The organism is Allobosea sp. BK604 (genome assembly GCF_004341515.1).
Lineage (GTDB): Bacteria > Pseudomonadota > Alphaproteobacteria > Rhizobiales > Beijerinckiaceae > Allobosea.
The window spans coordinates 1-56,755 of record NZ_SLZF01000004.1; the positions used below are offsets into that span (position 1 = coordinate 1).

The 56,755-nt window shown below is 66.9% G+C and carries 53 protein-coding genes; 24 read left to right on the forward strand and 29 right to left on the reverse strand.

The features are described from left to right. Window positions 1–201: 201 nt before the first annotated feature. Window positions 202–1,101, reverse strand: coding sequence for a LysR family transcriptional regulator (locus EV560_RS13155; protein WP_131856243.1), 900 nt, complete (start codon window positions 1,099–1,101; stop codon window positions 202–204). A gap of 114 nt (window positions 1,102–1,215) precedes the next feature. Here EV560_RS13155 and EV560_RS13160 point away from each other — a divergent pair, with 114 nt between their 5' ends. The 11 genes from EV560_RS13160 (at window position 1,216) to EV560_RS13210 (ending at window position 12,231) form a co-directional block, all read left to right on the forward strand. Continuing rightward, a complete protein-coding gene (locus tag EV560_RS13160) occupies window positions 1,216–3,126 on the forward strand; it encodes a TRAP transporter large permease (protein WP_131856244.1) in 1,911 nt (636 codons plus the stop codon). Between the two features lie 32 nt (window positions 3,127–3,158). After that, window positions 3,159–4,172, forward strand: coding sequence for a TRAP transporter substrate-binding protein (locus EV560_RS13165; protein ID WP_165923447.1), 1,014 nt, complete (start codon window positions 3,159–3,161; stop codon window positions 4,170–4,172). A gap of 68 nt (window positions 4,173–4,240) precedes the next feature. Beyond that, window positions 4,241–4,969: a dienelactone hydrolase family protein gene (locus EV560_RS13170; RefSeq protein ID WP_131856246.1), complete on the forward strand. Its 729-nt coding sequence runs from the start codon at window positions 4,241–4,243 to the stop codon at window positions 4,967–4,969. 69 nt (window positions 4,970–5,038) lie between these two features. After that, a complete protein-coding gene (locus tag EV560_RS13175) occupies window positions 5,039–5,803 on the forward strand; it encodes an alpha/beta fold hydrolase (protein WP_131856247.1) in 765 nt (254 codons plus the stop codon). Next, on the forward strand, window positions 5,800–6,771 hold the full coding sequence (locus tag EV560_RS13180; RefSeq protein ID WP_131856248.1) for a D-2-hydroxyacid dehydrogenase family protein: 972 nt from the start codon (window positions 5,800–5,802) through the stop codon (window positions 6,769–6,771). The genes EV560_RS13175 and EV560_RS13180 overlap by 4 nt, the downstream gene beginning before the upstream one ends. A gap of 30 nt (window positions 6,772–6,801) precedes the next feature. Continuing rightward, window positions 6,802–7,554: an HpcH/HpaI aldolase family protein gene (locus EV560_RS13185; RefSeq protein WP_131856249.1), complete on the forward strand. Its 753-nt coding sequence runs from the start codon at window positions 6,802–6,804 to the stop codon at window positions 7,552–7,554. Between the two features lie 15 nt (window positions 7,555–7,569). Beyond that, window positions 7,570–8,325, forward strand: coding sequence for a 2-keto-4-pentenoate hydratase (locus EV560_RS13190; protein ID WP_131856250.1), 756 nt, complete (start codon window positions 7,570–7,572; stop codon window positions 8,323–8,325). A 130-nt stretch (window positions 8,326–8,455) separates the two neighbouring features. Next, a complete protein-coding gene (locus EV560_RS13195; protein WP_131856251.1) occupies window positions 8,456–9,610 on the forward strand; it encodes an iron-containing alcohol dehydrogenase in 1,155 nt (384 codons plus the stop codon). 3 nt (window positions 9,611–9,613) lie between these two features. Then, a complete protein-coding gene (locus EV560_RS13200; RefSeq protein WP_131856252.1) occupies window positions 9,614–10,579 on the forward strand; it encodes a peptidyl-alpha-hydroxyglycine alpha-amidating lyase family protein in 966 nt (321 codons plus the stop codon). A 36-nt stretch (window positions 10,580–10,615) separates the two neighbouring features. Next, the gene (locus EV560_RS13205; RefSeq protein ID WP_131856253.1) at window positions 10,616–11,614 is read left to right on the forward strand and encodes a dihydroxyacetone kinase subunit DhaK; all 999 of its coding nucleotides are present in this window, start codon (window positions 10,616–10,618) and stop codon (window positions 11,612–11,614) included. Next, entirely contained in the window at window positions 11,611–12,231 is a 621-nt protein-coding gene (locus EV560_RS13210) for a DAK2 domain-containing protein (RefSeq protein WP_248312032.1), read from the forward strand. The genes EV560_RS13205 and EV560_RS13210 overlap by 4 nt, the downstream gene beginning before the upstream one ends. A gap of 39 nt (window positions 12,232–12,270) precedes the next feature. On the opposite strand, the gene EV560_RS13215 is transcribed toward EV560_RS13210, so the two are convergent. Then, the gene (locus tag EV560_RS13215) at window positions 12,271–12,930 is read right to left on the reverse strand and encodes an aspartate/glutamate racemase family protein (protein ID WP_207908023.1); all 660 of its coding nucleotides are present in this window, start codon (window positions 12,928–12,930) and stop codon (window positions 12,271–12,273) included. Window positions 12,931–13,445: 515 nt separating this feature from the next. Between EV560_RS13215 and EV560_RS13220 the strand changes: the two genes are divergently transcribed. The 4 genes from EV560_RS13220 to EV560_RS13235 all read left to right on the forward strand — a co-directional run bounded on the left by EV560_RS13220 (window position 13,446) and on the right by EV560_RS13235 (window position 19,679). Continuing rightward, the gene (locus tag EV560_RS13220) at window positions 13,446–15,188 is read left to right on the forward strand and encodes a calcium-binding protein (RefSeq protein ID WP_165923448.1); all 1,743 of its coding nucleotides are present in this window, start codon (window positions 13,446–13,448) and stop codon (window positions 15,186–15,188) included. 142 nt (window positions 15,189–15,330) lie between these two features. Continuing rightward, entirely contained in the window at window positions 15,331–17,067 is a 1,737-nt protein-coding gene (locus tag EV560_RS13225) for a type I secretion system permease/ATPase (protein WP_248312033.1), read from the forward strand. Further along, window positions 17,067–18,482, forward strand: a complete 1,416-nt coding sequence (locus EV560_RS13230) for an HlyD family type I secretion periplasmic adaptor subunit (protein WP_248312034.1) — start codon at window positions 17,067–17,069, stop codon at window positions 18,480–18,482. The genes EV560_RS13225 and EV560_RS13230 overlap by 1 nt, the downstream gene beginning before the upstream one ends. Before the next feature lie 84 nt (window positions 18,483–18,566). After that, window positions 18,567–19,679, forward strand: a complete 1,113-nt coding sequence (locus tag EV560_RS13235) for a helix-turn-helix transcriptional regulator (RefSeq protein ID WP_165923449.1) — start codon at window positions 18,567–18,569, stop codon at window positions 19,677–19,679. Window positions 19,680–19,692: 13 nt separating this feature from the next. Here EV560_RS13235 and EV560_RS13240 read toward each other — a convergent pair whose 3' ends face one another. The 3 genes from EV560_RS13240 to EV560_RS13250 form a co-directional block, all read right to left on the reverse strand. Then, the gene (locus EV560_RS13240; RefSeq protein WP_131856257.1) at window positions 19,693–22,755 is read right to left on the reverse strand and encodes a cyclic nucleotide-binding domain-containing protein; all 3,063 of its coding nucleotides are present in this window, start codon (window positions 22,753–22,755) and stop codon (window positions 19,693–19,695) included. 153 nt (window positions 22,756–22,908) lie between these two features. Continuing rightward, complete coding sequence (locus tag EV560_RS13245; protein ID WP_131856258.1) at window positions 22,909–23,535, reverse strand: class I SAM-dependent methyltransferase; 627 nt, start codon at window positions 23,533–23,535, stop codon at window positions 22,909–22,911. Between the two features lie 35 nt (window positions 23,536–23,570). Then, window positions 23,571–23,876, reverse strand: a complete 306-nt coding sequence (locus tag EV560_RS13250; RefSeq protein WP_165923450.1) for a YjiS-like domain-containing protein — start codon at window positions 23,874–23,876, stop codon at window positions 23,571–23,573. A gap of 159 nt (window positions 23,877–24,035) precedes the next feature. Between EV560_RS13250 and EV560_RS13255 the strand changes: the two genes are divergently transcribed. From EV560_RS13255 to EV560_RS13265, 3 genes are read left to right on the forward strand one after another with little or no spacing between them, the layout of a single operon-like run. Next, window positions 24,036–24,716, forward strand: a complete 681-nt coding sequence (locus EV560_RS13255) for a Crp/Fnr family transcriptional regulator (RefSeq protein WP_131856260.1) — start codon at window positions 24,036–24,038, stop codon at window positions 24,714–24,716. A gap of 23 nt (window positions 24,717–24,739) precedes the next feature. Beyond that, window positions 24,740–25,258 carry a FecR domain-containing protein gene (locus tag EV560_RS13260; protein WP_248312035.1) on the forward strand — a complete coding sequence of 173 codons (519 nt, stop codon included), beginning with the start codon at window positions 24,740–24,742 and terminating at the stop codon, window positions 25,256–25,258. Continuing rightward, entirely contained in the window at window positions 25,255–27,108 is a 1,854-nt protein-coding gene (locus EV560_RS13265; protein WP_248312036.1) for a CHASE2 domain-containing protein, read from the forward strand. Before EV560_RS13260 ends, EV560_RS13265 begins: the two co-directional genes overlap by 4 nt. Window positions 27,109–27,150: 42 nt before the next feature. Here the strand turns inward: EV560_RS13265 and EV560_RS13270 are convergent, their stop codons facing one another. After that, a complete protein-coding gene (locus EV560_RS13270) occupies window positions 27,151–30,294 on the reverse strand; it encodes an ATP-binding protein (RefSeq protein ID WP_131856261.1) in 3,144 nt (1,047 codons plus the stop codon). 275 nt (window positions 30,295–30,569) lie between these two features. Here EV560_RS13270 and EV560_RS13275 point away from each other — a divergent pair, with 275 nt between their 5' ends. After that, window positions 30,570–32,102: a B12-binding domain-containing radical SAM protein gene (locus EV560_RS13275; protein ID WP_131856262.1), complete on the forward strand. Its 1,533-nt coding sequence runs from the start codon at window positions 30,570–30,572 to the stop codon at window positions 32,100–32,102. Window positions 32,103–32,231: 129 nt separating this feature from the next. Here the strand turns inward: EV560_RS13275 and EV560_RS13280 are convergent, their stop codons facing one another. The 8 genes from EV560_RS13280 to EV560_RS35765 form a co-directional block, all read right to left on the reverse strand. Then, a complete protein-coding gene (locus tag EV560_RS13280) occupies window positions 32,232–32,576 on the reverse strand; it encodes a hypothetical protein (RefSeq protein WP_131856263.1) in 345 nt (114 codons plus the stop codon). A 28-nt stretch (window positions 32,577–32,604) separates the two neighbouring features. Beyond that, window positions 32,605–33,879, reverse strand: coding sequence for a hypothetical protein (locus EV560_RS13285; protein WP_131856264.1), 1,275 nt, complete (start codon window positions 33,877–33,879; stop codon window positions 32,605–32,607). A 208-nt stretch (window positions 33,880–34,087) separates the two neighbouring features. Continuing rightward, window positions 34,088–34,831 (reverse strand): transporter substrate-binding domain-containing protein, encoded by a 744-nt coding sequence (locus EV560_RS13290; RefSeq protein ID WP_131856265.1) that lies wholly within the window; start codon window positions 34,829–34,831, stop codon window positions 34,088–34,090. Between the two features lie 87 nt (window positions 34,832–34,918). Then, window positions 34,919–35,719 carry a 5-deoxy-glucuronate isomerase gene (iolB, locus tag EV560_RS13295; RefSeq protein ID WP_131856266.1) on the reverse strand — a complete coding sequence of 267 codons (801 nt, stop codon included), beginning with the start codon at window positions 35,717–35,719 and terminating at the stop codon, window positions 34,919–34,921. Window positions 35,720–35,936: 217 nt separating this feature from the next. Beyond that, on the reverse strand, window positions 35,937–36,377 hold the full coding sequence (locus tag EV560_RS13300) for an NUDIX hydrolase (RefSeq protein WP_131856267.1): 441 nt from the start codon (window positions 36,375–36,377) through the stop codon (window positions 35,937–35,939). A 207-nt stretch (window positions 36,378–36,584) separates the two neighbouring features. Beyond that, a complete protein-coding gene (locus EV560_RS13305; RefSeq protein ID WP_131856268.1) occupies window positions 36,585–36,767 on the reverse strand; it encodes a hypothetical protein in 183 nt (60 codons plus the stop codon). Window positions 36,768–36,928: 161 nt separating this feature from the next. Then, window positions 36,929–37,249, reverse strand: coding sequence for a hypothetical protein (locus tag EV560_RS13310; RefSeq protein ID WP_131856269.1), 321 nt, complete (start codon window positions 37,247–37,249; stop codon window positions 36,929–36,931). A 127-nt stretch (window positions 37,250–37,376) separates the two neighbouring features. Next, entirely contained in the window at window positions 37,377–37,538 is a 162-nt protein-coding gene (locus tag EV560_RS35765; protein ID WP_165923451.1) for a hypothetical protein, read from the reverse strand. Window positions 37,539–37,702: 164 nt separating this feature from the next. Here EV560_RS35765 and EV560_RS13315 point away from each other — a divergent pair, with 164 nt between their 5' ends. Continuing rightward, window positions 37,703–37,942, forward strand: coding sequence for a DUF2188 domain-containing protein (locus tag EV560_RS13315; protein ID WP_131856270.1), 240 nt, complete (start codon window positions 37,703–37,705; stop codon window positions 37,940–37,942). Between the two features lie 16 nt (window positions 37,943–37,958). Here EV560_RS13315 and EV560_RS13320 read toward each other — a convergent pair whose 3' ends face one another. The 15 genes from EV560_RS13320 to EV560_RS13390 form a co-directional block, all read right to left on the reverse strand. Continuing rightward, window positions 37,959–38,198 carry a hypothetical protein gene (locus EV560_RS13320; protein WP_131856271.1) on the reverse strand — a complete coding sequence of 80 codons (240 nt, stop codon included), beginning with the start codon at window positions 38,196–38,198 and terminating at the stop codon, window positions 37,959–37,961. 34 nt (window positions 38,199–38,232) lie between these two features. Continuing rightward, complete coding sequence (locus EV560_RS13325) at window positions 38,233–38,718, reverse strand: pyridoxamine 5'-phosphate oxidase family protein (RefSeq protein WP_131856272.1); 486 nt, start codon at window positions 38,716–38,718, stop codon at window positions 38,233–38,235. 145 nt (window positions 38,719–38,863) lie between these two features. Beyond that, window positions 38,864–39,115, reverse strand: coding sequence for a con-10 family general stress protein (locus tag EV560_RS13330; protein ID WP_248312037.1), 252 nt, complete (start codon window positions 39,113–39,115; stop codon window positions 38,864–38,866). 368 nt (window positions 39,116–39,483) lie between these two features. After that, the gene (locus tag EV560_RS13335) at window positions 39,484–40,191 is read right to left on the reverse strand and encodes an ABC transporter ATP-binding protein (RefSeq protein WP_131856273.1); all 708 of its coding nucleotides are present in this window, start codon (window positions 40,189–40,191) and stop codon (window positions 39,484–39,486) included. A 1-nt stretch (window position 40,192) separates the two neighbouring features. Further along, window positions 40,193–40,936, reverse strand: a complete 744-nt coding sequence (locus EV560_RS13340) for an ABC transporter ATP-binding protein (protein WP_131856274.1) — start codon at window positions 40,934–40,936, stop codon at window positions 40,193–40,195. Continuing rightward, a complete protein-coding gene (locus tag EV560_RS13345) occupies window positions 40,933–41,946 on the reverse strand; it encodes a branched-chain amino acid ABC transporter permease (protein WP_248312038.1) in 1,014 nt (337 codons plus the stop codon). Before EV560_RS13345 ends, EV560_RS13340 begins: the two co-directional genes overlap by 4 nt. 16 nt (window positions 41,947–41,962) lie before the next feature. Continuing rightward, window positions 41,963–42,853: a branched-chain amino acid ABC transporter permease gene (locus EV560_RS13350; protein ID WP_131856276.1), complete on the reverse strand. Its 891-nt coding sequence runs from the start codon at window positions 42,851–42,853 to the stop codon at window positions 41,963–41,965. A gap of 65 nt (window positions 42,854–42,918) precedes the next feature. Beyond that, window positions 42,919–44,103, reverse strand: coding sequence for an ABC transporter substrate-binding protein (locus EV560_RS13355; RefSeq protein WP_131856277.1), 1,185 nt, complete (start codon window positions 44,101–44,103; stop codon window positions 42,919–42,921). A gap of 91 nt (window positions 44,104–44,194) precedes the next feature. Next, window positions 44,195–44,998 carry an enoyl-CoA hydratase/isomerase family protein gene (locus EV560_RS13360; RefSeq protein WP_131856278.1) on the reverse strand — a complete coding sequence of 268 codons (804 nt, stop codon included), beginning with the start codon at window positions 44,996–44,998 and terminating at the stop codon, window positions 44,195–44,197. Window positions 44,999–45,029: 31 nt separating this feature from the next. Then, window positions 45,030–46,574 (reverse strand): AMP-binding protein, encoded by a 1,545-nt coding sequence (locus EV560_RS13365; RefSeq protein WP_131856279.1) that lies wholly within the window; start codon window positions 46,572–46,574, stop codon window positions 45,030–45,032. Continuing rightward, window positions 46,567–47,100, reverse strand: a complete 534-nt coding sequence (locus EV560_RS13370) for a (2Fe-2S)-binding protein (protein ID WP_131856280.1) — start codon at window positions 47,098–47,100, stop codon at window positions 46,567–46,569. Before EV560_RS13370 ends, EV560_RS13365 begins: the two co-directional genes overlap by 8 nt. Next, the gene (locus EV560_RS13375; protein ID WP_131856281.1) at window positions 47,088–47,915 is read right to left on the reverse strand and encodes an FAD binding domain-containing protein; all 828 of its coding nucleotides are present in this window, start codon (window positions 47,913–47,915) and stop codon (window positions 47,088–47,090) included. Before EV560_RS13375 ends, EV560_RS13370 begins: the two co-directional genes overlap by 13 nt. Further along, window positions 47,912–50,866, reverse strand: coding sequence for a xanthine dehydrogenase family protein molybdopterin-binding subunit (locus tag EV560_RS13380; protein ID WP_131856282.1), 2,955 nt, complete (start codon window positions 50,864–50,866; stop codon window positions 47,912–47,914). The genes EV560_RS13375 and EV560_RS13380 overlap by 4 nt, the downstream gene beginning before the upstream one ends. A gap of 169 nt (window positions 50,867–51,035) precedes the next feature. Beyond that, window positions 51,036–51,881 carry a helix-turn-helix domain-containing protein gene (locus EV560_RS13385; protein ID WP_131856283.1) on the reverse strand — a complete coding sequence of 282 codons (846 nt, stop codon included), beginning with the start codon at window positions 51,879–51,881 and terminating at the stop codon, window positions 51,036–51,038. Between the two features lie 103 nt (window positions 51,882–51,984). Beyond that, window positions 51,985–52,815 carry a class I SAM-dependent methyltransferase gene (locus EV560_RS13390; protein ID WP_131856284.1) on the reverse strand — a complete coding sequence of 277 codons (831 nt, stop codon included), beginning with the start codon at window positions 52,813–52,815 and terminating at the stop codon, window positions 51,985–51,987. Between the two features lie 190 nt (window positions 52,816–53,005). Between EV560_RS13390 and EV560_RS13395 the strand changes: the two genes are divergently transcribed. The 4 genes from EV560_RS13395 to eutC all read left to right on the forward strand — a co-directional run bounded on the left by EV560_RS13395 (window position 53,006) and on the right by eutC (window position 56,667). Then, a complete protein-coding gene (locus EV560_RS13395) occupies window positions 53,006–53,584 on the forward strand; it encodes a TetR/AcrR family transcriptional regulator (RefSeq protein WP_131856285.1) in 579 nt (192 codons plus the stop codon). A gap of 77 nt (window positions 53,585–53,661) precedes the next feature. Then, window positions 53,662–54,402: a 3-oxoacyl-ACP reductase family protein gene (locus tag EV560_RS13400; RefSeq protein WP_131856286.1), complete on the forward strand. Its 741-nt coding sequence runs from the start codon at window positions 53,662–53,664 to the stop codon at window positions 54,400–54,402. Window positions 54,403–54,496: 94 nt separating this feature from the next. Beyond that, window positions 54,497–55,885, forward strand: coding sequence for an ethanolamine ammonia-lyase subunit EutB (locus EV560_RS13405; protein WP_131856287.1), 1,389 nt, complete (start codon window positions 54,497–54,499; stop codon window positions 55,883–55,885). Then, entirely contained in the window at window positions 55,882–56,667 is a 786-nt protein-coding gene (eutC, locus tag EV560_RS13410; protein WP_131856288.1) for an ethanolamine ammonia-lyase subunit EutC, read from the forward strand. Before EV560_RS13405 ends, eutC begins: the two co-directional genes overlap by 4 nt. Window positions 56,668–56,755 lie beyond the last annotated feature (88 nt).

The following is a 56,755-nucleotide window of genomic DNA, read 5'->3' on the forward strand; positions in this document are numbered from 1 at the left end:
CGTGGCCCGGGATGGCCGTTCCGGGCCACGGCGTCCCCTCAAGGGCTCAAGGGGACCACCAACACCCTCGCACAAATCAAAGAGACAATTGCGAGGAGGCGCAGCCGACGAGCAATCCAGGAGGACTGGGTGCCCGGCCGCCCTGGATTGCTTCGTCGCTCACGCTCCTCGCAAGGACCTCGGACACTGGTCCCGCCAGCCTCATTTGAACAGCTGGTGGTGCGCGATCAATTCCTTGGTGAGGTCGACGATCGCCTGCAGGTTCGGACCGAACTGGGCGATCTGATAGCACAGCGAGACGTTATGCGCGCCGACGGCCGGCGTCACGGGGATGCGCACCATGCGCCCCTGCGCCATCTCGTCGGCGACGACGCGGATCGGCACGAGGCCGATGGCGAAGCCGCTGCGCACCATCAGCAGGGTCACCGAGAGGCTGTTGCAGGTGCTGACCCGCTCGGGCATCGCGCCGCCCTGGGCGAACCAGTTCGTCATTGTCGTGTGCAGGCGGGCCGTCTGCGGGCTGACGATGAGGTGATGCGCGGCGAGCTGCGCCGGCGTCAGCGTGCCGGAGGGCAGGTCCATGTCGCTGCTCGCCACCCAGGCGAGCTCGTTCCGTCCGATCGGCACCTGATGGACATGGTTGGCGACGCCCGGCTCCGAGATCACCGCAAGGTCGAGCTGATGGTCGTTGAGCAGGCCGCTGACCATGCCGGTATCGCCGACGATCACCTGGGTCTTGAGCTTCGGATATTGCCGCTCCAGCCGGCGCATCAGGTCGGTGAGGCAGATCAGGCCGAAGCTCTCGTTGACGCCAATGCGCAGCAGGCCGAGCAGCGGGTCGCGCCGCTTGAAGCGGACGACGACGTCATCGGCTGTCTCGAGCAGCCGGTCGGCATATTCGAGCAGGGCATGGCCGTCCGCGGTCAGCGCAACCCGCGGGCCGTTGCGCGTGAACAGCTCGACGCCGAGGATGTCCTCGAGATCCTTGATGCGCTGGGAGATGCTGGGCTGGGTGATGCCGACATGCTTCGCCGCGGCATGGAAGCTGCCGAGGCGGGCGATGCGCTCGAAGGCCCGCACCTGTGAGAGCGTGATCGTCATAATAGGCCGTCCTTATCGGAATGGCACTAAACAATCGATTTTTTTCGCAATCCGCAAGCTGCTATCGGTGGGCTCCGCCCTCGATGGCGGAACGTGCTCACCATCGGGCGGGACATGAACACAACGATTGCCCGGGAGGACGGGCCTGAACTTGCCGCCGCGGAAGAAGCCGCGTTCGGGCCGTCGATCACGCCGATCATGCTGCCACGCTGGCTCGAGGCCATCGATTGGCTCGTGCTGGCGGTGCTCAACATCGCGCTCGCCTTCGAGGTCGTGCTGGTCTTCGCCAACACCCTGGCGCGGACGTTCTTCGGCACGCCGATCATGCTCGGCATCGAGGAGACCTCGCAGCTCCTGCTGATCGTCATCGCCTTCCTCGGCGGCGCGATCGCCTATCGTCGCGGCGACTTCATGTCGATCAAGATCGTGGTCGACAATCTGCCGGAGAAGCCGAAGGCCTTCTTGAACGCGACCAGCGAATGGATCGTGATCGTCAACTCGCTCGTCATCGGCGTGTTCTCGATCCCGCTGATCCAGGCCAATGCCGGCGCGCGCACGACGATGCTCAACCTCGACCATATCTGGCTGACGCTGCCGATGACGCTGGGAACGGCGATGTTCGTCATCTTCGCGCTGATCTCGCTCTGGCGGGCTCCGCGCTTCGCTGCGATCGGTTCCTTCGTGCTCGTCGCCGCGCTGGCCGCAGCCGTGCTGCTCAGCAAGGACGCGGCCTGGGTCGATACCGACTGGTTCTATATCTTCCTTGTCGCGATCTTCGTCGTGCAGCTGACGATCGGCGTGCCGATCGGCTTCGTGCTGGCTTCGGTCGGCCTGGGCGCGATCGTCGTCGCCGGCGGTGCGCCGATGACGGCGGTGGCGATGAATGCGCAGCGCGGCGGCGGCGGCTTCATCTTCCTGGCGCTACCCTTCTTCATCCTCGCCGGCTTCATCATGGACCGGGCCGGAATCGGCGCGCGGATCGTCGATTTCCTGGCCTCGGTCATGGGCCATGTCCGCGGCGGCCTGCTGCAGGTCATGATCGTCGGCATGTACATCTCCTCGGGCATCTCCGGCTCGAAGGCGGCGGACATGGCGACGATCGGCATCCCGATGAACCGGCTGCTCAACCAGCGCGGCTACAAGAAGCCGGAATGCGCGGCGCTGCTCGCGGCCTCGGCCGCGATGGGCGAGGCGATCCCGCCCAGCATCGCCGTGCTCGTGCTGGGTTCCGTCACCTCGGTCTCGACCGGCGCGCTCTTCCTCGCCGGCTTCCTGCCGGCTGCGGTGCTGGCTCTCAGCCTGATGCTGCTGGTCTATGTCCGGGCGCACTATGCCGGCTGGACGCCGACGCCGCGGGCGAAGCTCGCCGAGGTGCGCACCACTGGCAAGGCCGCGATCCTGCCGCTTCTGATGCCGGTCGTGCTGATCGGCGGCATTGTCGGCGGCATCGGCACGCCGACCGAGGTCTCGACCTTTGCGGTCGCCTACGGGCTCGCGCTCGGCCTGCTCTACCGCAAGTTCAAGCTCAAGGACATGTGGACCGTGCTGAGCGAGAGCTCGGTGCTCAGCGGCATGATCTTCTTCACGCTCGCCGGTTCCACCGTCTTCTCCTGGGCGCTCTCGCTCGAAGGCGTGCCGCAGGCGATCGCCAGCGCCGTGGGCGATCTCGGGCCGAAGCTCTTCCTGCCGGTGGTGATCATCCTGACCATCATCATGGGGGCGCTGCTCGAAAGCCTCGTCACCATCGTGATCCTCGGGCCGCTGCTGCTGCCGGTCGCGCTGCAATTCGGCATCGACCCGCTGCAATACGGCATCGTCATGGTCGAGGCCTTCGGCATCGGCGGCATCCTGCCGCCCATCGGCATCGCGCTCTACGTGTCCTGCACCATCTGCAAGACCAGCGTCGAACAGGCGATGCGGCCGCTGTTCTGGTACCTCGCGGTGATGTTCCTCGCGCTGCTTCTGGTGGCGTCGATCCCCTGGATCACGACCGCGTTGCCGAACGCTTTCAACATGAAGGGATGACCCGGAAACCGGGCCGTATCTGGGAGGAAGACATGACCAAGTCCAACGATCAAAGCCGCCGCGACGTCATGCGCCTTGGCGCCGCCGTCGCTGCCGCCGGGCTCATCGCCTCGCCGGCGATCGCGCAGCGCCGCTCGAAGGTGAAGCGCATCCGCTACGCCCATTCGACGCCGACGACCCATGGCTGGCACCTCTGGGGCGAGCAGTTCAAGAAGGTCGTCGAGGACAAGTCGGGCGGTGCGATCGAGGTGACGATCTTCCCGAACGCGCAGATGGGCACCGAGAAGGACATCGCCCAGGCGGTCAAGCTCGGCTCGCTGGAGATGGCCTCGGTCGGTGTCGCGCTGATGAATTGGGTGCCGGAATGCTCGGTCACCGACGCCCCCTTCCTCTTCAAGAACCGCAAGCAATGCTACGCCGCGCTCGACGGCGCGCTCGGCGACGAATTGAAGAAGCGCTCGCTGGAGAAGGGCTTCCGCCTCGTCGGCTGGAACGATCTCGGCTCGCGCTCGATGACCAACAGCAAGCACCCGATCAACAGCGCCAAGGACCTGGCCAGCCTGAAGATGCGCGTGCCCGACTCCAAATCCTATGTCGCGATGATGCAGGCGCTCGGCTCGTCCATCGTCACGATCGACCTGAGCGAGCTTTATCTCGCGCTGAGCCAGGGCGTCGCCGACGGCCAGGAGACGCCGCTGCCGGTGGTGAAGTCGAACAAGCTCTATGAGGTGCAGAAATTCATCTCGAAGACCGACCACGTGCTCACGACCTCCTATTCGATCGTGAACCCGACCACCTTCGACGGCCTCACCCCCGACGAGCAGAAGGCCTTCACCGAGGCCGCCGACAGCGCCACCAAATGGCTGCGCGACTACACCGTGAAGGAAGAGCAGGAGACGCTCGACTTCCTCAAGACCAAGGGGATGGAGGTCAATGCGACGCCGGATATCGACTCGTTCCGCGCCGCCTGCGCCAAGGTCGTGACCGATTTCCCCGACCTGTTCCGCCCCGAACTCGTCAAGCTCGCGCAATCGGCGCAGGCCTGACGATCGGCTCCAGCAGGGCGATGGCGCCGTGCGCCATCGCCGCAATCAGATAGGCAAGAGGCTAGGCGATGTACGAGAAAGACGTTCAGGTCGTCACGAAATACGGTTTGCAGCACGCTTTCGTGGCCTGCCCGGACGAGGATGGCAGCTATCCGGCGATCATCCTCTACATGGATGCGCCCGGCTTCCGCGAAGAGCTCTGCAACATGGCGCGGCGTATCGCCAAGCACGGCTATTACTGCATGCTGCCGGATCTCTATTACCGGCTCGGCAAGCTGCGCTTCGACGTGGCGCGGCGCGACCCCGCCATGTCCGTCGTCATCCGGGGCGCCATGCATAGCCTGACCAATGCGATGGTCGCCGAGGACACCCGCGGCATGATCGCCTTCCTCGACGCCCAGAAGCAGGTCAAGGCCGGTCCGCTCGGCTGCGTCGGCCATTGCATGAGCGGCTCCTTCGTCACCACCATCGCCGCGCAGTTCCCGCGCATGAAGGCGGCGGCCTCGCTGTATGGCGTCGATGTCGTCACCGACAAGGACGATTCCCCGCATCTGCTCGCCGACAAGGTCGAGGGCGAGCTCTATTTCGGCTTCGCCGAGATCGACCCGGCCGTGCCGGCCAATGTCGTGCCGGATCTGCGCGCCGCGCTCGACAAGGCCGGGACCAGGTACACGATCGAGACCTATGAGGGCTCGCATCACGGCTTCTGCTTCGCCGCCCGTCCCGACTACGACCCGATCGCGGCCGAGCGCTCCTGGACGACGCTGTTCGATCTCTGGGACCGCAACCTGAAGTGAAGCTGTGATCCGGCGCGCCCGGGCGGCGCGGCGGCGGGAATATGACCGGCATGGGATTGGAGAGGCTCGATGGCGCTGTTGGCGATCGACAAGGGTGAGCTCTACTACGAGGTCTCGGGCAGGCAGGACGGCTATCCCGTCCTGCTTTTCGCGCCCGGCTTCCTGAGCTCGCGCATCGAGCGCTGGCGCTCGAACCCGGCCAAGCCGGGCACGCCGCAGGCCTGGCGCGACCCGATCCCGGTCTTCGAGCCGCATTTCCGCGTCGTCGCCTGCGACGTGCGCAATGCCGGGCAGTCCTGGGCCGAGATCGGCCCGGACTATGACTGGGCCTCCTACACGGCCGACCATCTCAAGCTGCTCGCGCATCTCGGCATCAGCCGCTGCCATGTCATGGGCGGCTGCATCGGGGTCTCCTTCGCGCTCGCGCTGGAGGAGGCCGCGCCCGGCACCGTCACGTCGCAGGTGCTGCAGAATCCGATCGGGCTCTCCGACAGCAACCGTGCCGCGGTCGACGAGGAGGTCGAGCAGTGGATGGAGAAGGTCGGTCAACGGCCGGAAGTCGACCATGACCTGCTCAGGGCCGCCGGCCACCGCATGTTCGCCACCGATTTCATCTTCAGCGTCACGCGCGAGTACGCCGGGCGCTGCAACGTGCCCTCGCTGCTGATGCCGGGCGACGACACCATGCATCCGGTCTCGGTCTCGGCCGATCTCGAAAGGCTGACCAAGGCGGAGGTGATCGCGCCCTGGAAGGGCCCGGAGCATCGCGACATGGCGATCGAGCGCACCCGCGACTTCCTGCTGGCGCATACGCCTGCCGAGGCCAGGTCATGACGATCAAGGTCGCAGTGCTCGACGACTGGCAGGGCGTGGCCAGGACGAGCGCCGACTGGACCGCGCTCACGGCCCGCGCCGAGGTCAGATTCTTCGAGGATGCGCTGCCGGACGAGGATGCGGCGGCGGCGCGCCTGAAGGATTTCGACGTGGTCATGTCGATGCGCGAGCGCACGCCCTTTCCGGCGAGCCTGATCGCGCGGCTGCCGAAGCTGCGCCTGCTCAGCGTCACCGGCGCGCGCAACAAGTCGGTCGATCTCAAGGCTCTCGCCGAGCGCGGTATCGCCGCGACGCGGACCGAGGCCGGCGAGGATGGCTCGGCCACGGCGGAGCTCGCGCTGCTGCTGATGCTGGAGGGCTCGCGCCGGGTCGCGGCCGGCGACGCCAATATCCGTGCCGGGCGCTTCCAGGACGGCATCGCGCCGGGCTTCACGCTGCGCGGCAAGACGCTCGGCCTGATCGGGCTCGGGCGGCTCGGCTCGCTGATGGCGAGCTATGCGACGGTGCTCGGCATGACGGTGCTGGCCTGGAGCCCGAACCTGACGCCGGAACGCGCCGAGGCCGGCGGCGCGCAATACGCCGCCAAGGACGACCTGCTGAACCGGGCCGATGTCGTCAGCCTGCACATGGTGCTGGCGCCGGCGACGCGCGGCATCATCGGAGCCCGTGAGATCGGGCTGCTGAAGCAGGGCGCCGTCATCGTCAACAGCTCGCGCGGCCCGCTGATCGAGGAGGCCGCGCTGCTCGCGGCGCTCGACACCGGCAGGATCGTCGCCGCGCTCGATGTCTACGACCGCGAGCCGTTGCCGGCCGACCATCCGCTGCGCCGCGCGCCAAACACCGTTCTCTCGCCGCATCTCGGCTACTGCGTTCAGGAGAACTTCGCGGTCTTCTACCGGCAATCGATCGAGAACGTGCTCGCCTTTCTCGACGGCAAGACGATCCGTCCGCTGACGGACGGCGCCTGATCACCTTCGGCAACTTTCGGGGCATCGACCATGAACCACATGCAACATAACAGGCTGAAGCTGAGCCCGAACGCGGTCAAGCGGGCTGCGGCCAATGGCGATACGATCAAGGGCTGCCACCTGACCTTCGCGGCCCCGCCGATCATCGAGGTGCTCGCTTCGCTCGAGCTCGACTTCGTCTATATCGACGGCGAGCACGGCACGTTCGACTTCAAGGATGTCGAGGCTGCCTGTCTCGCCGCCGAGCGCCACGACATCGTGCCGATCGCCCGCGTGCCCGACCGCACCGCGCCGACCATCACCCGTTTCCTCGACCGTGGCGTGCGGGGCATCGTCGTGCCGCATGTGAACTCCGCAGCGGATGCGGCCGAGGCGCTCGACGCGATCTATTTCTCGCCGGAAGGCAGCCGCTCCTTCGGCGGCGGGAGGCCTTATTACCTCGCAATCGACGATCTGCCGAAGCATCTCGCCGATGTGAACAACGATATCTCGGTCGGCATCATGATCGAGAGCGTGGCGGGGCTGGAATCGGCCCATGAGATCGCGGCGCTGGCGGGCGTCGACTATCTCAGCTTCGGCCTCAACGATCTCGCCCAGGCGCTCGGCTATCCCGGCCAGCCGACCCACAGGGAAGTCTCGCGCCAGGTCGAGGCCGCCTCCGAACGTATCCGCAAGGCGGGCAAGCCGATCCGCGAGGACTTCATGAAGATCGCCTGGATCAACCAGGTCATCCTTGCCGGCATGCGCGAACTGATGGCAAAGCCGATCGCATTGCCATACTGAGCCGGAGACGCCGCCATGCAAGCCCCTGCCATCCACGAGGCCGCGAGCCTGCTCGTGAAGGCGCGCCGCGAGGCGCGCCCGCTCAAGGAATTGCCGCCGGGGACACAGCCGGCCGATTTCGCCGAGGCAGCCGCGATCCAGGACGAGATCGTGCGCCTGCTCGGCGAGACCGTGCCGGCCTACAAGGTGGCGGGGCTGACGCCGGCGACGGCGATGTGGGCGCCGATCCCGGGCTCCACCGTCCAGGCCAATCCGGGCCGCTTTCCGGCTTCGGACGTGCCGCTGCTCGGCATCGAGGCCGAGATCGGCTACCGGCTGAAGGACGATGTCACCGCGGCCGACCGCGGCATGACCATGGCCGAGCTCGACGCGCGCGTCATCATCGTGCCGACGATCGAGGTCGTCGATACCCGCTTCGTCAGCTATGAAGCGACGCCGGTGCTGCAGCGCGCTGCCGACTTCATGTCGAATGGCGGCCTGGTCTATGGCGAGCCCTGGGCCGACGGCGCGAGCCAGGATCTCACCAAGCTCGCGATCAAGCTTTATGCCGGCGGCGAGCTGATCTGCGACACGATCGGCGGCCATGCCGCCAAGGATCCGCGCATTCCGACGCTGGCCTTCATCCAGGCACCGGGGCGGCCCGACCATCTGCCGGCCGGCACCTTGATCACCGCCGGGTCCTATACCGGCCTGCTCTATGCCAAGCCCGGCGACACGGTCATTGCCCGCTTTGCCGGCTATGGTGAGGTGAGCCTGACCTTTCCGGCCTGACTTGTCGGGGCCGCGACAGCCATGTCCGGCAGAAGCGCCTAGAGCATTTTCGAGCGAAGTGGGGACCGGTTCGCGTGAGGAAAATGCTCCAAGCGGCTGCTGCGCCAATCGATTTCGAGGGGAAACGACCATGACTACTTTTCGTCTGTGCAACCCGACGCAGATCCTGTTCGGCACCGACCAGCTCAAGGAGCTGGAAAGTCTCGTCCCGGCCGGCACCAGGGTGCTCGTCCTCTATGGCGGCGGCAGCATCAAGCGGAACGGCGTCTACGACCAGGTCATGGCGGGCCTGAAGCAGTGCTCGGTCGTCGAGTTCGGCGGCGTCGAGGCCAACCCGGTCTATGAGACGATCCTGAAGGCGGCGGAACTGGCGCGCGCCTCGGGCACGCAGCTCATCCTCGCGGTCGGCGGCGGCTCGGTCGCCGATGCCGGCAAGTTCCTCGCCACGATCGTGCCGATCGAGGGCGTCGACCCCTGGGACTACCTGGTGCAGGGCGGCGCCTCGACCACGACCTTGCCTGTCGGCGTCGTGCTGACGCTGCCGGCGACCGGCTCCGAGAGCAACCCGGTCTCGGTGATCAGCAACAAGACCAAGGGTCTGAAGCTGCCTTTCGCCAACGAGAAGGCGCGGCCGCAATTTGCCATCCTCGACCCCGATTTCATGAAGAGCCTCGACCGGCGCCAGCTCGAGAACGGCGTGGTCGACGCCTTCACCCATGTCATTGAGCAATACCTGACCCTGCCGGTGAATGCGCCGGTGCAGTTCGGCTTCAGCGAAACCCTGCTCAAGGTGCTGATCGAATGGGGCCCGAAGCTGATCGAGACCGGCAGCGCGGAGGCCCGCGAGAACGTGATGTGGGCGGCGAACCAGGCGCTGAACGGGCTGATCGGCGCCGGCGTGCCGCAGGACTGGTCGACGCATATGATCGGCCACGCCATCACCGCGCTTTCCGATCTCGACCATGCCCGCACGCTCACCCTGGTGATGCCGGCGCTGATGCGCTTCAAGGCGGCCGACAAGCTGCCGATGCTGGTGCGCTACGCCCGCAATGTCTGGGGCATCACCGAGCCGGACGAGGCCAGGGCGGCCGAGCAGGCCATCGCGAAGACGGAAGCCTTCTTCCGGCAGATGGGCTGCCCGGTGCGCTTCAGCGAGATCGCCCCGCTCAAGGTCGCGCCCGAGGACATCGTCCATCACCTGGAGGAGGCCGGTCATACCGCGCTCGGCGAGCGCCAGGATATCGGCATTCCGCAGGTGCGCGAAATCCTCGAGCTGGCGGCCTGAGCCATGGCTATCGTTCTCGGCACCGGCGAATACCGCTTCGAGGCAGTGGAAGACTGGGCAAGACTGCCCGAGGGCATCGTGCTCGGTGAGGTCGCGGCAGTCGCCGTCGACGATCGTGACCGGGTCTACGCCTTCAATCGCGGCAAGCATCCGATGGTGGTGTTCGACCGCGACGGCAATTTCCTGTCGAGCTGGGGCCAGGAGCTGTTCGCACGGCCGCATGGCCTGCATATCGGTCCGGACCAGTCGATCTACTGCACCGATGACGGCAACCATACCGTCTGCAAATGCAGCCTCGACGGCAAGCTGGTGCTGCGCATCGGCCATCGCGACCAGCCGGCGCCGCAAATGAGCGGCAAGCCGTTCAATCGCTGCACCCATACGGCGCTGTCGCCCTCCGGGGAAATCTACGTATCGGACGGCTATGGCAACGCGATGGTGCATAAATATGCGCCGGACGGTCGCCATCTGATGTCCTGGGGCGGCCCGGGCTGCGACAAGGGGCAGTTCAACCTGCCGCATAATATTGCCTGCGATGCCGACGGCTATGTCTATGTCGCCGACCGCGAGAACCACCGCATCCAGATCTTCGACGGCAACGGCAAATACGAGGGCCAGTGGAACAACATGCATCGCCCCAGTGCGATGCTGCTGACGCCAGGTCCGTGCCCGCTCTGTTTCGTCGGTGAGATCGGACCCTACATGGCGGTGAACCGCGACACGCCCAATCTCGGGCCGCGCATCAGCATCTTCTCGAAGGGCGAGCTGGTCGGACGGCTCGATGCCATCGGTGGGCCGGGCGCCGGGATCGGCCAGTTCACCTCGCCGCATGGGATCGCGCTGGATTCCCGCGGCGACCTCTATGTCGGCGAGGTCACGGTCGCGTCCTGGCCCTCGCTGTTTCCCGGTCAGCCCCTGCCCCAAAAGCTCAATTCGCTGAGGAAGTTCAGGCGCCTGCCGGCCGCCTGACCCGACTGGCTCCAGAACCGCGACAGGAAGATCACGATGAAGAAGCTCATGAATGCGCCGGCGGACTTCGTCGACGAGATGCTCGATGGCCTGACCGCGGCCTGGCCCGCCGCCTTCGTGCGCGACGGCGAGAGCCGCCGCGTCATCCGCCGCACTGATGGCGCTCGCAAGGGTAAGGTCGGCGTAGTCTCGGGCGGTGGCTCGGGCCATTTGCCGCTCTTCACCGGCTATGTCGGCAAGGGGCTGCTCGATTCCTGCTCGATCGGCAATGTCTTCGAGGGGCCGACCGTCGATTCCTGCATCGAGGCGATCAAGCTCGCCGATGGCGGCGCGGGCGTGCTGCGCCTTTACGGGAACTATGGCGGCGACCGCATGAATTTCGACATGGCGGGCGAGTTCCTCGAGGACGAGATCAAGACCACGACCGTGCTCGGCACCGACGACATCGCCAGCGCCGGCCCCGAGGAAAGCGGCAAGCGCCGCGGCGTCGCCGGCATCATCTACGCCTACAAGGCCGCCGGCGCGAAGGCCGAGGACGGCGCCTCGCTCGATGCCGTCACCGAGATCGCCCAGCGCACCGTCGATGCGACGCGCACGATCGGTGTCGCGCTCAGCCCCTGCCAGGTGCCGGGCGCGGCGCAGCCGAGCTTCACCATCGGCGAGGACGAGATCGAGATGGGCATGGGCATCCATGGCGAGCCCGGCATCTGGCGCGACAAGCTCAGGCCCGCAGATGCGGTCGCCGACGAGATGGTCCAGCGCTTGCTGGCGGACGCGCCCAAGGGCCGCGGCTCGCGGGTCTCGGTGCTGGTCAACAGCCTCGGCGCGACTCCTCTGGAGGAATTGCTGATCGTCTACCGTCGCGTCTCGGCGAAACTCAAGGGCGAGGGCATCGAGATCGTGCTGCCGCTCGTCGGCCATTACGCCACGTCGATGGAGATGGCCGGGCTCTCGATCAGCCTGTGCGTCCTCGACCAGGAGATCGAGGCGCTGCTGCGCAAGCCGGCCGCCAGCCCGTTCTGGAGGGTGGCGTGAGCGGGATCGAGCTCGCGGCGCTGGCCGGCGCCGTCGCGCGTGCCAAGGCGCGGATGGCGACGCTGGAACAGGAGCTGAACCTCGCCGATTCACGGCTGGGCGACGGCGATACCGGCGTGATGCTGGCGCGCGTCGTCGATGCGATGGCCGCGATCGACTATGCGGCTGAGCCCGATATCGGCGCCGCGCTCGGGCTGATGGCCCGCAAGACCGCGAGCGCGACCGGCTCGAGCCTGGGCACGCTGATCGCGACCGGCCTGCTGACCGTGAGCAAGCGGGTCAAGGGCGAGCCTGCCATCGCCTATGCCGATCTCGGCGGGCATATCGCCGCCGTGGTCGCGGCCATGGCCGCGCGCGGCGGCGCCACGCTCGGCGACAAGACCGTGCTCGACATTCTCGACGCGCTGGCGCGTGCCCTGGACGGCAAGGGCGACGGCGCTTCGGCCGCGAGTGCTGCGGTGGAGGCCTGCCGGACTACGCTTGCGGAATTCCGCGACCGGCCCTGCCGGATCGGCCGGGCCCGGATGTTCGCCGAGAAGAGCATCGGCATGGACGATCCCGGCATGCTCGCCGTCCATGAACTGGTCCTGGCGATCGCCGCGCCGGCGACGGCCTGAGCGCATCCGGCCGGCCAGAGGCCGATCCGGCAGATCGGGTCAGCCCCGTTGCAAGGCGCGCTTCTGCGCCAGCCTCACCGCGGGAGGGATGGGGGCGATGATCGGGATCGGGAACCGGTCGGACAGAGCCTGCGCCGCCACGCCCAAGGGCCCGCCGCCGAGCACCAGCGCCTGCACCGACAAGGTCTCGATCGCATGGGCGCAGGCCTTTGCCAGGGCCTCGACCAGGCGCTCGTGCTCGGTCATGACGGCATGGGGATCGCCTTCCGTCACGACGACGCCGCGCAGCGTCCTGCCATGGCCATAGGCGCGGGCGCTCGCCTCGATCGGGCCGACGAGGCCGGGCGTGGTCGTGATCACCGCAAAGGCCCTGTCGCCGGACCCTGCTTCGCCCATCGCGGCTTCGGCGATGCCCGTGACCGGACATGACAGGCGCAGCCGCAATGCCGCCAGCCCGGGATCGCCGAAAGCCGCGATGATGACGCCGTCGGGAGGCACGGCCGCGATCTGGCCGGAAAGCGCCTGCACCGCCGCTGCCGCCGTCGCCAGCGTTTGCTCGGTGGTGATGAGCGGAACCCCGTAGGGCGCGCTCATGGCGTCGATCAGGGTGCCCGGCGCGGCCGCCGCCTGGGCGATGAAGCGCATCGACGCGGTCGTCTCGGCATTCGTGTTTGGATTGAGCAGGAGCAGGCGCATCATGGCTGGAACGGCACCGTTGTCATGAGGGCGCGAGGGCATTTTCGAGCGAAGTGGATACCGGTTCGCGTGAAGAAAATGCGACAAAACAAAGGAAAAGGGAATTTTCGCGCTTCGGAGAAGCGCGGAAATGCGCTTGCGGTCCCGGCGCGGATTGTGGTCCGGAGCCGCCTGCGCCGGCTGGCGAGCTGCCCGATACTATCCGGAATAGTTAGGAAGCGCATCTTGCTGCCGGGCGATGCTGACGAAAATCGCAGTCCGTGCCGCCATCCTGCCCCAGGACGGGGCCTCGGACGCGATCGCGCAAGGCTAAGTCGCAGCGTTGAGCGCGTCCTCCGAAAGCACTCCAAAGCATTCGCCAAGCATTTCTGTCACCAATTGGGGATTATCGCGGAAGGCCAGCTTCCCTAGCCTCCCGGGCGCATCCTGGCCGTCATCAGCAAACAGTCATGCCTCGCTCCGGCGAGAGGTCTGTCTTCGACGATGATCACGCGGTCGGAAACCAGGGAGACACCGTTATGGCAACGTATCAAGGTACCAACGGTCCAGATTTCATCAATCTAGCAGTCATTCCCGGTCATCCAGCCAATGCGAACGGCAATGGCGGAAACGACACGATCTTCGGTACTGAGGTCAACAATATCCTGCACGGCAACAATGGCGACGATCTCGTCGTCGGCCGCCTCGGTGACGACAGCGTCTTTGGCGACAAGGGCAACGATACCCTGTACGGCGACGAGTATGACGGCACCGGCGCCGGCGCCGACACGATGAGCGGCGGCGAGGGTGACGACACCGCCTATGGCGGTGGCGGCGACGACTCCATCAATGGTGATGCCGGCAACGACGCGCTGTTCGGCGAGGATGGCAACGACACCGTCAATGGCGGCGACGGCAATGACACGGTCGATGGCGGGGCCGGCGACGACACGCTGGACGGCGGCAATGGCGACGACCAGATGACCGGCGGCGACGGTGACGATTACATGACCGGCGGCGCCGGTATCGACACGATGTCGGGCGATGCCGGCAGCGACGAGATGCATGGCGGTGACGGCGACGACACCATGAACGGCGGCACCGAGGGCGATCTGCTCTTCGGCGAAGGCGGCAACGACACCCTGCATGGCGACGAGGGCGACGACCGCGTCGATGGCGGTGCCGGCAACGACACCTTGACCGGTGACGATGGTGACGACGACCTGCGCGGCGGCTCCGGCAACGACAATATCGACGGTGGCGACGGCGATGATTTCAGCTTGGCCGGCTCCGGCAACGACACGGTCAATGGCGGCGACGGCAACGATATCCTCAACGGCAACGATGGTGCCGACACCATCAATGGCGACGCCGGGGACGACATCATCAACGGCGATGCCGGAGCCGACACGCTCTCCGGCGGTGACGGCCTCGACACGATCAGCGGCGGCGGTGGCGCCGACTCGATCGATGGCGGCGCCGATAATGACCAGCTCTCGGGCGATGCCGGCCAGGATTACATGCTCGGTGGTGACGGCGACGATACCATGAGCGGCGGCGACGGTGCCGATACCGTCGATGGCCAGGCCGGCAACGATACGGTCAACGGCGACGCCGGCAACGATCTGCTCTACGGCGGTGAGGGCGACGACACCATGGATGGCGGCGTCGGCGGCGACACCATGTATGGCGGTGACGGCCTCGACCTGATGAATGGCGGCGATGGCGCCGACTGGATGTCGGGCGGGGCCGACGACGACACCATGAATGGCGGCGCCAATGGCGACGTGATGTTCGGCGATGATGGCAACGACACGATCAATGGCGAGGCCGGCGCCGATACGCTCTCCGGTGGCGAGGGTGACGACGCGCTCAGCGGCGGTGGCGGAGCCGATGTCGTCAATGGCGATGATGGCGACGACACGCTCGAGGGCAATGGCGGCAACGATACGCTCGTCGGCGGTGAAGGGGACGACCTGCTCAGCGGCGGGACCGGCACCGACAGCTTCGAGTTCGACGGCGACGGCGTCGATTTCGGCGATGACGAGATCACCGATCTCAGCTTCGCCAATGATGATACCGTCGTCATCGACGTTCCCGATGGTTTCGACCCGGATGCCGATGTCACGGTGGTCGATGACGGGGTCAACACCACGCTGACCTTCGCCTTCGGCTCGATCGTGCTCGACGGCATCACCAGCGGTCTGCCCGATCCGTTCACGCTCGACTCGATCGCCGACATCAATGCCTTCGCGGGCTATGAGGCGATCCAATTGGTGTGACGCGATTTGAGGGACGGCGGCGAACGCCGCCGTCCCTCAACGGCAAACGCAGGATCCGCTTCTCGCCTGGTCTGAGTCCATGCCCGACGCCTTTGCAAGTCGTACGGCTTCAGAATCCCGCGCCGACCCCAGGACCGCCGGTTTGACAGGGCAGACGCTCTTCAAGGCGATTCCGGGGCGGTATGTCCTTGTCTGGGTTCTATTCTTCAGCATCGTCATCAACGCGCTGCTGCTGATCGTGCCGTTCTATACGATCCAGGTCTTCGACCGCGTCATCACCAGCGGCAATGTCGATACGCTGATCGGCCTGACGGTGCTTGCGCTGGCGGCGCTGAGCTTCAGCACCTGTTTCGATGTACTGCGCTTTCGCATGCTCGGCCGCTTCGCGGTCGGCTTCGAGCAGTTCCTGGCGCCGCTCGTCCTCAAGGCCTCGATCATCGATCCGGCACGGCGAGGCGATGGTGATGCGCATGACATGGTGCGGGTGCGCGAGCTCAGGACGTTCCTGGCGAGCGGCACCATCGCCACCCTGATCGACGCGCCGTTCCTGCCCGCCTTCATCATCGTGCTCTACCTGATCCAACCCTGGTTCGGGCTGCTCGCGACGATCGGCTCGCTGCTGCTGCTCGCGCTTGCCGTTCTGAGCGGGCGTGTGGCCCGGGCGGAACTCGCCCCGGCCACGAGCGCCGCCCAGCGCAGCCAGCGCGCGCTCGACGGCATCGTCAGGCATGGCGGCCTGTTGCGGGCGATGGGCTGGACGCAGGGCGCCATCCGCGAATTCGCCTGGCTCAACGACCGCGCACTGGCGCCGATGGTCAGGGCGAACGAGCGCGTCGCGCTGATCGCATCGATCGCCCATCTGCTCCGGGTGTCGCTCCAGGTCCTGGCGATCGGGACCGGAGCGTGGCTGACCCTGCAGAACGAGGTCATGGTCGGCGGGATGATGGCGAGCTCGATCATCATCAGCCGGACGCTGGCGCCGATGGAGCATCTCGTCGCCGGGCTGCGCTCGCTGGTCTCCGCGCGCGATGCCTGGGCGCAGGTCTGCCGGGCGACGGGGGCAGCGCTGAGCAGTCGGCGCCGGACGCTGCTGCCGCCGCCTGTCGGGGCGCTGGACGTCGTCGCCGTCGGCTTCCGACTCGCCAAGGCCAGCCGGGCGGCTCTGGCCGGCGTCAATTTCCGCTGTCCCCCCGCCAGCGTCGTCGTCGTCATCGGCCCGACCGGTGCCGGCAAGTCGACGCTGCTGCGCATGCTCGCCGGGCTCGACAAGCCGACGCTGGGGAGCATTCGCCTGGACGGCGCCGCGCTCGATGATTGGGATCCGGACCAACTCGGCCGCTATGTCGGCTATCTCCCGCAGGATGTCGAACTGCTCGGCGGCACGATCGCGGAGGCGATCGCTGGTTTCGACGAAACCGCGACGGATGAGGATGTCGTCGCGGCCGCCCGGCAGGCGAGCGCCCATGAGATGATCCTCTCCCTGCCCAATGGCTACGAGACCGAGATCGGCAGCGACGGCGCCAAGCTGTCGGGCGGCCAGCGCCAGCGTATCGGCCTCGCCAGGGCGCTCTCCGGCAATCGCCGGCTGATCCTGCTGGACGAGCCGAATTCCAATCTCGATCCCGAGGGGGAGGAGGCCCTCTGCACCGCGATCAGGGACGCGAAGGCGCGCGGTGCGACCCTGGTAATCGTGACGCATCGCCCGCGCCTGTTCACCGTTGCGGATTTCGTGCTGTTCCTGCGCGGTGGCGGCCAGGTCGCCTTCGGCCCGCCATCCGAGGTACTGCCTAAAACCATGTCCGGCGTCACGCCGCTCCGGCAGCCGAGCGCGGCGTCGAACGACCAGGCCAAGCCGGTGATCGCCGAGGGGAGGCGCTGATGGTCGATATCATCCATCAGCACCTGCCTTCGCGCCTGGCGCCGGGCGATCTGCGCCGCGACATGCTGCCCGCGATCCGGGCCGCGAGCGCACCAGCGAGCACACAAGCGCCTTGGCAGGCCGATCAGCCCAGGAGCGATTCCAGGGCGCTCGTCATCTGGGGCTGCATTCTCTGCGCCTTCCTTCTCGGCACATTCGGCCTCTGGTCGGTCACCATGCCGCTCGCCAGCGCGGTGATCGCTCCCGGCGTGGTCAAGGTGCTGTCGCAGCGGCGCGTGGTGCAGCATCTCGAAGGCGGCATCGTCAAGGCGGTCTTCGTCCACGAAGGCGATCAGGTCGAGCGCGACCAGCTCGTCGCCCAGCTCGACACCACCCAGATCGAAGCCAATCTCGGCGTTCTCAAGACCAAGCTTTTTGCCGACCTCGCCACCGAGGCCAGGCTCGACGCTGAACAATCCGGGCACTCCGCAGTTTCGTTCCCGGAGGAGCTTCAGCTTAGCAACGAACAGCCCGAGGCGCAGGTTGCGATCGAGACGCAATCGGCAGAATTCGCGGCGAGGTCCGTCGCGTTGAAAGGTCAGCTTGGGCTGATCGATCAGCAGATATTGCAATTGAAAGAATCCATTCGGGGGCTTTTGAGTAACTCTGAAGGATTAGACCAACAATTGCTCTTTCTTCGCGAGGAAATTAAAGATACGGATTTCCTGCTGGCCAGGGGGCTCGCGCGCAAGCCGAAGGTGCTGGCGCTCAAGCGAGCGGAAGTGCAGGCCGAAACACAGATCGCGACGAATGCCTCAACTATTGCTCAATCGCGGGGCAAGATCGCCGAGCTGGAGGATAGGCGTCGTCAAATTGGCTACGACTGGCTTCAGGATATCGCCCAACAACGACATGCTGCACGCGAGCGCATCGCCGATGCGAGACACCGCCTGGCGGCGGCGCATGACATGCTCAAGCGTGCCGAGATCCGGGCACCGGACAAGGGCATCGTCGTTGGACTGAACACGAGGCAATCGAACGCGGTGTTGGGGCCGCGCGAGACGCTTCTGGAGATTGTGCCGACCCAGGATCGTTTGATCGTCGAGGCGGAGGTCAAGCCGATCGATCGAAACGAGGTCGGCGTAGGCCAGCCGGCTCGCATCCGCATTCTCGCCTTCAATCCTCGGCGCTCTCCCGAACTGGTCGGTGTCGTCACCATGATCACTGCCGATGCCTTGCTCGAACAAAGGTCCGGACGATCCTACTACAAGACGGAGGTCGATCTCGCGCTGAGACCGGAGTTGACACCCTACATGGCGTCGCTCCAGGCCGGGATGCCGGTCGAGATCTTCATCGAGACCGGCCAGAGAACCTTTGCCGAATACTTGCTTCAACCGCTGATGCTACGCGTAAATCGTGCCTTCAAAGAGAGATGAGTAGGTTTGTTGGGGTTAATCCCGGGCGGGGAGGGGCCGATGCTACGCGACGAGCCGACACTACAAATGCGGCCTCATGGTGAGATGGCTGCTTCCACGCTTGCGCTTGAGGCCTTCGGCAAGGCGCTTCTGGGTGTACTCGAATGCCGGCGATGTTTTGCCGTCATCCTCTCGCGGGAGACCGGGTTTGCGGTGCATGCGGTCAGGATCGGCCTGGGCCGGAGCGCGCAGCCCTCGGCCGATGTGATCAACCGACTGGTCGGGCGCTCCGAATGGACGAATGACAGCTTCTTCGCGATCCCGGCTGATGATGATCTCGCATCGGAGCTGCTCGGCGCGGAGGCGGACGAGCCGGCCCATGCCCTGGTCGGAAAGATCGCGGCCAGCGAGGGGCTGGAGCTGGTCTTCCTCGCCGGTTGGCGCGCCGCGCCCTTTTGTCCGGCCGAGATCGGCTGCGTGTCGCGGGCGGCCGATATCATCTGGGCGATGGCACAGGGGCAGCGCCGGTCGGCCGGCATGGCCTTCGACAGGATTCTCGAAGAGTTCGCCTTCCCGGCCTTCGTCGTCGACCACACGCTGCGCGTCCTCGAATCCAACGAAGCGGCGCGGCAGATGCTGCTCGCGAAACATCCCGTCTGCCTCGACCACGGCATCCTGGCCGGGTCGAATCCCCTGGTGAACGGCAAGCTGCAGCAATCCCTGCGCGACACGATCGCGGCGCGGTCCGAGAAGGGCTGGGCGAACGGGATCATTCCCCTGTCGACGGACCATCGCTCCTTCGCCTTCGCCTGGATCGGGGCGGCGCCGAGCGAACGCCATCGCGACCGTGTGCTCGTCATCATCCCGCAGATCGATCCCGCCGCCGGGGCTCGGCGGATCGCAACCGTTTTCGGCCTGCCCTGGGCCGAGGAACGGATCGTATCGCGGATCCTGTGCGGCCAGCCGCCCTCCCGGATCGCGGTCGGCCTGGACCTGACCGAAGCCACGGTCAGGACCTATATCAAGCGCATCATGCTCAAGCTCGGGATCAACCGGCAGCATGAGCTCTTCATCCTCTATATCCTGACACTGTCACCCTTTGTCGAAGGCCGCCGCGAGCCGCGAACCACCCGGATCATGCGCTATGCGGCAATCGCGCGTCCGACGCCCGTGCCGCCTCCGGACCTGCCGACGCACACGGCGCGGGGGGAACCGTGATGGCGCCGCGCCATCACTCGCGCCGGCTCAGCGCGGCGACATTGTCCTGAAGACGCCTCACCATCAATCGGGTCACGGACAGCGCCATGCTCGGGAATTCCGTGAGCAGCGCGGTGAACACGGTCTTGCGCAGCCGCAGCGCGGTCAGGGCCGTCGCCGCGATGATGGTGGCGGAGCGGGGCTCTCCGGTCACGATGCCCATTTCGCCGAAGAGGCTGTGTCCGGTCATGGTGGAGATCAGCACCGGGCTTCCCGAAGCCTCGGTCACGACATCCGCTGATCCCTCGATCACGAGATAGGCCGCATCCGACTCGTCCCCCTGCCGGAAGATGACGTCTCCGGCAGCGAAGGTGATGCGTTCCGCCGTGAAGGCGAGCAGCCTCAGGCGCGGCGTATCGATCTCGGCGAAGATCGGCACCGAGCGCAGCGCCCGCAATTCCTCGTTCTCGGCGCCGGTTTCCTCGCCCGGCTCGGCGATATCCGGCAAGGCCTGGGTCTGGATCGCCGGGCTTGCGGAGCTGACCGAGCCGGCGGCATGGAACTCGACGCTCGCATCGAAGGCGCTGAAGTCGCGCGACTGTCGGCCGGCCACGAGCAGGGTCCGGCCCTTCATCAGGCTCCGGACCCGGGCCAGCAGCCGTCCCGCCTCCGTCTCGCCGAATGGGGCCAGCGCCTCGTTCAGGATCAGCATCTGCGGGTGCTTGATCAGGCAGCGCGCCAGCGCCACGGCGACCTTGACGCCCGGGAACAGCGATTGGCCGCCATACCCCGCCTGACGTTCGAGACCTTTGCGATAGACCTCGTGCTCGAGCCCCAGCTCGGCCAGGCTCTCCCGCATCGCTTCGAGCGTGCGCTGGTTATCCGAGCGCCCGCCGCTGGCGACGCAGCCGAAGAGCAGGTTGTCGCGCAATGGCGCGGCCGCGCAATATTGTTCGGGATCGTAGAAGGCGATCGCTTCCGCCAGGGCAGGACCCGCCTGGGCCCGCAGGGCATGGCGGGCGTCCAGGATCCGCTGCTCGCCGACCCGCCTGAGCAGCCCGAGCCTGTGGCGCGGCTCGGTATAGCGGAAGGCGAGGGCGATCAGGCGCGAACGGTCGCGCTCCGACATCTCGGCAGCGTCGGACCGGGCGACGATGTCGCGATAGTCGTCGAATTGCTCGGCCGTGATGAAGGAGAAGCGCTCGAACAGGACATGGTCGGCCGGGAGATCGCGAAAGATCTCGATCATGGTCGCGGCGATGCGCTGGCCGATCCGCGTCAGCATCGGTGTCAGGTCGAGATCGTCGAGGATCTTGCGGATCGTCGGATTGCTCGCCAGTTCCTCGTCGCTCCAGGCCGGATCGGTGGCCACGCCGAACAGGATATTGTCGCCGATCGGCGCGTGGTGCGTGTAGCGGTCGGGGTCGAAGGGCTCGACCGCGTCGCCCGCGCCGCTCGCGATCAGCTTCGCCCTGATCCTGGCGCGGAGCTCGGCGATCCGGCCGGCGATCGCGCTCGGCTCGTCCTTGCTCAGGCGTTGCTGCAGGCCGAAGCGGAACACCGTATCGGCGAGGCCCACCGTCGTCAGGATCTCGACCAGGCGCCGTTCGAGCTCTTCCGGACCGGTAAGGCCGGCGCCCTCGAGATCGAGCGCCCAAGGCGTGCCTGCCTCGCCATTGGCGCGGCGCAGGCCGTAGAGGATGTTGTCGCGCAGGGATCCGTCGAAGATCACGGGCTCGGGGCCGAGATAGGCGAAGCTGCGTCCGCGCAGCTCGGGCGACAGCGAGCCGAGCGGCAGGCCGGCCAAGGTCACCGAGCCGTCAAAGACCGTGATGGTGCCGCCGAGCAGCTGCGCGAAGGTGCTGGCTCTTTCGCCGCTGCGGTCGATCAGGGCGACATGCGCGCCGAGCGGGAGCGTCAGCGAGATGCGGTCCAGCACCCGGTCGCCAGTCGCGCCGAGAACCGTGAGCCCTTTGGCGGCGATCGCGCCCTCCGTCAGCTTGACTGGTGCCCGCTCGGGTGCAGCGTCCGGCAGGGCCGGCCGCATCTCGAGCGCGAAATGCCGGTTGACCTGCTGGAAGCGCGCCTCGACATCGAGGCGCTGCTGATCCCAGTCGATCAGTTCCTTGATCGGTGTCGGCAGATCGCGATAGGCGGCGATGACCGCCACGAGCTGGCCGATATCGAGCCGCCCCGACAATGCGAAATAGCCGCCGATCGTGTAGAACAGGAAGGGCGTCACCTGCGCCAGCAGGTTGTTGAGGAACTTGACCGCGAATTTGCGGCCATAGAGCTGGTAGCGGATGCCGAACAGCGTCTCCAGCCGCTCGGCCACAAGGTTCCGCTCCGCCGCGGAGGTGCCGTGATTGGCGACCTCGCCCAGCCCTTCGACGACCTCGCCGATCTTGCCTGCGAGCGCGCGCGAGGCGAGCTGGCGCTGCTTGCCGAGCCTGATTTGCTCGCGGCGCAGATGCGGGATGATGACGGCCTGCAGGCCGACGATCGCGGCCGCGATCAAGCCGAGCGCCAGGTTCTGCAGCAGGATGAAGGCGAGCGCCGTCAGGGCCTGTCCGCCGAGCAGGACGGGCTGGACGAAGGCATCGCCGACGAAGCCGCCGATCGGTTCGACCTCGTCCTTGATCACGGTCGCAGCTTCAGATGGCTTCAGGTGACGCCGCGCCTCCGGCGCGACGTTCAGCAGGGCGGCGAAGAGATCGAAGCGCAGGCGCTGCAGCAGCCTTTCGCCGAGTGCGCCCTTGCGCATGTTGATGACGTATTTGAACGCGCCATTGATCAGGACGAGCAGCAGGAACAGCAGCGACAGCGCGAAGAGATAGGAGGTTCGCTCGAGCGTGAGGCCGGCAAAGAGCTCGCGCTGGCCGCCGCCGAGCCAGGCCGGCATGGCGACCGAGACATGCAATAGCCGGGCGGTCGCGACCCCGTCAGGGAAGGCCCGGCCCTGGATTGCGTCGGTGATGATGTACTTGGGCAGGTCGAGCGAGAGATAGTAGAACGGAAAGGAGACCAGGACGATCGCGAGGATCTTGACCTGCTCTCGCCGGCTGTTGCGCCAGATATAGGAGAAGAGCTCTACCATCGGCAGCACATGGCGTCGCGTCCGGGGCAGCGTTGCCGCTCGATGCAGCAGTCGAGTGCATCGTGCCCACGTGGATGACGCTTCGTCAATTCTGGGGTTACTATTGCGCGCAACGCTTGCGCATGGAGCCGCGGGAGCGGCGGCGTGGCGGTCTCACAGGGCCGGTTTACGCGCCCAACCGGCGCTCTGGTGCCGGATGAAGACCATCTCGCCGGCGATGTCCTCGCTGACATGCTCGCCGATCTCGAAACCGGCGTCGCAGACGAGGCGCGCGACGTTCCGGTTGATGTTGCAGCCGCCGAAACAGCGGCCCCAGACCCCGTTCAGCCGGTCCTGCCAGGCGCTGACCCGCATGTGCGGCGAGGCCACGTGCTCGCAGAACAGGAACCTGCCGCCGGGCTTGAGGACGCGATAGACCTCGGCGAGCGCGCGTTCCGGCCGCGGCACCGTGCAGAGCGTATAGGTCGAGACCACCGTATCGGCGGAATTGGCTGCGCAGGGCAGGGCTTCCGCGCTTCCCTGCGCCAGCGTGATGGCCACCGGCAAGCTGGTGGCGCGGGCACGCGCCATTGCGAGGCTCGTCGTGCAGGGATCGATGCCGGTCACCTGCCGCACGCGCACCGCGTCGTAATGGCCGAGATTGAGGCCAGTGCCGACGCCGATCTCGACAACCGTGCCGCTCGCCTGTGGAACGACACGCGCCCGCTGTCGCGTCATGATCTTGCTGCCACAGGCCAGATCGATGACCTTCGGCAAAATATACTTGGAATAGAAACCCATTATTCGATCCTGAAACGAACTTCGGTGACGCGATGTCAGATGTGGCTGCGCGCATGACCGGCCGGCGGCCGGGCATGCTTGCCCAAGGGCCCCCAGCCGGAGACCTCGGCGCGGGTCAGCCCGATATCCTGGAGCATGCGCGCGTCGAGGCCGATGAGATCGGCCTCAGTGCGCTGCTGGCTGGTTGCCCGCGCCAGCACGGCTCGGCACCGGCTCCAGGCCCGGCTGAACCGCCCGAGGAACGGGCATTCCCCCCGAAGCCGGGTCGGCCAGGCTTCGGCGAGGGGTTCGAGCGCCGCTAACTCCAAGCCGGCGCGGTGGATGCTGGTATCGTGCCGCATGGCGCAAGCCTCCTGTTGGATCGGCTCCGACGGCGGCAGCATGCTGCACTGCCGTCAATTACAGCGACGAGTTTCTCTGCCGTTCCGTCCGGAGCTTCTGTGCGCTATGTCACGTAGAGGCCGGCTCGGGCTGACTAGAGATCGGGGGAGGAGCATTCGATGATCCAAGCGTCCCATTTCGCTCGCCTTTTGTCGGCCAACCCGTTTTTCGCCGGGCTCTCTCCCGAGGCCCTGGCGAATATCGCGGAGATTTGCCAGCAGCGCCGCCTCAAGCCGCGCCAGGTCCTGTTCCTGAAGGGTGATCCCGGTGACGGGCTCTATGCGATCAGGCGCGGCCAGATCCGCATCGGCACGACCGACGCGGTCGGCCAGCACATGACGATGAGCCTGCTCGGCAGCGGCGATGTCTTCGGCGAGATCGCCCTGCTCGACGGTCGTTCGCGCACGGCCGATGCGGTGGCGACCGAGGAGACCGAGATGTTCTTCGTGCCGCGCCGCGAGTTCCTGCACCTGATCGGGCGCGAGCCGTCGATCGCGATCCAGCTCATCGAACTGCTCTGCGAGCGCATTCGCAACATGAGCGAGCGCATGGAGGACAGCGCCTTCCTGCCGGCATCGACGCGGCTCGCCCGGCGCATCGTCATGCTGGTCAGCGATTACGGCGCCGAGGTCCATGTCACGCAGGACGAGCTCGCCGCCCTGACCGGCGTCAGCCGCGAGACGGTCAACCGCCAGCTCCAGCAATGGAAGCGGGTCGGACTTCTGTCTCTTGGGCGCAGCCGCGTGATGATCCATAATATCGATGGTGTCCGGCGCCTGGCCCAAGTCGAGATGGCATGAACCCGGCATCGGAAGGGCATCCCATGCGGAGCATCCGCTCGCGATTGGCCGGCCTGTGCGTCGGAATGCTGGCGCTGGCCGGTACCGATGCCATGGCGCAGCAGGCGGCCGGCTGCACGTCGACGCCGCGCACCGAGCCGCCGCGCACCATCTTCACATGCCGGGGCGGGGTGATCATCGAGGCGGAATCGGCTGCGGGCTTCCAGATCGTGCCGCCACAGGGCGGGGGAGCCGTCCAGGCCGTCGAGCTCAATGGCAAGGGCGTTCTGGTCGATCTGCAGCCGCGGCGCGGCCGTTTCCAGATTCTGACGCCGCATGCCATCGCCTCGGTGCGCGGCACCGTCTACGCAGTGGACGTCACGGCAGCGGCGACGGCGGTGTTCGTGCAGGAGGGGAAGGTGCACGTCACCCGGCGCGACGGCTCCGAGCCGGTCGAGCTCGGCGCCGGCGAGGGCGTCGACGTGTCTCCCGGCCGTCCGCTCACCGTGCGGCGCTGGCCGCTTGAACGGGCGCGTCTTCTGCTCGGGCGCTTCGGGCGGTGACGCCCTCCGCGGCGATGTCCCCGCATCGCTTGATCGTCCTGGCCCTGGCGATCGCCGCCGGGCTCTGGGCTGGCCTGCTCGGCTGGTCGCATCTCGTCGGAGAACACAGCTCGCTCGACCGGGTCGAGGCTCAGCTCGCCGATATCCGCCTGCTCATCGCCGGCCGGCGCACGCCGCCATCCTCCGTGGTGATCGTCGCGATCGACGACAGGACCGTCGCCGCGGAACGCGGCTACCCGCTGCCGCGTCAGACCCTCGCCAGGCTGATCGACGCCATAGCCGCCGGCAAGCCGCGCGCGCTGGCGGTCGATCTGCTGCTGCTCGACGCAGGCGCGCCGGAGAACGATCGGGCACTGGCCGAGGCGCTCGGCCGGATCCCGGCGGTGATCGCGGCCGCTGGTCGCTTCGACAGGTCGAATGAGGTCGGCTCGCTCGTCCCCCGCACCGATGACCTGCTCTGGCCCGGAGCGCCGTTCTCGGAGGCGGCTTCGGTCGGCCTGGTCAATATCTCGACCGATCCGGGCGGTGCGCCGCGGCATTTGCCGCTGCTCTTCCAGACCGATCGCGGCTTGACGCCGGCCTTTGTCTTGCGTGCCGTCGCGCTCTTCACCGGCGAGGCGCCAGTCGTGGCCGCGGACCGGGTCCAGATCGCCGGACACACGCTGCCGCTCGATCTCGGCTTCCATTTGCCGCTGCGCTTCCAGGGGCCACGCGGCGCCGTTGAGACGATCAGCGCGGCGGCGATCCTGGCCGGCGATGTCGCGGTCGGGCAGCTGGCCGGTCGCATGGTCGTTATCGGCGCCACCGCCACCGCGGTCGGCGATACGTTCGGCACCCCGTTCGACCCGGTGACGCCCGGCGTCGAGGTGCTGGCGACAGGCATCGCCCAGCTTCTCGGCGGGTCCGGCCTGGTGCGCGATCCTGCCGTGCGCCGGGTCGATGCCGGCGTGACCGTCGCGCTGGCCGTGCTCGGCGTGTTGATCGTCGCGCTGACGCCACTCAGCATCGGCACCGGCCTCGTCGCCTTCGTCACCGGCGCCTGGCTCCTGGCCTCGGTCGCGCTGTTCGCGCAGGGCTACTGGTTCAGCGCCGTCCTGCCGCTTGCCGGCATCGTGCCGCCCGTCGCCGCCGCCATGGTGTTGCGGCAGCTCTGGGAACGCCGGCGGAGCCGCGAGCATGCGCGCGCCGAGGCGGCCCTGCGCCAGTTCCAGCCGCCGGTGCTGGCCGAGCGCATTGCGCGCGATCCCGATTTCCTGCGCGACCCGGTGATGCAGAACGCGGCGATCCTGTTCGTCGACCTCTCCGGCTTCACGCGGCTGAGCGAGCAGGCCGGGCCGGCCGGGACGCGCGAGTTCCTCAAGCAGTTCCACACCCTGGTCGAGAACGAGATCGCGGCCCATGAGGGCCTGGTCATGACCTTCATGGGCGATGGCGCCATGATCGTGTTCGGCATTCCCGAACCGCGGCCCGACGATGCCGTCCGCGCCTTCGAGGCCGCCTGGGATCTGATCGGCGATGTCAGGACCTGGATCGGTGGCAGCGACCTGCCCGCCGGCCGTCCGGAACTGCGCGTCGGTGCCCATTACGGCCAGGTCGTGGTGTCACGGCTCGGGCACGAGAGCCACCAGCACATCATGGCGACGGGCGACAGCGTCAATGTCGCGAGCCGGCTGATGGAGGTCGCCAAGCAGCACGACGCCAGGCTCGCCGTCTCCGCTGATTTCCTGGCGGCCCTTGGCGAGGACAGGGGCCTGCATGGCGAGCCCGACGATCTCCGCCCCGTCGATATCCGCGGCCGGCGCCAGCCCATTTCCGTTGCCCTCTGGACGATGCGCGCGCAGGTCCCCTGACGGCAGGGCGCGCGCCGCGCGCTCGGGCGGTCCGGCCGCCTGTCAGGTCGCGGCGGAGGGCGCTCCGTTCAGGCGATAGGCCGCGGCGACCCGCTCCGGCAAATCACTGAATGGCGACAGTTCCGCCAGCCGTGCGGCCATGTCGTCGTCGAGGCCGGCGGAACCGAGATGGTCCTTCAGCGAGATCAGGCAACGATATTCGAAGACCGGCGCGTTGAGGTCCCTGGCCCGTTGCACGGCCTGCCGGAACAGGCCGGGCGCCTCCTGCCGCCGTGCCGCCGAACCCTGCTCGGCGATCAGGGCCGCGATCCGGTGCAATTCCGGCTCGAGCCAGCAATTGCCGCTCTGGGACATCAGGTCGAACGCGCGCTGGCAGGTCGCCGCGGCGGCGTCGACCTGGCCGAGCCTGAGCTGCGCATGGGCGAGATTGGCGAGATAGCCCGAGATGGACAGGACGTACCCGACCGAGTCGAACCCGGCGATCGCCTGCTGCATGATCGCGGCGCCGCGCGGCACATCGCCCTTCAGGCACAGCCCCCAGCCGAGGAAGGCGGCGCCATGGGCGCGGAAGCCTTCGAGCCGATGCTGCTCGGACAGGGCGACGAGGCGCCCGGCCTCCTGAATCAGCGCATCCGTGGCGTTCGACAGGCCGAAGACCCAGCCGCCGACATAGGACATCGGGATCGCCGCCGAATGCGGATGCCGCAGGGCATCGGCCGAGCGCAACGCCTCGACTCCGAAGCGCAGCGAGGACTCGACATCGCCGATACAGAAATGCGCGAGGCTCAGCAGCGACTTGGTATGGATCTCGGTGCTCTGGCCGAACATGAAGGTGCTTGAATTGCTGCGGTCGCGCTCGCCCGCGGAGAGCGAGCGTTCGAGATGTTCCGCCGCCTGCCTGGCCTCTCCCCGTCCGAGCTGGACCATGCCGATCAGGCGATGCCCGATGGCTTTGCCGGCTTCATAACCGACCTCATTCGACTGTTTCAGAAAATTCTCGGCCATCGCCGTCGCGGCCGGAACGTCGCCGCGGCAATTGGCAAAGGTGAACTTGCCGAAGAGGAAGGGGAAGGCGTGGGCCGATGGCTCGCGCTCGGCGCAGAGCTCGAGCCCGCGCTCGCAGCATTGCAGCAGGCTCGCCGATGTCGGCCCCTGGGCCGCCGTGATCGAGCCGATCAGCGCGGCCTGCAGGTTGAGCTCGAGCTCGGCCTGGACCTGCTTGTCCTTGAGCTTGCCCAACAGCGCCAGTCCTCGCCGGCTATGCTCGATTGCCTCCGGATGGGCCGAGCGCTGGCTGGCATTCAGCCCCGCTTCCAGCCAGGCCCGGCCGGCCTCCTGGAAGCGCCCCGCCTCGGTCAGGTGATGGGCGATGACTTCCGGCAGCGGGATATCCGAGCCGAGGCCGCGATCGAGCAGATGCAGGATCCGGTCATGGATCAGGCGCCGCTCCCGCGTCAGCATCGATTCATGGGCGATGCGCTGGAGCAGGGCGTGCCGGAACTCGTAGCGGATTTCCGCCCCGAAGCGCCGGGGCAGCAGGATCTCGGCCTCAACCAGCGCCTCGATCGGCTCGATCACATTGCCGATTTCGCTATCCAGGATGCGGGCGAGGAAGGTGGGGGTGAAGGAACGGCCGATGCAGGCCGCGGCCTGGACGATCGGCCGCGCGCCCGGGCGCCGGTCGAGCCGCTCGGACATCATCTGGGCCAGGAGCAGCGGCACGTCGGAGCGCCGGAACTGCTGCGGCGCCTGGACCTGCTCGTCAATCAGCGACAGCACCAGCTGCTCGACGAAGAGCGGCACGCCCTCCGCCGCCGCCACCGCCTGCGCGATCTTCTCGTCAGGCAGCAGGTCGGCGCCGGGAATGGAGCGGGCCAGCATCAGGCATTGCTCGCCCGACAGCGGCTCCAGGCTCATGCTGTCATCGGGCTGCGGCAGCTTCTCGCCGCGCGGAAACGGCCGCGTCGTCGCCACCACCAGCATGGGCGCGTCGGCGACGGTGGCCATGAGCTCGCGCAGCAGCTCGGCCGATGACGGATCGAGCCAATGTGTGTCCTCGATCACGACCAGCGTCGGCTGGCGTCGAGCCGTCCGTGCGATCACCGAGATGATGAACTCGAACTGCTTGCGCTTGAACAGGGTCGGCGCCGGCGCGAACTGCTCGCGGATGCCGGTGGCCGCCAGGCCGAGCAGGCTCGCGGCGATCTCGTTATTCTCCGGGGAGTTGAGGCCGATCTCGCTGAGCAGCGCCCCGATCTTGTCGTTGCGGGTCTCGTCCTCGTCCTCGAATTTCAGCCCGGCACGGGCCCAGAGGAAGCTCGCGACCGGATAGAGCGGCGTGCTGGCAAAGAGTTCATGGCAATAGGTGGCGAGGATCGCGGCCTTGGCGAATTCCGGATGGCTGCAGATCTCGCTGATCACCCGCGTCTTGCCGGCCCCGGCATCGCCGGAGACGAGGACGAATTGCGAGCGCTGCTCGCTCGTCGCATGGGTCCAGCGCTCGAGGATACGCTCGAGGCAGGCTTCGCGGCCGGCGAGCACGGTGGCGCCGCTCGCCATGCCGTCCTTGCGCCGTGTGCTGCCCAGGCGCTCGCCGATGATGTGGAAGAGCTCGATCTCGCGCGAGAGTCCCCTGATCGGCCGTGCGCCGAGCTGGCCGATCTCGAACAACCCGTCGGTGAGCTCGACGATCTCCCGGCTGGCGACGACAGCGCCCGGCTGCGCCTCGGCCTGCAGGCGCGCTGCGAGGTTGACCGCCTCGCCGACGGCGCCGAGCTCGCTGGAGCCGCCGCTGAGCCGCGTCGGTTCCATCACCACGAGGCCGCAATGGATCCCGGCCCGCGCCGTGACCTCGGGCACGACGGTGTCGCCGACGACAGTGTTCAGCGTCGTCAGCCGCTCCATCAATTCGAGCGCCGCCCGGGCGGCGCGCTCGGCATCGTTGCCGCGTGCGATCGGATAGCCGAAGAAGATCAGGACGCCGTCGCCGGTATAGCTCGCGACGAAACCGCCATAGCGCTCCATCGTTTGCAGGGTAAGCTGCTGATAGCGCCGCTGGACGACCCGCAGATCCTCCGGGTCGAGTTGCTCGGACAGCCTTGTGTAGCCGACGAGGTCGACGAAGACGATGGTGACGTAGCGTCTCTCCGAAGCAATCTTTCGAAGGTCTGGCTCGCTCACCGTCATTGCAGAGCCTCCTGTCTCGTGACTGTCACCATCCGGTTATTGTCTCGTCATTTTTGAGAAAGCGAGTGTGACGTGTAGCATAGACAATAATTGCAATAAATGCACAAATATTGGCCAGCAGGCTTGGGGCATCAATTATGTCTGTCTTCGATTCGTGGTTTCGGTTTTTCAAGGCCAATTCCGTTAGCGAAAGCAGCGCGCAGCCAAAGATCAGAACGATCGTTATTTGCGCACATCTTAGGCCAGGGCGAGAGAAGCGCCGGTCCCGGCATTTCATGCAGCCGATCGCCGGCCTGCATGTCGCCGCACTGATCGACCCGGAACGTTTCGACATCACCCTTTATCACGAAGATTGGCACGGACCTTTCGATCCTGCCAATTGCAAGAATTACGACCTCGTCTTCCTGACCGGGTTGCAGCCCGATTTCGACCGAATGCGTCAGCTCTCCTTCCATTTCCGCCGCAGTGGCGCGACGGTGGTGGCTGGCGGCAGCGTCTGCACGCTGTTCCCCGAATATGCCCGGCAGTTCTTCGACGCTGTCTGTTCCGGCGGCGTCGACAGCGTCAGCGACGTGATTCGCGATTATCTTGCCGGAGCGCTGCGCCCGATCTACCGCTCGCCGGTTGCGCAGATCTCGCAATACACCATCGATTATTCGCTCCTGCGCAAGAGCGGGATCAATCCGCTCGCGCATCTTGCCGAGAGCTCGCGCGGCTGCAGTTTCAAATGCAGCTTCTGCGTCATTCCCAGCGAGGTCGGTGGCCATGCCCGCTATGGGCTCGAGCGCTTCGCGGCCTCGATCGAGAACGCCCTCGAGACCAGCAGCGTCTTCAGCCTGCGCCGCTGGTATCCGATGGTGATGCTGCTCGACAACAATTTCTCCGACAACCGCGCCCATATGCTGGCCGTCTGCCAGTATCTGAAGGAGCATCCCCGCATCCGCGGCTGGGGCGCGCTGGTCACGCAGAACGTGCTGCAGGATCGCGAGCTGATCGAGCAATTCGCGGCGGCGAAATGCGTCGGCTTGTTCGTCGGCATCGAATCCTTCGAAGCCGACTTCCTGCGCCGCTACAACAAGACCCAGAATCTCGGCCGCCGCAGCAATGTCGTCGACGACATCGCCTTCGCCGAGTCGCATGGCATCGCGATCGGTTACGGCCAGCTCTTCGATCCGCGCCACCAGACGGCCGCCGACATGCAGCGGGCGATGGATGCGATCGCCGACAATCCCTTCGTGCCGATGCCGACCTATCTCAGCACCGTCGCGCCGCTCGCCGGCACGCAGCTGTTCTGGGAGGATCTGGAAGCCGGTCGGCTTGCCGCCAATCTGCGCTTCCGCGATCTCGACGGCGAGACCGTCTGCTATTCCCGGCTTGCCGAGCCGGCCGAGCCGATCGTCACCTTTCTGGAGCGCGTCTTCCGACGGCCCTGGATGGTGGTCGGGCGGGGCCGCATCCTGCGCAAGACGCTGCATCGGCTGCGCCATAGCGGCTCGTTCAACCCGATGCGCTGGTACATCATCGCCTCGGCGAGCTTCCATTGCTTCTCCTGGGCGAACGAGTCGCCCGGCGCCTCGCGCACCTATCTCGCCGGGACCGATACGCTCGATCCGCAATATGCCGAGCATCCCGCCGATATCTCGCCGGAGGACCGGGCGCGCTATTTCGAGCCGACCTTCCTCACCGACGGCGAGGGCAGGCCGACCGACTGGCTCGAGCCCTATGCCGAGGAACATAGGCGCGCGGCATCTGCGAAGGCGCGCAGGCGCAATCCCGTTGCTGTCGTGTCCGATAGCGTGACCGCCTGAAGCCGGGAGGGCGCCCGGCGGCGGACGCGAGAGCATTTCCGCGGTTCTCCGAATCGCGAAAATTCTCTAGCCCATTGTTTCAACGCATTTTCTTCACGCGAACCGGTATCCACTTCGCTCGAAAATGCTCTATTTCGCCTTCGGCTTGCGCTTGCGCGATTTCGGAGCGGGCGGGGGCGGACTTGCCGGGCTCTCATAGGTCTCGGCATCGTCCAACGGCTCGCCGCTGCGGCGGGTCGGCAGCTTGCCGATCTTCTGGCTGTAGCTCTTCGGCATATCGACGAAGGCCCTCGCCATCAGGCGATTCAACGCTTTGGGGTCATGCCGCGCCAGCGGCGCGAAGGTCGCCGGGCGTTCCGTGTCGTCGGGCGTCAGGCCGGCTTGCGAGGCTTTCGTCTCATCGAGGAAGAGGTTGAGATCCTCGCGCGAGGCATAGTCCTCGTTCACGATCAGCTTGCGGGTCTTCATCGCCATGGCGGATCTCCAAGCTAGAGCACGCGCGCTAATGCATGATATCGAAGATCTGGGCCTGGATCAGCGGGCTCAGCATCAAATCCATATGCTCGAACTTGTCGCGCTCGATATCGCCGCGCACCGTGCGCACATTCGCTGACGGTGTCGAGACGAGCCTCGCCGACCAGGCCGGAATCACGCCGTCTCCCGGACAGACGGAATCGTCGGTCACAGGCGAATCGTCACGCCCCGGATCGAAATCCGGCGAGATCCATTTCCAGGTCTGTTCGTGAATGGTCTCGAAGGCATTGGCGCCGCGGCGGGTCTGAACCGCCCTGATATTGAAGAATTTCTGCTTGGTCGCGCCCGTGAGCGGTTTGGCGACGAGCTGGTAGGTCTGCCTGGCCTTGGCCAGCTCGGCCGGGTCGAAGCCCCAGTCGCCGGGATAGCGAACCGCGCTGCCATTCTGCCTGGGATTGTACGGATCGGCGATTGCGCCGGTATCGTGGTCCGTGAGCGGGTATTGCCGCAAGGGGAAGGCGCGGTCCTGGGCCAGCGCGGCCTGGTCGCGACGGAAGGTTGCCTCGTCGAGATAGAGCAGCGTGTAGGGGCCGCGCAGCGACGAGATCAGCTCCACGAGGTTCCGTTCGTTGTATTTGAACGAGAGCCGCTCGATATCGGGATCGCCCTTGAAATAGCGGTTGAGCTGCCCGGCATAGCCGTAGAACGGCGAGCCGACCGTGATGGCCCGCGTGATCGCATCGACGGTCTCGCCGCCCTGGTTCAGGGCCAGCTTGACCACCATGCCGCCGAAGCTATGGCCGACCAGCGTGACGTCGTCGAACGGGTCGACACCGCATTCGCGCGAAACGCACTCGCGGAAGCGCGGCGCGAACTGGTTCAGGAAGAAGTTCGCGATCACGTCGGGCCGGCGCCGCCAGTCCCAGCCGAAGGCGAACCAGTCGAACCCGTTGAGCGTGCACCAGTCCAGGAATCCGTCATAGGGCACGAGATTTGCCGCGGGAAAGCGGACACAGCCATCCGAAATCACGAAATGGCGGTTATCGTCCATTTCCCCGCTCATCTTCAGCAGCAGCGCTCCGCCGAACAGGAGAGGGCAGTCGACCCAGACAGAATCGTAGAAATAGGGCGCCATGCTGTTGGGCGTCCGCGACCGCGTCAGGCTGGAGCCGAGGCCGCCGGGGAACAGGATGATCGTCTTGCGCTTGGCGGGGCTATGCTGCTTGTACCGGCGAATGAACTGCGAAATCTGCGCGTCGAATTGCGTGAGCTGTTCCAGATCACGATCCGCGACATAGCCCATGATGCCTCTCCAGGCAGACTGAGTTCACTGATAGAGCATAGGGCGGGGCAGCGAATACAGCAGAGGGCTCAGACTAGACTGCGTGATCCCGCCTCTCTTGGGATGGGACGTAATCATGAAAAATAAGCTTGCAGCGTCATTCAAATTAATGACGCTCGTCCGCGCCGCTCGCGCCGGCATGATACGCCCGGCGCCAGCATTCGCAAGATCAGGCCACGCTCAGCCCTTCGACGCCGTGCTTGCGGATCAGGCTTGCGACGAAGCCTGACGCCTTCGCCGCTTCCACGAACCTGGTGAGATAGTCGATCGCCTCGGCTTTAGCCTTCGGCGTGCCGATCGCCTGCTGGACGGTCATGAACCGGCCTTCGAGCAATGTCGCGCCGGGAACCCGCTTCAGGTCGGAGATCAGCCGCGGCCGAAGCCCGGCGAGCGCATCGAGCTTCCGCTCGAGAAAATCCGCCAAGGCGTCGTCCAGCGTGGCCGAGCGCACGAGTTCGGCATGGTGGATATTGCGCTCGAGCCAGAGCCCATAGGCCGCCCGGCCCGTGACCGCGATCCGCACGCCCGCTGAATCGACATCGCCGATCGCCTTGAGCGGCGATCCGGCCGGGACGAGATAGGTGGCTTCGATCTCGCTATAGGCCGGCGTGAAGCTGATCACTTCGGCGCGCTGCGGTTCGGCGCCGATCAGGCCGATATCCCATTCGTCCTGGACCGCGGCATCGGCCAGCAGGCCTGGCGAAGCATAGGGGACATAGCGCAGTCCGACGCCGAGATTGTCGGCGACGGCGCGAGCGATGTCGGGGGAGACGCCGACCGGATCGCCCTCCGGCGTGCGGCCGGTCACCAGCAGGAAATTCGACAGGTTGATGCCGGCGCGCAGTATGCCTCCCGGTGCGAGCGCCTCGAGCACGGATGGCGAGAGCACGCCGATATCGGGCCGAAATTCCATGGTGCTCCCCCTGGCCGAAGCGGCTGACGTCGATGCGCTGGTGCATAGCGCGTGAAGCGCTGCGACGCCACTTCAAGTTCTCCCTGTTTACGTATTGAGAATCCAGGCATGGGCGGGGTCGTCGACATATTTCAGGATGCGCTTCGGCCCGGCCGTGGCGTTCAGGTAGTAGAGATCATAGCCGTGCGGCGCCGCCACCGGGTGGTAGCCCTCCGGGACGAGCACGACATCGCCATCCTCGGCCGTGATCGTCTCGTCGAGCGAGCGGTCCTCGGTATAGACGCGCTGGAATGCAAAGCCCTGCGGTGGCGAGATGCGGTGGTAATAGGTCTCCTCCAGCTGCGATTCATGGGGCAGCCGGTCGCGGTCGTGCTTATGCGGCGGATAGCTCGACCAATGGCCGGAGGGCGTCACGACCTCGACCACGATCAGACTCTCCGCCGGCTCGGTTTCGGGCAGGATGCGGCGGATATGGCGCAGATTGCTGCCCTGGCCGCGGGTGAGGCAGACCACATCATCAGGCGTGATCAGACGTGGCGGGAGGCCCGGCTTGCCCGGGGCCGAGCAGACGGCGAATTCGCAGGGGCCGCTTGCCTTGACGCTCCAGCCGGTCCCGGCCGGAACATAGACCGACCATGAATCGGGCTCGAAAGGCGACTTGCGCCCGCCGATTTCGCCGAAATCCTTGGCTCCGGCCCGCACCACGGCCTTGCCCGCGATCAGCACGATGCAGAGTTCGCGCCCGGCCGCGTCCCGCGCGACCGCCTGTCCGTCGGCGAGACGGTACACCTCGAAGCCGACATAGTCCCAGCCGGCCGATTGCGGCGTCACCTCGTGGATCCGACCATCCCGGTCCGGCGCCGATGGTTTGACGAGCAACTTCGACATGATGGCCCTTCAGCATTGCAGGCGAAGTGGAGGGGAAGATATCGCAAGCAAAGGAAGAAGCATTCCTTCGTTTGGATGAGGGGAGAACGCCTCGCTCTCAAACGAGGGGTGCCCTCACCAGGTTCCACCCCGGCCCGGGGCGGCTATTTGTCGCTCACACCTGTGCTCCGGCCGCAGCGATTACGGCTGGGGGATCGCCCGCGCCGGCTTTCTCTCGTCAGGCGGCGTCCGGTTCAAGTGCCCGGATGACGGTCCGCAGTTCAGGCTCGTCGACGAGATCGGCGGCATCTGCGAGCTTGAACCATTGGCAGCGCCGTTGTCCTTGCTCTGGCCAGGTTTCGAGCTGGCGTTCGACTTCCATGACATAGAGCTTTACGTCGCACAACGCGGTTTCCTCGGGCAGGCGCTTCCAATAGCTGTAGCTGCCGCTCGATTTCTTCTTGATCCTGCCGACGACGCCGGCCTCTTCATAGGCCTCGCGCGCGGCCGCGTCGTAATCCTTCATTCCCTTCACCGGCCAGCCCTTGGGCACGACCCAGCGCTGTCGCGCACGCGAGGTCACGAGCAGGATCTCGACCGAACCATTGGTCGTCCGGCGAAGCGGCAGGGTGCCGACCTGTAATCGGGCCGCGCCCGATGCGCGCTTGGCCTTCTTCATCGTGGGGAAGCATGTCCTGTGATTGGTGGATATGACGAATCCACGCAAAATAGGTTCCATCGGGCCGATTTTTAGGATTATCGCGCGGCTCCCCATGGCGCCCATGCCGCTTTCAGCGGTCCATTACAGTGGTTCGCTGTGCCAAGCGGCTGTGGCAGGCTCCAGCGCATCGCTGGCCAGCAGCGTCCCGTCGCCGGCCTGGCCGGGTCAGTCCACCACGAAGATCTGGCGCTTGCGCGCCAGCGGGCGCCAATGGGTCGGCTGCCAATCCAGCGGCATGCCATCCTCATGGTGCCAGCCGCTCATGCTCTGGTCGCCGCCTGAGGCCGGTACGCGGAAGCGTGCGCGGTCGATCCGGTCGCCATCGGTGACCTCGACGATCTCGCTCATTCGCTTCCGCACTGGCGGAGCGCCAAGCGTCCAGCGTGCCGACATGGAGGGCCCTCGTTCCATCCGGGGTCCGATAGGCCCGATCCATGAATATGTGATGGCTGACGGCGCCGAAATCCGGCGTCGTTTCAGCTTGGAGCCCGGGAAGCCGTCGCTATGGTTTACGATTGCGAACTCGGCGAGGCCATTGCGCGTGCGGGCTTCGATTGTCCGACCCGGCAGGCGAGCTCGGAGAAGGCGAGCGGAGCGCCATCCTTGGCATCCAGTGCGGCACTGAGGAAGCGGATCGGGAAGCAGACGGCTTCGGCGTTGCTGCCGCTGAGCTGTTCCATCCGCGGCTGATCGGATCGCATTGCGGCTTCGGCGGCTGCGAAAGCGCCCTCGACCTCGCGCTCCTCGACCAGACCCTTGCGGACCAGCAGGCGGGTCAGTTCGGCGACGGCGACGAGCAGGCCTTCGAGCTGGAGATTGGCAGTGTTCATGACGGGCCTCCCAGCGATGACGATCTGCTCATGCAGCACAGAAGATCGGCCTCAATGCGGCCGGCGGGAGGAAGCGCGGGCGCATCGGCGAGTTGTCGGAGTGATTGTTGTTTGCCGGAACAGAAGCTCAGCTGGCGGCTTCAATGCCGGCGACGGTGATCAGCCCGGCGCAGGCGAGCGTGGCCCAGACCAGTTCGGCGAAGAGGCCATGGGCAGGAACGCCGCCCGAGATGACGGACGACATGCCGCCGACCAGAATCAACGCCGCACTCAACACCACGCCGTTCATGACCGCACCCTCCCTTATTTGGTTTCGCCGCAAACGCCGCGTTGCCGGGAAAGTTCCACCCTTTCGTCGGATTTTAATGACAATTCCAGCGACGCGCTGACGCTGGCCGGGAACCCGTCGGCGGCCAATCCGTTCCTCGTCGAATGTCGAAGAGGAGGAGACAGATGGTTGAAGTGACCTACGAGATCGTTGAGCACGATGGCGGGTGGGCTTATCGCGTCGCCGGCGCCTATTCGGAGACGTTCCGGACACGCGACCTGGCCAGGCATGCGGCGGAGGAGGCGGCTGCAAAGCAGCAGCAGGCCGGACAGACCGACGGCATCGTCTTCCAGGATGCCGAGGGCGCCTGGCACCAGGAACTGGCGCCAGGCAGCGATCGCCCGGCGACGAAAGTACAGGACTGAGCAGGGCTAATGCGGCTCAGGACGCGCTCTGGCCGCGCCTGTCCGGAGCGCGGCGCCTCGGCGGCGCCAGCATAGTGTCGAAGGCGCCGCCTTCATGCAGGCGCTTGACCGCGAGCGTGAGGAGCGTCGCGGCAATCGTCGGTGGCCCGAGCCGCGAAACCAGCATCGCGAGCCCGACGGCGACCGGGCGCGGATAGCGGCCCGAGGCGGCTTCGGCCGCAACCCAGGCGCCGACCAGATGGACCAGCAATCTCATTGTCTCTCTCCCTGCGCCGCATCATACGATCTAGTTAGAGCGCGACCTTGCGGTTCTCGCCGAGCCGTGGCCGCTGCCCGGTCAGGGCCGCCGCCGCCATCTTCACCGTGGTGACCAGGGAGCCGGGGCTGTCCCAGAATTCAGCCATGGACGGCATGACCCGCAGGACGCGGATATTCGGATCATCCTTGCTTTCCCACCAGGCTTTGGCGGCGGTCGACCACAACTCGGCGACCTTGGCGCGGTCATCGAGCAGGTTGGCGGTGCCGGTCACCGAGACATAGGCCTGGCCGCTCGTATCGGCGAAGGTCAGGCAGATATTCTGGTTGATCTCGATCTCGTCATCCTTGCGGTCGCGTGCATCGGCAAGGAAGAAGATCGCCTCCTCGTCGCGCGCGACATGGGCGCTCATCGGCCGGGCGCGCAACTCGTCGCCGGCGCCATCATGCGTCACCAGCATGCAAAGGCTGATCTTTTCCATGAGGTTCCAGACGCGGTCCTGGTCGGAAGTGTGGCTCATGTGAGGTTCTCCGTGCTGTCAGGGAGAACCGTCGAGCCAGCCAAGGGTTCCGAGCCATTTACGGGCCTGTGAATGCCCGGCAGCGATGCGGCCCGCGGGTGATCCGCAGGCCGCACCAAGGTTCGGGAGAATGGTGGAATGATCGTCAGTGACGGCTATTGCCGCGGGCTTCACCGCCCTTGCGGCCGGCCTCTGCGGCAAGGTCGCGGTCCTGCGAGAAGCTGCGCTTCGCGTCCGGCACGCTCTGGCCGCCCTTGCGGCCGGCCTGAGCCGCGAGCTCGTGATCCTGCGAGAAGCTGCGCTTCTCATCGGGCACGCTCTTGCCGCCCTGGCTGGCAATGTCGCGCTGCTTCCTCCCGTCCATGCCGGCGAAGCCGCGTTCGGACTGTGTCGCCATGATCGTCTCCTTTCCTTTCGTTGGGGTGACGGCCGTGTTGCGGTCCGTATCTGGGAAACGTCGCCGGGCGACCAGGGTTCCTTGTAGTGGGCAAAATATACTAAGCTTGAGCTTGTCGGTTCTGTTGATTGATCGATCGCGCCAAGGATATTGTGCGTGTATCCAATAATAGATCAGGCATTTTGTGTCAGTGTTATTTGCCGTTTCGTCTCAGCCGTCACTGCGAGCGAGGCGAAGCAGTCCAGGGGCGGCAGCGCTCTACGTCCCCCTGGATTGCTTCGTCACTACGCTCCTCGCAATGACGCGGAGCGCCAAAGCATCGGCCCGAAAAGTGGGTTGCGGAACCTGAGCCATGACCGGGCAAAGCCCTAGACCGCCAGCGCTGCCAGCAGCTTCTCGCGGTCTTCAGCATCCTCGGCATCGCCGCTGAGCACGATCCGCCCGCGCTCGATCACGACGAAGCGGTCGGTGACCGAGAGCGCTTCATGCACGTTCTGCTCGACCAGCAGCACGATGCAGCCGCGCTCGCGCAATTCGCGCACGATCGCAAAGACCTCGGCGACGATCATCGGCGCCAGCCCCTCGCTCGGCTCGTCGACGAGCACGAGCCGCGGCTCGCCGACCAGTACCCGCGCCATGGCGAGCATCTGCTGCTCGCCGCCGGAGAGCGTGGTGCCGAGCTGGCGGCGGCGCTCGCCCAGGCGCGGGAAGCGGTCATAGATCTGGTCGATGGCGGCGCGCTCGGCCTTGGCCGCCCGGCCGCGCACCTGCAGCAGGCCGAGCTGCAGGTTCTCCTCGACGGTGAGGCCGGGGAAGATGCGCCGGTCCTCCGGCACCAGTCCGACGCCGGAGAGGCAGATCCGGTCCGGCGCGAGCCCGTTCAGGGATTGGCCGCTGAGCGTGATCGCGCCTTCGGTCGGCTTCACCCAGCCGGCGATGGTCTTGAGCAGGGTCGTCTTGCCGACGCCGTTGCGGCCGAAAATGCCGATCACCTCGCCGGGCGCGGCCGCGAGATCGATGCCCTGGATGACATGGCTGAGCCCGTAATGGCTGTGCAGTCCGCTGATCGTGAGCATGTCAGTGATGTCCGAAATAGGCGGCCTGCACCGCCGGGTCGGCCCGCACCACGGCGGGCGGCCCCTCGGCGAGCTTGCGGCCCTGATGCATGACGACGACATGGTCCGAGAGGTCCATGACCAGCCCGATATCGTGCTCGATCAGCAGCACGCTGACGTCCCGGCTGAGCGCGCGCACCAGCTTGGCGGTGTCGGCCGTGTCGCTATGGCTCATGCCCTGCGTCGGCTCGTCGAGCAGCAGGATCTTGGGCTCGGAGGCGAGGCAGACCGCGATCTCCAGCCGGCGCTGGTCGCCATGCGACAGGTTGCCGGCGAGCTCGTCGCGCTTATGGCCGAGCTGGAAGCGCTCGAGCATCTCGGCGGTCTTGGCGAGCGCCCGGGTCGAGCGGCCGATCGGCAGGAAGGCCCGGCCGACCGGTTCCAGCACCTGCGCCGCCATGCGCAGGTTCTCGGCCACGGTCAGCTCGAAAAACAGGTTGGTGATCTGGAAGGAGCGCGAAAGCCCTGCCGCCTTGGTGCGAGCCGGCGAGGCGCCGGTCAGGTCGACGCCGTCGATCAGGATCTGGCCCGATCTCGGCTTCAGCGCCCCGCTGATCAGGTTGAACAAGGTCGACTTGCCGGCGCCGTTCGGGCCGATCACCGTGGTGATCCGGTTGCGCTCGGCCTTGAAGCTGACCTGGTCGACCGCCTTCAGCCCACCGAAGGCGATGCCGAGATCGCGGATGTCGAGGACATGATTGCTCACGGCTTGGCGCTCCCGGGTTGGAGGCTGACGGAGGTAAGGGGCGTGGCGTCCGGTGTCTTCTCGGACAGCCGCTCCTCCAGGCGCGGGCGGATGAAGCCGATCAGGCCCTTGGGCAGGAACATCACGCAGATCATGAAGATCAGGCCGATCACGATGAGATGGTGCTCGGTCCAGCTGCCGATGATCGATTTCAGCACCACCAGGAGCACCGAGCCGTAGATCGCGCCGATCAGGGTGCCGACGCCGCCGAGGATGACCGAGATCACCGCATTGCCGGAGGTGGCGAAGAACATCAGCTCCGGCGAGACGAAGCCGCGCAGCATCGGATAGAGCGCGCCCGACAGCCCGGCGATAAGCCCGGCCAGCACATAGGAGAACATCCGCGCCCGCCAGACCGAGTAGCCGAGGAAGGGCACGCGCTTCTCATTGGCCTTGAGCGCGGTCAGCACCCGGCCAAAGGGCGTGTCGAGCAGATAGGCGGTGAGCCAGTACAGGCCCATGATGATCGCGAGCACGATCAGGAAGAAGCCGACCGGATTGCCGGCCGAGACCGAGAACGGCCCGAAGCCGATATCGATGACGGGGATGCCGATCATGCCGTCGGAGGCGCCGAGCTCGCGGGTATTATAGACGACCTTCGAGACGACCTGCGCCAGGCCGAAGGTGATCAGCGCGAAATAGACGCCGCGCACCCGGTTGGCGATCAGCCCGCCGATGATCGAGGCGACCAGCGTCGCCCCGCCGGCCGCCAGCATGGCGAGCCAGAACGAGGGCACTTTCAGCAGCGTCAGCGCCGAAACATAGGCGCCGACGCCGAAATAGAGGGCCTGGCCGAGCGAGAGCGCACCGGAATAGCCGAGCAGCAGGTCGACCGAGAGCGCGAGCCCGGCGAAGATCAGGGCCTCGGTGCCGAGCCGGAGATAGAATGTGTCGCCGGTCGCGGCGCCGATCACGGCGAGCGCCAATGCGCCGGCGACGAAGATCAGCGCCAGCACATGGCTTGCGCGCATTGCGTTTGTCAGCCGGTCACGCATGGCCGAGCCTCCCGAACAGGCCCTGCGGGCGGAAGACGAGGAAGGCGACCATGGTCCCGAACACGATCGGGTCGGTCCAGACCGGCGAGATCACCAGGCTGGCGAGCGCCTGGACCTGGGTCAGCAGCAGGCCTGCGACGACCGCGCCCCAGATCGAGCCCATGCCGCCGACGATGACGACCGTGAAGGCGAGCAGGATGAAGTCGCGTCCCATGGTCGGGAAGACCGAGTAGATCGGGGCCAGCAGCACGCCGGCGAGCCCGGCGAGCGCGACGCCGAAGGCGAAGGTGCCGGCATAGACCAGCGCCACCGGCACGCCGAGCGAGGCCGCCATGTTGCGGTCGAAGGCCGCCGCGCGCACCATCGCCCCGAGCCGCGTGCGGTAGACGACATAGGCGACGGCACTGACGATCGCCGCGCCGACGACGATCAGGAAGAGGCGGTAGTTCGGCACGATGATGCCGGCGAGTTCGGTCGCGCCGGGGATCGGCGTCGGCGGGCGCTGCGTGTTGGGGCCGAACACGACCTTGAGCAGGTCCTCGACCACGAGCGCGAGCCCGAAGGTGACGAGCAGCGTGGTGACATGCCGGTCCTTGCTGTCGAAGACCGGCCGGATCAGCAGCCTCTCGGCCGCCATGCCGAGCGGCACCATCAGGATCGGCACCAGCACGAGCAGGAACCAGAAATTGATCCCGGCTGCGCCGAGGGCGAGCGCCGCATAGGCGCCGATGGCGTAGAACTCGCCATGGCTCATGTTGATGACGTCGAGCATGCCGAAGATGATCGTCAGCCCGAGCGCGACGAGCACCACGGCGACGCCGAGCGCGAGCCCGTTGACGACCTGCGGCGCCAGCACGAATTGGAGGTAGTCGAGGGCGTTCATGTCTTTGCTTTCCGCAAAAGCGGGGAGAGCACTCCCTTCGCCAGGGAGTGCTCTCCGGTTTGTCCTCAGAACCGGGTGCAGGCGTCGGGGCCGATCGCCTTGTCGGAGGCGACCGAGTCGATGATGTCGAACTTGCCCTTGGTGACGCGCACCACATACATCGGCTGCATCGCCTGGTGGTCGCCGGCGCGGATGGTCTTGGCGCCCTGCGGGGTCTGCCAGGTCAGGCCGCGCAGGGCCTCGCGCACCTTGTCGGTCTCGGTCGAGCCGGCCTTCTCGACGGCGGCCTTGTAGGCGAAGAGCAGGCCGTAGCTATCGGCGCCGTAGAGGTCCGGGTCGGCCTTGGTGGCGTCGCGGAAGGCGGCGACGAACTTCTTGTTCTCGGGCGAGTCGATCTGCGGGGAATAGCCGACGCCGGTGGCGAAGCCCTCGGCCGCGGCGCCGATCGCGCCGATATTCTGCGAGGTCACGGTGCCGGACGCGCCGACCACGGTCAGGTTGGTGAGCAGGCCGAAATCCTGGAGCTGGGTCAGCAGGCGCACCGTGTCGTTGCCGGCGACGGAGGTGTAGAGCACCTGCGGCCGCGTGGCGCGGATCTGGCCGAAATACTGGGTGTAGTCCTTGGAATCGAGGGGGGCGAAGACCTCGCCGCCGGTCGCGGAGCCGGTCTTCTCGGCGCTGCTCTTGAAGGCGGCGACGGTCGAGCGGCCCATCTCGTAATCGGGGCCGAGATAATAGACCTTGGCGTTCGGCTTCTCCTTGGCGAGCCAGGCGGCGAGCGCGACCGATTGCTGCTCGGCGCGGGCGTTCACGCGGAACATGTTCGGCGAGCATTTATCGGTGGTGATCGAGTCGGCGAAGGAGACTGTCGTCGCCGCGAGCTTGTTGTTGCGCTCGGCGAGCTGGGCGACGGCGAGCGTCGAGCCTGAATTCACCGTGCCGGCCAGGAAGTCGACCTTCTCGACCTGGAACAGCTTCTCGGCCTTCTGCACGGCGACGGACGGGTTGGCTTCCTCGTCCTCGAAGATCAGGTTGACCTGCCGGCCGGCGATGCCGCCGGCGGCATTGATCTCCTTGGCGGCGAGCTCCAGGCCCCAGCGGACCTGCTGGCCGATCGGGGTATAGGTGCCCGAGAGCGGCGTGACGACGCCGATCTTGATCGGGGTGGATTGGGCGAGCGCGCCGCTGGTCAGCGCCGTGGCGGCGAGCAATCCGCCGAGAGCGGCGGCGAGAAATCCGGTCGTCTTCATGGTCGTTCCCCTCAGGTCTGCTTGTTGTGTGGTGATGTGAGATATCAAGTGGCCGCGCGAACCACTTGTTCGTGCGGGCTTTCCCGGCAGCTCAGCTGCCGATGAATTTCGGCGCGCGCTTGGCGTGGAAGGCCTCGACGCCTTCGCGGAAATCGTCGGACTGGCGCAGGCGGCTGTAGCAATGGCCTTCCAGCTCGATCGCGATCGCGAGCGTCGAATCCTCGGTGTCGTTGAGCAGCTTCTTGGCGGTGCGCTGGGCGATCGGCGAGAACGAGCGCAGCTCGTCGACCAGCCTGTCGGTCGCCGCCTCGAGCTCGGCATCGGGCACGCATTCGGTGGCGATGCCCCAGTCGAGCGCCTGCTTGCCGAGAATGCGCTTGGAGCGCATCACGATGTCCTTGGTGCGGGTGATGCCGACGATCTTCTGCAGCCGGGCCGAGCCGCCCGAGCCCGGGATCTGGCCGAGTTTCTGCTCGGGCAGGGCGTATTGGCAGGTCTCGGAGACGATGCGGAAATCGCAGGCGAGCGAGATCTCGAAGCCGACCCCGAACGTGTAGCCGCGATTGGCGACGATCACTGGCTTGGAGCAGCGGGCCGGGGCGGCGATGTTCCAGGCGAGCTTGGAGACATGTTCCGGCGAGGCTTCGAGGAAGCCCTTGATGTAGCCGCCGGAGGAGAAATGCTCGCCGACGGCGCGCAGCACGATGACGCGGACGCGGTCGTCGTCGTCCAGCGCTTCGAACACCTTCCGGAGCTGGTCGCGCTGCGCCATCGAGACCGTGTTCATCGGGGCGCGATCGAGGATGATGTCGGCGCGCTCGCGAGCCGGGTCGATCTCGACGCGGAAGCCGTCGAGGCCGGTGAGGTCGGGATGGGTCGGGGTCACGGCATTCATGCTGGTTGCTCTCGATTGCTGGGATGGACGATCATTCGGCCGCGATGCCGGGCCGCTCGGGCTCGTATTCGCCGGCCACGAGCTGGCGGCGCAGCAGCTTGCCGACCGGCGATTTCGGGATGGCCTTGACGAATTCGAAGCGGCGCGGGCGTTTGTAATTGGCGAGGCCGGAGACTTTGCAATGCTGGTCGAGCTCTTCGGCGGTGACCGGCGCGGCGCGCTGCACGAAGGCGACGACGATCTTGCCCCAGCGCTCGTCGGGCAGGCCGACCACGGCGACTTCCGAGACGGCGGGGTGCAGCGACAGGCAGCTCTCGATCTCGACCGGCGAGACGTTCTCGCCGCCGGTGATGATCATGTCGTCGACGCGGCCGGTGACGTAGAGGTCGCCGTTCCCGTCGAAATAGCCGGTGTCGCCGGTGAAGTACCAGCCTTCGCGCAGCGCCTTGGCGTCGGCCTCGGGCCGCAGCCAGTAGCCGTCGAAGGCCTCGTCGCTGGAAGCGAGCGCGATGATCTCGCCTTCCTCGCCGGGCTCGGCGACCTCCTTCACGGAGGCGGCGCCGAGCTTGACCACGCGGATGAGCTGGTTCAGCCCGGCCTTGCCGGCCGAGCCCGGCTTGTCCGCCGCCTTCTGGTTGATCGTGAAGGTGTAGATCTCCGAGCAGCCATAATGGTTGACGAAGAGCTCCGGCCTGAACGCCTCGGTGAGCTTGCCGAGCAGCCCGTCGGTCATCGGCGCGCCGGCGAAGCCGAGCTTGCGCACCGAAGAGACGTCGGCCCCGGCGAAGCGCGGGTGATGGACGACATCGTGATAGAGCGTCGGCACCAGGTAGAGATTGCTGACCCGCTCGGCCGCGATCAGCTCCAGCGCGCGCGCTGCGTCGAAGCGCGGCAGGCAGACGAAGGTGCCGCCGATCAGCGACATGGCCAGCAGCGAGCGCACGCCCATCGTGTGGTAGAGCGGCATGACGCCGAGTGTGCATTCGCCGTTGCCGTAGAGGTTCTGCGCGACATGGGCGAGCGCCGCCATGCGCTCGGCCCGGTGCCGGCGCGGCACGCCCTTGGGCTTGGCCGTGGTGCCGGAGGTGTAGAGCATCAGCGACCAGTCCTCGGCCGAGGCGCGCGGCGCCGCGATGGGCGCCTCGCTCGCAATCATCTCGGCGAAGGTCAGCTCGGCCGGGCCGGCATCGCTGCCGACCGCGATGCGCGGCATCGTTGCGGCGAGCGTGCTCTCGGCCATGGCGGCGGCCGCGACGGATTCGAAGGCGATCGCCCTGGCGCCGGCATTCTCCAGCACAAAATCGATCTCGTCCGGCTTCGCCCGCCAGTTGATCGGCGTGATGATGATGCCGGCGAACTGGCAGGCCCAATGCAGCGTCGCCGCTTCCCAGCGGTTCTGCAGCACGGTGACGAGATGGTCGCCCGGCTTCAGCCCCATGCCGTCGAAGGCGGCGACGAGCGAGGAGATGCGCGCCAGCCATTGCGCATAGGTCAGGCGGACGTCGCCATCGACAATGGCGAGCGCGCCCGGATCGCGCGCCACGCTGGCGATGAAACTGGTCCCGAGGTCAAACATGGGCGGATTCCGCGTCGGTCGATGTGGTGATGGGCTGGCGTAGGATGGCGGCGGCTTCGAGCGCCGCGGCGATGATCGGGGTGTAGCCGGTGCAGCGGCAGAGATGCCCGCCGACGACCTCGCGCAGCGCCTGCTCGCTGGGATCCGGCTCCTCGCGCAGGAAGGCCTCGAGCGAGATCAGGATGCCGGCGGTGCAGAACCCGCATTGCAGCGCGTGGTGGCGCCGGAAGGCGGCCTGCATCACGGAAAGCCGATCCTGCGCCGGCGCCAGCCCCTCGACCGTCGTGACCTCGCGGCCTTCGAGCTGGACGGCCAGCGTCAGGCAGGCGCGGGCCGGCACGCCGTCGATCAGGATGGTGCAGGCGCCGCAGACGCCGTGCTCGCAGCCGACATGAGTGCCGGTCGCGCCGATGCCATGGCGTAGCGCGTCGGTCGCGAGCAGGCGCGGCTCGGCCTCGACCGAGACAGGCTTGCCGTTCAGCGTGAAGCCGATCCTGTGGCGGGCAGCGGCGCTCAGGCGAGGCATCGCAAGGCCTCCTCGATGGTCTGGCGCCCGAGATTGCGCACGAGGTCGCGGCGCAGCCGCGCCGTCGCGTGCAGGTCCTCGCGCGCGTCGAGCTCCCAGGCAAAGGCGTTGAGCGCGTCGTCCAGCGCCGAGCCGTCGAGGCGCGGCCAGCTCCGCCGCTCCGGCTTGTCGGCGACGCCGGCGACGGCGAGATGGATCTGTCCGGCCTCGACCACGGCCGCGCAGCCGACGATGGCGAAGTCGCCATGACGGCGCGCCACCTCGTTGAAGGCGTAGCCGGTGCCGGGCCTGGCTGCCGAGAAGGCGACGGCCTCGATCAGCTCGTCATCGGCCTTCTCGGTCACCATCATCCCGGCGAAGAACGCGGATGCCTTCAGCCGGCGCTGCTTCTTGCGCGAGCGCAGGCGGATCTCGCCGTCGAGCGCTACCAGGCAAAGCGGGATCTCGGCGCTCGGGTCGGCATGGGCGGTCGAGCCGCAGACCGTGCCGCGGGCGCGGGTCTGATAATGGCCAAGCCAGGGCAGGGCGGCGGCGAGCAGCGGCTGCTCGCTCGCGAGGCCGGGGCGCCTCAGGAGCGCCGCCTGCCGCATCCCGGCCGGCACGACGATCAGCTCGCCCTCGCGGCGGACCTGGTCGAGCCCGGCAATGCCCATGATGTCGATGAGCACGGCAGGCTTGGCGAGCCGCATGTTCAGCATCGGCAGCAGCGACTGGCCGCCGGCGATGATGCGCGCGTCCGAACCGTGTTGGGCGAGCGCGTCGAGCGCCTCGGTCATGTCGCGGGCCCGGACATAGTCGAAGGGGGCGGGCTTCATGCGCGCCTCCCGGAGAGACGGGCCCGAAGGCGAGCAAGGACACCGGGCCTGCCCGGCGCAGCCTTGCGCGCCAATGCCGCGAAGAACTGGCCGATGATCGCCTTGGCCGCGCCGTCGAGCAGGCGCCCGCCGATCGCGGCGACCTTGCCGCCGACCGCGGCCTCATAGGTGTAGCCGATCACGGTGCCGCCCGCGCCATCCGGCGTCAGCGTCACGCGGCCGGCGCCGCCGCCGGTGCCGAGCGCGCCGGAGACCGAGCCGGTCAGCGTCGCCCCGCGCGGCTCGTCGAGGTCGGAAAGCTTGATCTCGGCCTTGTAGCGCCCCTTCACCGGCCCGACGCCGAGCGTGACCTCGGCCTTGAAATGCGTGTCCGAGAGCTTCTGCACGCCATGGCAGCCGGGGATGATCGAGGCGAGCGTGTCGACGTCGAGCAGCATCGCCCAGATCGCCTCGGGCGCAGCCGCGACCTTGGCCTCGCCTTCGCCACGCAGGGCGCGGTCACCCGGCCTGCCGACGGGCGCGGCCGAGCGGCTCGCCTCGGGCTGGGGCGGCTCCGGCCGGGCGGCGAGCGCGGCGAGCTTGGCCGGCGTCAGCGGCAGGTTGATCTCGGCAACGTTGAGCGCGTCCGCAATCGCATTGGCCAGGCAGACCGGCGTCGACATGCAATTGCCTTCGCCGACGCCCTTGGTGCCGAGCGGCGTGAAGGGCGAGGGCGTCTCGATATGCAGGATCTCGATATCCGGCGTCTCGGTCGCGGTCGGCAGCAGGTAGTCCGCGAAGGTGCCGGTCAGGAAGGCGCCATCCTCGGCATAGGCGAGCTCCTCGTAGAAGCTCGCTCCGAGCGCCTGGGCGAAGCCGCCCCTGATCTGGCCCTCGACCATGCCGGGATGCAGCACGCGGCCGCAATCATGCATCGTGACATAGCGGTCGATACGGGCCTTGCCGCTGACCGGGTCGACCTCGACCCCGGCCATGTCGAAGATGAAGCCATGGCAGAGCGAGGAATTGATCTCGTCGCCCTCGGTCGGGGCCGTCAACTCCGGCGGCGTCCAGAAGGCGGTCTCGCGGATGGTCTGGTCGACGCCCTCAGGCAGCAGCGCCGGCGACCAATGGCTCAGCGCCGCGATACGGCCGAAGGGAATGGTCTTGTCCGGGTTGCCCTTGGCGAAGACCGCACCGCCGGCGAAGCCGATCTGGCCGGGCTCGACCTTGAGCTGGCGGGCTGCGATCAGAGCCAGCTTGTCGCGCAGCCGCGTCGCGGCGAGCTGGGCCGCGCCCGCCACCGCCGCGGCGAAGCGGCTGGAATAATTGCCGGAGGCGATCGACCAGGCGTCCTTGCCGGTGTCGAGATCGGCGATCACCCGCACCTCGCGATGTGGCAGGCCGAAAATGTCGGCGACGACCTGCGCCAGCACGGTGCGATGGCCCTGACCCTGCGGGGTCGATGCGGCATGGACGCTGACCGAGCCGACCGGGTCGATCGAGATCGTCGCCGTCGCCTGGGCGCCGTTCTTGGGCCCGGCCTTGCGCCGCTCCTCGGCGGTCAGGACCGTGGTGATGTAGCCCATGTTGGAGACGCTGGGCTCGACGGCGGCGGCAAAGCCGATGCCGTAATGCCTGCCGGCGGCGCGGGCCTCGTCGCGGCGGCGCTCCAGCTCGGCGAGCCGGCCGGAAACGGCGAGCTCGAGCGCCTGCTGGTAATCGCCGGAATCGTAGAGCGCGCCGGTCGCGGTGCGATAGGGGAAGGCGTCGGCCGGGATCAGGTTGCGGCGGATCACGTCGAGCGGAGCGAGCCCTAGCTCGACCGCGATGCGCTGCATCAGCCGCTCCAGCGCGAAATAGACCTGCGGTCCGCCGAAGCCGCGCACCAGCCCTGTCGGGGCCTTGTTGGTCAGCACGACCCGGTTGCGCATCGCGACATGGCGGATGTCGTAGGCGCCGGTCATGTTGCCGTGCATCCGGTAGAGCGTCGCCGGCTCCGGCGCACGCGGATAGGCGCCGCAATCCTCGACCTGGTCCCAGTCGAGCGCGCTGATGCGCCCATCCGCGGAGACGGCGGCCTTGAGCGTGGTGACGCGATTGGTCGCCGCCACGGCCGCGCCGAGATGCTCGAGCCGGTCCTCGATCCATTTCACCGGCCGGCCGGTGATCCGGGCCGCGACGCCGATCAGCACGGCATAGGGCGCTACACCCTGCTTGACGCCGAAGCTGCCGCCGGATTCGGGCGGCATGCGCAGCCTGAGGCGGTTGCCGGGAACCTTCAGGGCGCGGGCCAGCACGGTATGGATGCTGAACGGCCCCTGGAAATTGGCGAGGATGTCGTAGACGTCCTCATGCGGATCATACTCGGCGACGACGCCGAAGGTCTCCATCGGCGCGCCGGTATTGCGGGGATAGGCGATTTTGACCGAGACGGTCCGATCGGCCGCGGCGAAGGCGGCTTCGGGATCGCCGTAGCGGAAGTGCCGGTCGCTGACGAGATTGGCGCCGGCCTTCTCGTGCAGCACCGGAGCGTCCGGACGAAGGCTCGCCATCGGATCGACCACGGCCTTGAGCGGCGCGTACTCGACCTCGACCGCGTCGAGCGCATCCTCGGCGAGATAGCGTGTCTCGGCGATGGCGATGGCCACGGGTTCGCCGACATAGCGCACGCGCTCGACCGCCATCGGCCAGTTCTCGGCGGCGATCTTCAGCCCGGCCACCATCGGCGTGGTCAGCCGGGCAAGATCGCGCCCGGTGACGATGGCGGCGACGCCGGGCATCGCGGCCGCGGCTGTCGCATCGACGGCGAGGATATCGGCATGGGCGTGGGGCGAGCGCAGGATCGCCGCGTGCAAGGTGCCCGGCCGGACGCCGAGATCGTCGATGAACCGCCCGCGACCGGTCAGCAGGGCGGCGTCCTCGACGCGCTCCACGGACTGACCCGTCCACAAGATGGTCTCTGCTTTCACCGACGCTTCGCTCCGACGGCGCTCTTGCTGGGCGCCTGATAGGAAGCATCGATCAATGGCCGCCGGGTCACGATCCCGACCGGTCTCGCGACTTACCGAAAAGTCTCAAATTCGAAGGAAGCTCGAAGCATTGTCGAGCGAAGGCGAGGCCGGCTCGCCTGAAGGCGATTCAGCGCCCGAGCCGCGCCACGCTGCGGAACTCGCTCGGTGCGACCGAGCAATGGTCGCGGAAGAAGCGGGTGAAATGGGCGGGAGCGCTGAAGCCGAGCCGGTCGCCGATCGCGGAGAAGCTTTCATCGCCATCGACAATCGCGCCGACGGCGAGCTCGACCTTGAGCACGTTGAGGAAGACATGCGGCGTCACGCCGGTCGAGGCCTCGAACATGCGGAAGAAATGCGCGCGCGACAGGCCGGCTTCGCTCGCCAGCTTCTCGATCGAGAGCGGCGCGGCCGGATTCGAGCGCATCAGCGAAATCGCACGGCGCACGCGGAAATCGACCGCGTTGGAGCGCGCGATCCCGCGCAGCGAGGCGCCGATCGAGCGCCACGGCGTGAAGCGCTCGATCACGGCGATCATCAGTTCGGAGAGCAGCTCTTCCTGGCGCCGCGTCGCGCCGGGCTCGTGCACCATCTCGGCCGCGAGATCGAGCGCGGTCTGGCGGATATGGGCGCTGACCTCGCCGGCGGAATGCTCGAAGAAGCCGGGCGTGCCGCTGGCGGCCCAGTTCGGCCTGAAGCTGCGCAGCCAGTCCGGCTCGATATAGAGCGCCAGGATCAGCGCATTCTTGCGGCGCGGATCATGGATATAGGCATGCGTCTCCCAGGCATTGACCAGCACCGCGAGATCGTCGGTCAGCGGCGCGACATGGTCGCCGACCAGGAATTGCGTGTCGTCGCCATCGACCTTGAGCAGCACATGGCAATGCGGATGCGCATGGCGGACCAGGCTGCGGTCCATATCGAGGAGCGCAACACGTCCAAACGCGCCATGCGCGATCCGGAGCGCATCCGACATGCTGAAACTTCCGACCCGTCCCAAAGCGAAACCGGCCACAAGCTAAGCAGCGGGTCCCCGGTTGGCAATGTCGCCGAAGATCGCATGCCGGGCCGGCAAGGGCTCAGAAGCGGTAATGGAGCAGCCGGCCCATGTTCGCCAGCGGCGGGATCAGCGAGAAGGCGTAGATCGCCAGCCTTGCCGACCAGGACATGCGCGCGACCTGCTCGGGATCGTAGCCTTGCGGGTCATAGGCCCGGAATTCGTTCAGCAGCTCAAGTTGCGGCACCTCCCGCTCGAGCGCGCGCGGATCGTCGAGCGGCCAGAGCAGCCGGGCGCCGGTTGCGCGCACCGAGGGCAGGTTGCGCAGGAATTTCAGGCCGAGGCTGCTATAGGCGTCGAAGGTGAGCTCGCCCTCGGGCAGATGTTTTATCAGCCGCCGCAGCAGCTTTGGCACCTCCTCCGGCACGAGATAGGGCAGGAGCCCTTCGGCGATGATCATCGCCGGCTTGTCCTTCGGAATCTGTTCGAGCCAGGCCGGATCGGTCACGGATGTGCCGATCAGCGCGTAGTTGTCGCGCGCCGGATAGAGCTCGCGGCGCAGCGCGACGACCTCGGGGTAATCGACGTCGAACCAGCGGATGCCCGGGCCGGGATCGAGGCGGAACACCCGGCTGTCCAGGCCGCAGCCGAGATGCAGCACGGTCGCGTCGGGATGATCAGCCAGGAAGGCCCGCGCCCAGTCGTCGAGGATATGGGCGCGCATCGCGACGCCGATCATCAGGTCGCGGTCGAGTTTCAGCCTGTCGAAATCATAGTTGATCTTGCTGACCGCTTCGGCAGCGTAGCGGTCCTTCAGCAGTGAATCGGGCAAATGGCTTTCGCCGGCCTTGCCGTACAGCGTGATGAGAAGAGTCTCCTTCTCCTCCGTCAGCGTGATGGTTTCGGCGGTCAATCGGGGTCCTTGTTTCATCGTGGCCACGTCCTGCCGGCTCGACGAGCAGGCACAGCTGCTGCCTGGAGAAACGCGGCTCAGCCACGATAGCTCCCGGGTCGGGGTCAATCCGTGATCCAAGTCACAAAATGGGGCGGCGGAGCTGAGATTAATTATAGACAGATCGATCTGTAATCGATAGGAAGAGGGCATGGCGAGACCCAGGGAATTCGACCGCGACACCGCGCTGGCACAGGCGATCGCGGTCTTCTGCGAGCATGGCTACGAGGGCAGTTCGACCGCGATGCTGCTCGACGCCATGGCGATCAGCCGGCAGAGCCTCTACGACACGTTCGGCGACAAGCGGAAGCTCTATATCGAGGCGCTGCAGCGCTATATCGCCGACAGCGTCGCCGAGCAGATCCGCAGCCTGAACGCGGCCCCGAGCGCGCTCAAGGGCATCGAGGCGACCTTGCTCGCCTTCGCGGCGAAAGCCGCTGTCGCAACGGCCCCAGGCTGCATGGGCCTTGGCGCAACCTGCGAATTCGGCCGTTCCGATCAGGAGATCACGCTCCTGATCGAGACCGCCGACCGAACCTTGACCTCTGCATTCGAGCACCGCCTCGTGGCGGCCAAGGCGACCGGGGAGATCGCGGCCGATCTCGACATGCGCGCGGCGACGGATTTCCTCAAGGCAACGCTTGCCGGCATCAAGCTCGCGGCTCGTGGCGGTGCCTTGCCCGAAGCCTTGAGCGGCATCGCGCGGATGGCGATCCGAAGCCTGAGATAGCCAACGGAACGATGCAAGGCGACGCGCTTCTTTGTGCCAAATTATAGACTGATCGATCAAAAAAGATGGAGTATCAGATGTCGAAGCCCCTCTCAGGCAAGATCGCGCTGGTGACCGGCGGTTCGCGCGGCATCGGCGCGGCGATCGTGCGCCGTCTCGCGCATGATGGGGTGGCCGTCGCCTTCACCTATGCCGCCTCCGCGGAGAAGGCCGAGGCCCTCGCAGCGGAAATCACGGCCGCCGGCGGCGCGGCCCTTGCCATCCAGGCCGACAGCGCCGCTCCCGATTCCGTCAGGATGGCCGTGGCCCGGACGGTCGGGCAGTTCGGCCGGCTCGATATCCTGGTCAATAATGCCGGGATCCTGCTGCGCGGCGTTGTCGACGAATTCAGCCTCGACGATTTCGACCGGATGGTCGCGGTCAATGTCAAACCCGTCTTCGTCGCCACGCAGGCGGCCGTGCCGCATATGGGCGAGGGCGGGCGCGTGATCACGGTCGGCAGCGTCACGGCCGACCGCTCCGGCTTCCCCGGCGCCTCGGTCTACAGCATGACCAAGGGCGCGGTCGCGGCGCTGACGCGTGGCCTGGCGCGCGATCTCGGCCCGCGCGGCATCACCGTCAATGTAATCCAGCCCGGTCCGACGGAGACCGACATGAATGCCGACGAGCAGGCCCAGGCGATGGTTCGCCCGCTGATGACGCTCGGCCGCCTCGGCAAGGATGCCGAGATCGCGAGCCTCGTCGCCTATCTTGCCGGCCCGGAAGCGAGCTTCATCACCGGCTCTGCCTTGACCATCGATGGCGGTTATCTCGCCTGAGCGGCCGGCACGGCCCCTGCCTTGCAACCCCTTCGTCATTTGCTGGAGCGCGTATCCGCTCTAGCATGGCGTCTGAGTGGAGGCAGGTTGGAACATGGCGTATCGCGTCGCGGTCGGACGGCAGACTCATGTCTTCGCCGATCTCAGGGAGGTCATGGCGAAGGCGACGCCGCTGCGCTCGGGCGACATGCTGGCCGGCATCGCCGCTGCCAGCATGGAAGAGAGCATGGCGGCGAAGATCGCGCTCGCGGACCTGCCGCTGCGGAGCTTCCTCACCGAGGCGCTGGTGCCCTACGAGCAGGACGAGGTCACCCGCCTGATCCTCGACACGCATGACGCGACGGCCTTTGCGCCGATCGCTGCGCTGACGGTCGGCGAGTTCCGCGACTGGCTCTGTTCCGACCAGGCGACATCATCGGTTCTGGCACGGATCGCGCCCGGCGTGACCCCGGAAATGGCTGCGGCCGTCTCGAAGATCATGCGCAACCAGGATCTGATCCTGGTCGCGCGCAAATGCCAGGTCGTCACCCGCTTCCGCAATACGATCGGCCTGCCCGGCACCATGGCGGTGCGGCTCCAGCCCAACCACCCCACGGACGCTGCCGCCGGCATCCTCGCCTCGATCGTCGACGGGCTGCTCTATGGCTGCGGCGACGCGGTGATCGGCATCAACCCGGCCTCGGACAGTCCGGGCGTCATCGCCGACCTGCTGCGCCTGCTCGACGAGCTCATCCATCGCTTCGAGATCCCGACGCAAGCCTGTGTATTGACTCATGTTACCAGCGCGCTGGCCCTGATCGGGCAGGGCGCGCCGGTCGATCTCGTCTTCCAGTCGGTCGCGGGCACGCAGAAGGCGAACGAATCCTTCGGCGTCTCGCTGGCGCTGCTGCAGGAGGGCATGGCGGCCGGCCGCTCGCTCGGGCGTGGTACGGTCGGCGACAACGTCATGTATTTCGAGACCGGGCAGGGCTCGGCCCTTTCGGCCGATGCGCATCACGGCGTCGACCAGCAGACGCTGGAGGCACGTGCCTATGCCGTGGCCCGCGCCTATGAGCCGCTGCTCGTCAATACCGTCGTCGGCTTCATCGGCCCGGAATATCTTTATGACGGCAAGCAGATCATCCGCGCCGGCCTCGAGGACCATTTCTGCGGCAAGCTGATGGGCGTGCCGATGGGCTGCGACATCTGTTACACCAACCATGCCGAGGCCGATCAGGACGACATGGACACGCTCCTGACCTTGCTGGGTACGGCCGGCGTCAATTTCGTCATGGGCGTGCCCGGCGCCGACGATGTGATGCTCAACTACCAGTCCACCTCATTTCACGACCAGCTCTATGTCCGCGAGGTGCTCGGCCTGAAGCGCGCTCCGGAATTCGAGGCCTGGCTGCGGCGGATGGAGATCACCGACGCGGCCGGAAAACTGAGCGCCGGCCGCGGCGGCCAGGCGCTGCTGGCGGCGGTGCAGGGCAGGGCGGCATGAGCAACGAACCGGTCTCGCTCGCCGAGCGCTGGGCCGCGCTGGCGCGGCTGACTCCGGCCCGTATCGGCCTCGGCCGCTCCGGCGCCTCGCTGCCGACGGGCGAGGTGCTGCGCTTCGGCCTCGCCCATGCCCAGGCGCGCGACGCGGTCCATATCCCGTTCCGGGCCGGCGAGGTCGCGGCGTCGCTGGCCGCCCTTGCCGGCGAGACCGTCGAGGTCGAGAGCGCCGCGCCCTCGCGCGATCTCTATCTCCGGCGGCCCGATCTCGGCCGGCGGCTGTCGTCGCAGGGCCGCACGGCGCTGGCGGCGCATCGCGGCGCTTGCGATCTCGCCATCGTCGTCGCCGATGGCCTGTCCTCCACTGCGATCCACCAGAACGCCGCGCCCTTCGTCGCCGTGCTGTTGCCGGCGCTCCAGCGGCAGCAGCTTCGCCTCGCGCCGATCGTGGTCGCCAGCCAGGGGCGCGTCGCGCTGGGCGACGAGATCGGCGAGCTGCTCGGGGCGCGCGCCGTCGTGATGCTGATCGGCGAGCGGCCCGGCCTGTCCTCGCCGGATTCGCTTGGCGCCTATCTCACCTTCGCGCCCCGGTCCGGCCTGAGCGACGCGGCGCGCAACTGCATCTCGAACATCCGCCCGGGCGGTCTCAGCTACGAGCAGGCCGCCCTCAAGCTCTCCTGGCTGATCGGCGAGGCCTTTCGCCGCTCGCTGACCGGCGTCGATCTTAAGGACGAGAGCGATCTCGCGCTGGAGGCGGCGGCGCGGCCGGAGCTGCCGCCAGCCTGAGCTGATGCGGGGGCATTTTCGCGCATCGGCTTGTCCGAAAAGCGCCATCCACGTTTCGGGCCGATGCTCTGGCGTTCTCCCGTCATTG

Coding starts and splice junctions, on each gene's coding strand:
- EV560_RS13305 (WP_131856268.1), bottom strand. CDS start 36,767: ATGAGCGAGATCGTCGAGGTCACCGATGGCGACCGGATCGACCGCGCA.
- EV560_RS13230 (WP_248312034.1), top strand. CDS start 17,067: ATGGTCGATATCATCCATCAGCACCTGCCTTCGCGCCTGGCGCCGGGC.
- EV560_RS13205 (WP_131856253.1), top strand. CDS start 10,616: ATGAAGAAGCTCATGAATGCGCCGGCGGACTTCGTCGACGAGATGCTC.
- EV560_RS13375 (WP_131856281.1), bottom strand. CDS start 47,915: ATGAAGCCCGCCCCCTTCGACTATGTCCGGGCCCGCGACATGACCGAG.
- EV560_RS13185 (WP_131856249.1), top strand. CDS start 6,802: ATGAACCACATGCAACATAACAGGCTGAAGCTGAGCCCGAACGCGGTC.
- EV560_RS13170 (WP_131856246.1), top strand. CDS start 4,241: ATGTACGAGAAAGACGTTCAGGTCGTCACGAAATACGGTTTGCAGCAC.
- EV560_RS13400 (WP_131856286.1), top strand. CDS start 53,662: ATGTCGAAGCCCCTCTCAGGCAAGATCGCGCTGGTGACCGGCGGTTCG.
- EV560_RS13255 (WP_131856260.1), top strand. CDS start 24,036: ATGATCCAAGCGTCCCATTTCGCTCGCCTTTTGTCGGCCAACCCGTTT.
- EV560_RS13335 (WP_131856273.1), bottom strand. CDS start 40,191: ATGCTCACGATCAGCGGACTGCACAGCCATTACGGGCTCAGCCATGTC.
- EV560_RS13240 (WP_131856257.1), bottom strand. CDS start 22,755: ATGGTAGAGCTCTTCTCCTATATCTGGCGCAACAGCCGGCGAGAGCAG.
- EV560_RS13165 (WP_165923447.1), top strand. CDS start 3,159: ATGACCAAGTCCAACGATCAAAGCCGCCGCGACGTCATGCGCCTTGGC.
- EV560_RS13345 (WP_248312038.1), bottom strand. CDS start 41,946: ATGCGCGCAAGCCATGTGCTGGCGCTGATCTTCGTCGCCGGCGCATTG.
- EV560_RS13200 (WP_131856252.1), top strand. CDS start 9,614: ATGGCTATCGTTCTCGGCACCGGCGAATACCGCTTCGAGGCAGTGGAA.
- EV560_RS35765 (WP_165923451.1), bottom strand. CDS start 37,538: ATGAACGGCGTGGTGTTGAGTGCGGCGTTGATTCTGGTCGGCGGCATG.
- EV560_RS13320 (WP_131856271.1), bottom strand. CDS start 38,198: ATGAGATTGCTGGTCCATCTGGTCGGCGCCTGGGTTGCGGCCGAAGCC.
- EV560_RS13280 (WP_131856263.1), bottom strand. CDS start 32,576: ATGGCGATGAAGACCCGCAAGCTGATCGTGAACGAGGACTATGCCTCG.
- EV560_RS13190 (WP_131856250.1), top strand. CDS start 7,570: ATGCAAGCCCCTGCCATCCACGAGGCCGCGAGCCTGCTCGTGAAGGCG.
- EV560_RS13245 (WP_131856258.1), bottom strand. CDS start 23,535: ATGGGTTTCTATTCCAAGTATATTTTGCCGAAGGTCATCGATCTGGCC.
- iolB (WP_131856266.1), bottom strand. CDS start 35,719: ATGTCGAAGTTGCTCGTCAAACCATCGGCGCCGGACCGGGATGGTCGG.
- EV560_RS13220 (WP_165923448.1), top strand. CDS start 13,446: ATGGCAACGTATCAAGGTACCAACGGTCCAGATTTCATCAATCTAGCA.
- EV560_RS13285 (WP_131856264.1), bottom strand. CDS start 33,879: ATGGGCTATGTCGCGGATCGTGATCTGGAACAGCTCACGCAATTCGAC.
- EV560_RS13310 (WP_131856269.1), bottom strand. CDS start 37,249: ATGAACACTGCCAATCTCCAGCTCGAAGGCCTGCTCGTCGCCGTCGCC.
- EV560_RS13215 (WP_207908023.1), bottom strand. CDS start 12,930: ATGATGCGCCTGCTCCTGCTCAATCCAAACACGAATGCCGAGACGACC.
- EV560_RS13180 (WP_131856248.1), top strand. CDS start 5,800: ATGACGATCAAGGTCGCAGTGCTCGACGACTGGCAGGGCGTGGCCAGG.
- EV560_RS13395 (WP_131856285.1), top strand. CDS start 53,006: ATGGCGAGACCCAGGGAATTCGACCGCGACACCGCGCTGGCACAGGCG.
- EV560_RS13370 (WP_131856280.1), bottom strand. CDS start 47,100: ATGCCTCGCCTGAGCGCCGCTGCCCGCCACAGGATCGGCTTCACGCTG.
- EV560_RS13160 (WP_131856244.1), top strand. CDS start 1,216: ATGAACACAACGATTGCCCGGGAGGACGGGCCTGAACTTGCCGCCGCG.
- EV560_RS13330 (WP_248312037.1), bottom strand. CDS start 39,115: ATGGCGACACAGTCCGAACGCGGCTTCGCCGGCATGGACGGGAGGAAG.
- EV560_RS13290 (WP_131856265.1), bottom strand. CDS start 34,831: ATGGAATTTCGGCCCGATATCGGCGTGCTCTCGCCATCCGTGCTCGAG.
- EV560_RS13275 (WP_131856262.1), top strand. CDS start 30,570: ATGCAGCCGATCGCCGGCCTGCATGTCGCCGCACTGATCGACCCGGAA.
- EV560_RS13365 (WP_131856279.1), bottom strand. CDS start 46,574: ATGTTTGACCTCGGGACCAGTTTCATCGCCAGCGTGGCGCGCGATCCG.
- EV560_RS13175 (WP_131856247.1), top strand. CDS start 5,039: ATGGCGCTGTTGGCGATCGACAAGGGTGAGCTCTACTACGAGGTCTCG.
- EV560_RS13195 (WP_131856251.1), top strand. CDS start 8,456: ATGACTACTTTTCGTCTGTGCAACCCGACGCAGATCCTGTTCGGCACC.
- EV560_RS13405 (WP_131856287.1), top strand. CDS start 54,497: ATGGCGTATCGCGTCGCGGTCGGACGGCAGACTCATGTCTTCGCCGAT.
- EV560_RS13260 (WP_248312035.1), top strand. CDS start 24,740: ATGCGGAGCATCCGCTCGCGATTGGCCGGCCTGTGCGTCGGAATGCTG.
- EV560_RS13300 (WP_131856267.1), bottom strand. CDS start 36,377: ATGAAGAAGGCCAAGCGCGCATCGGGCGCGGCCCGATTACAGGTCGGC.
- EV560_RS13270 (WP_131856261.1), bottom strand. CDS start 30,294: ATGACGGTGAGCGAGCCAGACCTTCGAAAGATTGCTTCGGAGAGACGC.
- EV560_RS13155 (WP_131856243.1), bottom strand. CDS start 1,101: ATGACGATCACGCTCTCACAGGTGCGGGCCTTCGAGCGCATCGCCCGC.
- EV560_RS13385 (WP_131856283.1), bottom strand. CDS start 51,881: ATGTCGGATGCGCTCCGGATCGCGCATGGCGCGTTTGGACGTGTTGCG.
- EV560_RS13235 (WP_165923449.1), top strand. CDS start 18,567: ATGGCTGCTTCCACGCTTGCGCTTGAGGCCTTCGGCAAGGCGCTTCTG.
- EV560_RS13315 (WP_131856270.1), top strand. CDS start 37,703: ATGGTTGAAGTGACCTACGAGATCGTTGAGCACGATGGCGGGTGGGCT.
- EV560_RS13360 (WP_131856278.1), bottom strand. CDS start 44,998: ATGAATGCCGTGACCCCGACCCATCCCGACCTCACCGGCCTCGACGGC.
- EV560_RS13250 (WP_165923450.1), bottom strand. CDS start 23,876: ATGCGGCACGATACCAGCATCCACCGCGCCGGCTTGGAGTTAGCGGCG.
- EV560_RS13325 (WP_131856272.1), bottom strand. CDS start 38,718: ATGAGCCACACTTCCGACCAGGACCGCGTCTGGAACCTCATGGAAAAG.
- EV560_RS13355 (WP_131856277.1), bottom strand. CDS start 44,103: ATGAAGACGACCGGATTTCTCGCCGCCGCTCTCGGCGGATTGCTCGCC.
- eutC (WP_131856288.1), top strand. CDS start 55,882: ATGAGCAACGAACCGGTCTCGCTCGCCGAGCGCTGGGCCGCGCTGGCG.
- EV560_RS13350 (WP_131856276.1), bottom strand. CDS start 42,853: ATGAACGCCCTCGACTACCTCCAATTCGTGCTGGCGCCGCAGGTCGTC.